We start from the raw sequence: 57671 nt of genomic DNA, 5'->3' as shown, positions 1-57671 counted from the left end.
TGCTGGGTGACCACGCCGTTGCTCGGAACCCCGCTGTTCTGGGCGTTGGGCAGTTTGATCAACCCACCGGTCCAACCCAGGCTGCGCAGATACGGTTCGGCCTCGGTCCAGAACATGCCGCGCAGATCGGGCATCGTGAACTGGTTGCCGCGCGACACCTGAATCTGAATCACGGTGTCCACCGGCACGTTCTGGCCCACCGCGGGGCTGGTGCCCACCACCTGACCGGCCGCCTTGATGTTGTCGACCTGCACGTCGATGCTGTTGGCGAAGCCGGTCTCGGTCAGGATGCGCCGGCAGTCGTCGACGGTCAGGCCGACGCAGTCGGGCACCATCTTGCTGTCGGGTCCCGACCCCACGATGATCGTGATCTCGTTGGTCACCGCGGCGGTCTGGTTGGCCGGCGGATTGGTGCCCAACACCTTGTCCTTCAGCTCGGGTGTCGACGGCGACGCCGACTGCCGGAACTTGTCGAAACCGGCTTCCCGCAACCGTTGTGCGGCCTCGGTGTAGGTCAGGTTCTTGACGTCGGGGACCTCACGCTGCTCGGGGCCGACCGAGATGTTGAGGGTGATCTCCTCCCCCGCGTCCACCGACGAGTCCGCGCGCGGGTCGGTGTTGATGACCGTGCCGGGAGGCACCGTGGAGTCGGTCTGGCGCTGTTCGCGGGTCTTGAAGCCGCGGTTCTGCAGTTCGGCGATCGCGTCGGCCGAGGCCTGACCGCTGACGTCGGGCACCTGCACCTCGCGGGTGCCGTTGCCGAACATGTTGATCGCCACGGTCACCACGACGGTCAGCACCGCCAGCGCGGCCACCGCGATCAGCCAGCGGCCCACCGAGCCGCGACGCTCACGGTCGGCGTACCCGGGTGCCGGCGGGCGCGACACCGGTTCGATCGGCTCGGTGCGCTGATGCGCCGGCGGGGTCGACATCAGCGAGTTGCGCTCGGCGTCGGTGAAGACCTTCGGCGCGTCCGGTTGTTCGCCGCTGTGCACGCGGACCAGGTCGGTGCGCATCTCGGCCGCGGTCTGGTACCGGTTGTCGGGGTTCTTGGCCAGCGATTTGAGCACCACCGCGTCGAGTTCCGGGCTGATCGCCGGGTTGCGCTGCGACGGCGGCACCGGGTCCTCGCGGACGTGCTGATAGGCCACCGCGACCGGCGAGTCACCGACGAAAGGTGGCTCGCCGGTGAGGATTTCGTAGAGCACGCAGCCCAGCGAGTACACGTCGGAGCGGGCGTCGACCTTCTCGCCGCGGGCCTGTTCGGGCGACAGGTACTGGGCCGTGCCGATGACCGCGGCGGTCTGGGTCACGCTGTTGGCGTCGGCCAGCGCGCGGGCGATGCCGAAGTCCATCACCTTCACCGCGCCGGTCTTGCTGATCATGATGTTCGCGGGTTTGACGTCGCGGTGGATGATGCCGTGCTGATGGCTGAAGTTCAGCGCCTGGCACGCGTCGGCGATCACCTCGATGGCCCGCTTGGCCTCCATCGGGCCGTCGCTGTGCACGATGTCGCGCAGCGTGACGCCCTCGACGTACTCCATGACGATGTAGGGCAGCGGCCCGGTCGGCGTCTCGGCCTCCCCGGTGTCGTACACCGCGACGATCGCCGGGTGGTTGAGCGCGGCGGCGTTCTGGGCCTCCCGGCGGAACCGCAGATAGAAGCTGGGGTCACGCGCGAGGTCGGCGCGCAGCACCTTGATCGCGACGTCGCGGTGCAAACGGAGGTCGCGTGCGAGGTGAACCTCGGACATGCCTCCGAAGCCGAGGATGTCGCCCAGTTCGTACCGGTCGGACAGGTGTTGCGGGGATGTCATGAGGATGTCTGTTCTGAAGCCGATAGTCGCAGGTCACCGGGCCAGGCCGGCAGGGCAAGCGCCACCGGCACCATTGCCGGCGACGCAATCGTCTGCGACGGGGTTACCCCCGATTGTCTCGCATCATCCCCGGGCCCGGCCGCGCCGGGCGCCGCGAACGGGGTGGTCTCGGTGATCGTGTTGGTGATCGTCGGGGGTTGCGGGGCCTGGTCCTGGCGGTCCTGGGCGTTGAGCACGATGAGGATCGCGATGATGATCGCCAGCGCGCCGAGCACCCCGGCCGCCCACAGCAGCGCCCGCTGGCCGGAGGAGAAGGTGCGCCGCGGCGGCGGCGGACGGTGGCTGCCGGTCACCGGGCGCGGACGGGCCGCGGTCGCCGGGGCCCGGCCGGTGATGTCGGCGGCTGCGCGGGCCTGGGTGGCCGACGGGACCGCGGTGGGGGCGGCCCTTCCGAGCGAGGGCGCGGCGTTCGGCCGCGGCGGGCGACGGCCCGAGCGCACCGCGGCGACCGCGTCGGCGAACGCGCCGCCCGAGCGGTACCGCATGCCAGGGTTCTTGACGAGCGTGATCTCGATCAGCTCGCGCACATTGGGCGGCAGGTCGGCGGGCAGCGGCGGGGGAGTCTCCTTGATGTGCTTCATCGCCACCGTCAGCGCACCATCACCCGTGAACGGCCGCTTACCCGAAACAGATTCGTAGCCAACGACTCCCAGCGAATACACGTCGCTGGCCGCGGTCGCGTCGTGGCCCAGAGCCTGCTCGGGTGCGATGTATTGCGCGGTGCCCATCACCATCCCGGTCTGGGTCACCGGCGCGGCGTCGACGGCCTTGGCGATGCCGAAGTCGGTGAGCTTCACCTGCCCGGTGGGGGTGATGAGGATGTTGCCGGGCTTGACGTCGCGGTGCACGAGGTTGGCGGAGTGGGCGACCTGCAGGGCACGGCCGGTCTGCTCGAGCATGTCGAGCGCGTGCCGCAGCGACAGCCGGCCGGTGCGTTTGAGCACCGAGTTCAGCGGTTCGCCGTTGACCAGTTCCATCACCAGATACGCGGTGCGGCCCTCGCCGTCCATGTCGGTCTCGCCGTAGTCGTACACGCTGGCGATACCGGGGTGGTTGAGCATCGCGACGGTGCGGGCCTCGGCGCGGAACCGTTCGACGAACTCCGGGTCGGTGGAGTACTCGGCCTTGAGCACCTTGATCGCCACCCGTCGCCCGAGCCGCGAGTCCACGCCTTCCCAGACCTGGCCCATACCGCCGGTGGCGATCAGCCGCTGCAGCCGGTAGCGGCCCGACAGCGTCACTCCCACGCGGGCCGTCATTGCTCGCCTCGCTTCGCTCGGCTTCGGGCCGTCACGGTGTCTCCCGTAGCGCCGCGGCGATGGTGGCCCGCCCGATCGGCGCGGCCAGCGCGCCTCCGGTGGCCGACAGCCGGTTGCCGCCGTTCTCGATCAGCACCGCGACCGCCACCTTGGGCGCCTGGGCCGGAGCGAAGGCGATGTACCAGGCGTGCGGAGGAGTGTTGCGCGGGTCGGTGCCGTGCTCCGCTGTCCCGGTCTTGGATGCGATCTGCACGCCGGCAATGGCTCCCTTCTGCTGCGTCACCTGCTCGGCGGCGACCATCAGATCCGTCAGTGTATCCGCGACCTGCTCGGACACCGCCCGCCGCTCTTCCTGCGGAGTCGTGGAGGCGATGTTGGCTAGGTCAGGTCCCCTCAGGCTATCGACCAGATAGGGGCGCATCGCCACCCCTTTGTTGGCGATCGCCGCGGCGATCATCGCGTTCTGCAGCGGGGTCACCGCAACGTCCTTCTGCCCGATGCTCGACATGCCCAGCGCGGCCGCGTCGGCGATCGGCCCGATCTGCGACTCGACGACCTGCAGCGGAATCGCCGGGGCCGGCGCGTCGAGACCGAACGAGCGGGCGGTGGAGCGCAGCGCGTCGGCGCCGGTGTCGATGCCCAGTTCGACGAACGCGGTGTTGCAGGAACGCGCGAACGCCTCCCGCAGCGACGCGGTCGGGCCGCCGCCGCACGACGAGCCGCCGAAGTTCTCCAACGTCGCGGTGCTGTCGGGCAGCGGGATGCGCGCCTGCGCGGTGAGCTGGGTGTCGGGGTTGGCGCCGCGTTGCAGCGCCGCCGCGGTGGTGACCACCTTGAACGTCGACCCCGGCGGGTAGGTCTCCGAGATCGCCCGGTTCAGCAGCGGTGACTCGGGGTCGTCGCGCAGCCGCTGCCACGCCTCGGACTGTGCGGCCATGTCGTGGGTGGCCAGCAGGTTCGGGTCGTACGACGGCGACGACACCATCGCCAGGATCTTGCCGGTCGACGGTTCGATCGCCACCACCGAACCCTTGCAGGGCCCGTCGCAGCCGTCCTCCATCGCCTCCCACGCGGCCTGCTGCACCTGCGGTTTGATCGTGGTGTCGACGTTGCCGCCGCGCGGGTCGCGTCCGGTGAAGAAGTCGGCGAGCCGGCGGCCGAACAGCCGCTGGTCGGACCCGTTGAGCACGGAGTCCTCGGCGCGTTCGAGCCCGGTACTCGAGTACTGCAATGAGTAGAAGCCGGTGACCGGCGCGTAGGCCTGCGGTTCGGGATACACCCGCAGGAACCGGAAGCGGCCGTTGGTCGACACCGAGTAGGCGAGCAGTTCCCCGCCTGCCGAGATCTGGCCGCGCTGGCGCGAGTACTCGTCGAGCAGCACCCGCTGGTTGCGCGGATCCGAACGCAGACCGTCGGCGGTGAACACCTGGGTCAGCGTGGCGTTGGCCAGCAGCAGCACGATCAGGGCCATGACCGTGACGGCGACGCGGCGCAGGGAGGTGTTCATACCTTCTCGATCACCTCGGTGCCCGCAGAGGCGATCGGCGTCGACGACTGCGGGGTGGCGACCAGCGGCCGCCGTGCCGCGTGCGAGACCCGGACCAGGATCGCCAGCAGGAGATAGTTCGCCAGCAGCGACGAGCCGCCGTAGGACATCCACGGGGTGGTCAGCCCGGTCAGCGGGATCAGCTTGGTGACACCGCCGACGACGATGAACAACTGCAGAGCCAGCGTCGAGGCCAGCCCCGCGGCCAGCAGCTTGCCGAAGCTGTCGCGCACCGCGATCGCGGTGCGCAGGCCCCGCACGATGACGATGGTGTAGAGCATCAGCACCGCCGCCAGCCCGACCAGCCCGAGTTCCTCACCGACGGCGGCGATGATGAAGTCGGTCGAGGCCGCGGGCACCGTGCCGGGCTGTCCGTTGCCCAGCCCGGTGCCGAAGATGCCGCCGGTGGCGAAGCTGAACAGCGACTGCACCATCTGGTAGCCGGCGCCGTCGGGGTCGGCGAACGGGTCCATCCACGTCTGCACCCGCACCTTGACGTGGTCGAAAAGGTAGTACGCCGCAACGCTTCCCACCGCGAACAATGCCAACCCGATGACCACCCAGCTGAGCCGGTCGGTGGCGATGTACACCAGCACCAGAAACGACGCGTACAGCAGCAGCGACGTCCCGAGGTCCTTCTCGAAGATCATCACGCCGACCGAGGCGATCCAGGCGGCCAGCAGCGGCGCGAGGTCGCGCGGCCGCGGCAGATCCATGCCCAGGACGTGCTTCCCGGCACCGGTGAACACGTTGCGTTTGGACACCAGCACCGCCGCGAAGAAGATCAGCAGCAGAATCTTGGAGAACTCGGCCGGCTGAATCGAGAAGCCCGGCAACTGAATCCAGATTTTGGCACCGTTCTGCTCGGATATCGAGCGCGGCAGCACCGCGGGTATCGCGAGCAGGACGAGACCGGCGGAGCCGCAGACGTAGCCGTAGCGCGACAGCAGCCGGTGGTCGCGCAGGAAGATCACGATCAGTGAGAACCCGACGACCCCGAGCAGCGTCCACAGCATCTGCTGGTTGGCGGTGCCGCCGAGCCCGTCCTGGGTCAGCTCACCGGAGGCGAGGTCGAGGCGGTGAATCATCACCAGCCCCAAGCCGTTCAGCAGTGCGACCACCGGCAGCAGCAGCGGATCGGCGTACGGTGCGAACCGCCGGATCGCAAGGTGGGCGCCGAGGAACAGCGCGAGGTAGGCGATCGTGTACTGCACGAGATCCCAGTGCAGGCCCTGCTCCTGGTTGGCCTCCACGAGAAGCAACGCCAGCGTGGTGATGACGGTGGCGAAGCCGAGCAGAAACAGTTCGGCGTTGCGCCGGTTGGGAAGTGGCGGCGTGACAGCGACGGCGGACTGCGGCTGGGTGGTCATGCCAGTGCCCTCGCTCGCCCGGTCATGACGTTTCCCGGCAGTTGATTCCCGGCTCGGGGACCGGGGGCAGCGCGGTGACGGTCGGTGGAGGGGGAGGCTTGGGCGTCGACTCGGGAGCCGGCGGCGGCGGGGCGCCCGGCGGCGGGGGAGCGGGGGAGGCCGGCGGCGGCGCGGGCTCGGACGGTTCCGGCGGCGGCGGCGACACGGTGCGCGGGGTTTCCGGTGCCGGGGTCTCGCGCCCGCCGGGGGTCGGCGGATTGTTCGGCAGCCCAGGCGAATTCGTCGGAGCGGGGCTGTGCGGCGCGGTGGTGCGCGGCGGTGTGCTCGGCACCGGCGCGCAGACCGGCAGCAGCGAATCGCGGGCCAACTGGTTGATCTGGGTGATGGCCTCGTCCTCGGTGCCGGTCGGCAGCCCGGCGATCACCTGGCGCTGCTCGGACGGTTTGAGGTCACTGACCCGCAGCGGTTCGCAGTCGCGCGGTTCCTGCCCGGGGCTGATCAGCGTCAGGCCGTTACGACCGGTCAGGCAGCCCTGGCGGTACGGCTCCTGCAGCGGATACCCGAGGATCGATCCGGGGATGCCGCGCATGATCGACACGACGTCCTCGTGGGCGGTGACGTAGAAGTTGTTGCGGATGATCTCCCGGCCGACGGCCAGACCGGCCAGCACGACGAGCACCAGCAGCACGGCGGCGATGTACATTCGCCGCCGCGACTTCGGCGGTCGCGGCGGCTCCTCCGGTTCCGGCAGAACGCGTTTGGCTTCGTTGCGTTTCGGGTTGAACGCCGACGCCCGGCCGGCCGCGGTGTTGGGTGGCGGCTGGTCGTCGTCGCCGGAGACCGCGCCGGCCAGGATCGGCTGGGTCTGGCCGTAGTCGTAGTCGACGACGTCGGCCACCACGACCGTGACGTTGTCGGGACCGCCGCCGCGCAGCGCCAATTCGATGAGCCGGTCGGCACTTTCGGACACATCCGAGATCTGCAGCGCCTCGAGGATGGTGTCGTGGCTGACCGGGTCGGACAGCCCGTCCGAGCACAGCAGGTAGCGGTCCCCGGCGCGGGCTTCGCGCATGATCAGCGTCGGCTCGACCTCGTGGCCGGTGAGCGCCCGCATGATCAGGGAGCGCTGCGGGTGGCTGTGCGCCTCTTCGGCGGTAATGCGGCCCTCGTCGACGAGGGTCTGGACGAACGTGTCGTCCTTGGTGATCTGGGTCAGCTCACCGTCGCGCAGCAGATAGCCGCGCGAGTCGCCGATGTGCACCAGGCCAAGTCGGTTGCCGGCGAACAGGATCGCCGTCAGCGTGGTGCCCATGCCTTCGAGTTCGGGGTCGGCCTCGACGTGCGCGGCGATCGCCGAGTTGCCCTCGCGCACCGCTTCGTCGAGCTTGGACAGCAGGTCGCCGCCGGGCTCGTCGTCGTCGAGATGCGCCAGCGCGGCGATCACCAACTGGGAGGCCACCTCGCCCGCGGCGTGCCCGCCCATGCCGTCGGCGAGCGCAAGCAGGCGGGCACCGGCGTAGACGGAGTCCTCGTTGTTGGCGCGGACCAGGCCGCGGTCGCTGCGCGCGGCGTACCTGAGCACAAGCGTCACGGGCGCAGCTCGATTACCGTCTTGCCGATCCGAACCGGTGTGCCCATCGGAACCCGTACCGCCGTCGTCACCTTCGCCCTGTCGAGGTATGTGCCGTTGGTCGATCCTAGGTCTTCGACGTACCACTCCGATCCGCGTGGGGACAGCCGGGCGTGCCGTGTCGAGGCGTAGTCGTCGGTCAGCACCAGCGTCGAATCGTCGGCGCGCCCGATCAGCACCGGTTGACTACCCAACGTGATGCGGGTCCCGGCCAGAGCGCCTTCGGTGACGATCAACTGCCGGGCGACGTTGCGCCGGCCGCGGTTGGGCAGCAGCGAGGCGCGCAGCGGCAGGCCGCGGCGGACCATGACCGCGCCCGTCGGCGCGTAGAGGTCGGTGCGCAGGATCCGCAGCACGGCCCAGATGAACAGCCACAGCAGCAGCAGGAAACCGACGCGCGTCAGTTGCAGTACCAACCCCTGCATCTGACGTCCTCTCCGTCTCCATCCCGTACTTGTCGCGTCGGCACCACGCAGCCAGCCTCGGCACCGTCACGATACTTGTACGGTCACCGAGATGAGCGGGAAGCGACCAGCTTCACCGCTCTCCGCGCCGCGCTCAGTGCACGCGAACGATGATCTCGGAGTGGCCCAGCCGGATCACGTCACCGTCGGCGAGCTGCCATTCCTGCACCGGCGCGTTGTTGACCGTGGTGCCGTTGGTGGAGTTCAGATCGGACAACAGCGCGACCTGACCGTCCCAGCGGATCTCGAGGTGGCGTCGGGAAACACCGGTGTCGGGCAGCCGGAACTGGGCGTCCTGGCCGCGGCCGATCACGTTGGTGCCCTCACGCAGCTGGTAGGTGCGGCCGCTGCCGTCGTCGAGCTGCAGCGTCACCGTGGCACCGGCGGTCGCGTAGTCACCGCCCTGGCCGTAACCGCCGTAGCCGGCGGGCTGGCCGTAGTCCTGCTGGCCGTAATCCTGCCCGTAGTCCTGCTGGCCGTAGTCGTAGCCGGCGCCGGCGGGTTCGGAGTAGCCGGGCTCGGCGTAACCGGCGCCCGCAGCGTCGCCGTAGCGGCCGTATTCCGGCGGCGCGTAGCCCTGTTCCTGGCGGCCGTAGGGCTGCCCGCCGTAGCCGCCCTGATCCGGGTAACCACCCTGGTCGGGGTAGCCGCCCTGATCGGGATAGCCGGGACGCGGCTCGGGACGGCCGTAGCCGCCGTCGTCGGGACGCCCGGGCGCGGGCGGGCGGCCGTAGTCGTAGTCACCCGCGGGGGCGGGGGCCGAGGGGCCGTAACCGGGCTGGCCGTATCCGGCGGGGGCGCCGCCCGGAGGCTGGCGGTAACCCTGGTCGGGGTAGCCACCCTGCGGGGGCGGGCCGTACCCGCCGGCGGGCGGGCGCTGTTCATACGACGGCGGCGGGTAGCCACCCTGGTCGGGGTAGCCACCCTGATCCGGGTAGCCACCCTGCTCGGGGTAACCGCCGTGGCGCGGCGGGTAGCCGGGCTGCTCACCCTGCGGGTAGCCGCCCTGGTCCTGCGGCGGGTACGGGGCCCGCTCGTCGGGACGGCCGTATCTGTCGTCGTAGTACTCGTCGGCCGGACGCCCCGGTCCCTGGCCGCCGCCGCGATAGCTCGGGTTGTCGCTCATCGGTGGTACTCCTGATTCTGCGCTGGACGCACGGTCTCTCGGTGATGGGGCCGGTTCGCCAGTGGTGGAGTCGGGATTGACCACGCCACGCGCGCGAAACTGTCCGGTGTGCAGGTTGGACGACTGCTCGAATCTGACGACAACATCACCATAGGTTTGCCATCCCTGCTCACGGATGTACCCCTCCAAATGCTTGGCAAAAGTCGCTGATGTGAGGTCTGGGTCGGCGCTCACCTTCTGATAGTCAGGCACACTGAGGGTAATGACGTACTCGTTCGGCGCCAAAACTTGACCGCCGAGCACTTCACGGGCCCCGGTGTCGGCTTCGCGGCGCAGTAACGACTCCACTTCCTGCGGGACGATCGACCCGCCGAAGACCCGGGCGAATGCGTCGCCGACCGTGGACTCGAGCTTGCGCTCGATCCGGTCGACTAGACCCATCTCACCGTCCGCCTCACTCGTCTCGTCCATCGGTGCTGCTCACCCGCAGCGGGTGCCAGCGTGTCGCCTGGCCACGATGCTTCCCTGCATGGTATCGGCCAAGGCCGCCGGTGCGGGACCAACAGAATTGTGAGAATCGGGACGACAGCCGCCAGTCGCCCGATAAGGGCAGGTCAGGGCCTTGGCGCCGGGGGCGGTGAGACCTCGGCTGTGGTGATCGGAAGGCAGCCGGTACGGTTGAGGAGCGGGGCGCCCAGCGTGATAGGCTCCCCCGGTTGTTGGGGCGAGTGGCGGAATGGCAGACGCGCTGGCTTCAGGTGCCAGTGTCCTTCGGGACGTGGGGGTTCAAGTCCCCCTTCGCCCACAACGAGGAGTTCTACGAACTCCAGGCACAGAGGTCACGAACCAGAAACGGTTCGTGACCTCTGTTTTTGCCGGGTTGTCGTACTCGAGAGTGCCGGACGGGTCGTCTCGGGACCTGTCCGCGCAAATCCCGAAATGGCGAGGTCGCTTTCCGCGTTCCGCCCACCGGATCTGGGATGTTCCCACTGCGCTGGCGACGCGACAGTACCTGGCTATGCCCCGCTGTCGCGCGGGTTGACCGGATGGCCCAGCCCTTTCCAGAACGCAGAGGTCCGGTCGTGCTGCTGCACCAGCTCCGGTAGCACGGGGTCACCAGTCCGCCCGCGGACGACTATGTCATCGAGCGATGCGACGACATCGAGCACAGACCGCGGGTCGAACTGCCCCGCGAGCCGCTTAGCCTTAACGCGAACGTTGTTCGGGGTGGGGCCGGCGTCAATGACAGAGTGGTGCCACAATCGGCTGTGGTGCGCGCAGCGATTGCGGAGGTAGACCAGCGCTCGTACCCGATAAGGGAAACCAGCCTTGGCGACCCCGATGCTGCTCGCGACAGCATCCGCGAGAGAACCCTGCCCGCCGCGCTCGATGCACTTGGACAATGTGCCGAACGAGAACGCCTCGGCGGCCGACCAGACGGGCAGACGGGTCAAGTCGGATGTGCCTGCGCCAGCGGTTGTGTAGCGCAAGACGTGGCGTTCCCTGCTACGTCCTATGTCCTTAAAGCACGACTCGACGGTTGGCTCCGAGTTGGCGGCGTCGGTGTAAAAGTCCTCGTCGAGGTACCGGCCGCACGGCCCGTATTCGTTGGCGATGACGTGCGCGGTGTGGGTACGGAGGAGGACCTCGACGCGGGCGAGGCGCTGGGAGAGTAGTGACCGCAGGGCCTCGTCGGCGTCGTAGATCGCACGAATGTCGTCAAAAGCGGTGTTGGGCTGGAAGCTGTTCTCGCCTTGGTGCGGCGCCTTCTGGAAGTAGCGCATGTAGCCAGAGAACCGGTAATAGTTGTTCGCCGCGAGGAAGGCCGCACACGCACTGTGATCAGTGACGACCAGATCCCGCTGGACCAGCAGGTTGACTTGCTCGTCCCACGACAGGCTCGGCTTCAACAGGCACCTCAGACCAAAAAAGGCCCCTCCCATTTGAGCATCGTGGAGAGGCTTGGGAGGGGGTCGATTGCCTCCACCGTAGCCGAATCCGCCGACAGCGTGCAATGGGTCGGCTGCGTGTCTGCAGACACAGGCCGCCGGCAAACCGCTCACCCACAACGACGAACGGGAACTATGGCACGCATCCGCGACCCCGTAATCGATTGCGGTGTGGGAATAAACCCGAACCGGGCTTCCCAAGACGATCTTCGATCACGCAGACAAACACCACACTGGTGGATACGTTGAGACGAACGAACTGGCGCGGACGTTGGTGTTTGGCCCGATTGGCGTGCTCACCGAGTAAGCAGTTGGGTGCCGGGGAAGGTGTGATTGGGGGCGGGGTGCCACGGTACAGATTCAAGTGGACCAACCTACCCCCAGGCCTGCTCAAAGTTCTCTGCCGCGACCTCTTTGGGCAACAAATCAGAGACAACCCCGCGGATGCGCTCGCCCGCAAATACGGGGCACGGCCTCGGGAGGACTTCGTTCGTGTTGCGTGGCCGATATTGCGTGAATCCTGGCTGCGCGTCTCAAAAGAATCTCGCGACTGGGTGGTGGAAGCGCTGAGGCAGATCCGGCGCGAACCTGAGCCGTTAACACACCGCGAGGCCCAGATGGACTACCTTCGCAGCCTGAGAAACTCAGCGAACTTGCGCCGCATCGTCCACCAGGAACTTATCGCAGCTGGGGAGATTGAACGTCCACCACAACGCAAACTCCGACAAACCGATGCGCCGCCGACCCGATCAGTATCGAAGCAGGTCAGCGCAAGGAAAAGCAGCACACCGCACCGCAAGAAGAAGCCACAGACTGTTCGAAAGGGATCGCCAGTGACCACCACTGTAGGGGCCACACCGACGGCGGCCGACCTCCTGACACCCGGCAAGGTGGTCCGGCTGCGCGCGCGGCTCTGGCGGGTCGACTATTGCGACGGAACAACCTTCGGGGTGACACCACTCGACGGCCGCTACACCCAGCCGTCCAGGTTTCACACCGGACTGGAAACCGCGGAGGCCGGCGAACTCCCGTTCCCCCAACCCGGTGCATTGGCCGACGACCGCCAGCAGCGGCTTCTCTTGGACGCTTACAAGTTTTCCCTACTGCATGGCACCGCCCCCATCCTCGGCCTACAGCGGTCCCGAGCCATTCCCACCGACTACCAGCTCGTCCCGCTGCTGATGGCCCTCAACAGCGACCCGGTCCGCCTCCTCATCGCCGATGACGTTGGCACCGGTAAAACCGTGGAGGCAGGGCTGATCCTGTCCGAACTGCTCGCCCGTGGCCGCGCCCGCCGAATACTGATCGCCGTGCCCGCCAACCTGCGCGATCAGTGGCGCGACGCGCTAGACCGGATGTTCCACATCGACGCCACGATCGTGGCCGGGCATCTGCTGCCGGCCCTGGAACGCAGACTGCTTCCGGGCCAGAGCGTGTGGGCCGCCCACGACATCGTGATCGCAAGCATCGACTACCTCAAGACCCGCACCGAGGAGGTCCTGTCCTACGGATGGGACTGCCTCATCGTCGACGAAGCGCACATCGCGGCCAAGCCACACACGCAAGCCGGTCGATCGACCCCGGACATGGAACGATTCCTCTTCACCTCCACTGCCGCGGCCCGGTGCCGGCACCTGCTACTCGTCACCGCCACGCCCCACAATGGGTTCACCGATTCCTTCCATTCGCTGTTCCAGATGCTCGATCCCACCCTGGTCACCGACTTTGCCGGGCTGGACCGCCGCCGCGCACGTGAACACCACGTCGTGCAACGACGCCGCGCCGACATCGAAGACTGGTATCGACTGCGCGGCGCCAAATCGCCATTCCCGGACCGCCGCGCCGATGAGCAACTCGTCAGCCTGACTCGCAAGCGGGAGATGCAAGCCTTGCTGGCTGCACTCAACGAGTACGCCGGCGACCTGTACGCCGGCGGCACCCGCACTGTGGACCGCTGGCTAGCCGCGCATCTGCAAAAACGGCTGCTGTCCAGCCCGGCGGCGCTGCGCTCGAGCATCGACAAGAGGATCGCGGCCGTGACCCGCGGTACGAGCTTGGAAACCAACGCCACCGCGCTTGAACGTGCCGCCGAAACCACAACCGACGCGATGTTCGATGAAGACGACGAACAAGACGCTGCGCACGTGACCGCGACCAGCGGACTGGACGCAGCGACCGAACTGCGCCGCCTGCGCGAGATCCGCGACCTCGCCAAGCAAGTCACCGCAGCCAAAGACCCGAAACTGCAGGCTCTGCTCACACTGCTGCCCGAACGGATGGCACAGCATCCCGGTGCACCCCGAGTGCTGGTGTTCACCAAATATAAGGACACCCTCGACTATCTGGTCGCTCACCTGGAAAAGGCGGTGGGCAAGGCGAAAGCCGGCCTGCCGGCGGACACCGAGGTTCTCGCGATCCACGGCGGGATGAACCTCGCCCAACGAAACGAGGTTTTCACGAGGTTCGAAAAAGCCAGCCCGGCCGTTCTGATCGCCACCGACTGCATCAGTGAAGGCGTGAACCTCCAACGGGCCTGCGCCGAACTCGTACATTACGAGCTGCCGTGGAACCCCAACCGGATCGAGCAACGCAACGGACGTATCGATAGGTTCCTGCAGCGTGAACCGTTCGTCGGAATCCGCACACTGGTGCTCGACGATCCCTTGGATGCCAGCCTCCTCTATCTGATCGTCCGCAAGGCCGAACAGATGCGCGCCGACTACGGATTCGTGCCGCCGTTTCTGGCCAACACCGACATCCTGTTGCACCTGTCAGACCCACAGGCAGCCTTCCGCGGCCGGGTGACCGCCCGGTCCAGCGCCGCGCAGCTGTCCTTGGCTGACCTGTTCGCCCAGGACGCCGAAGAGGATATGAGCAGCCTCGACAGTGAGCTTGCCGAACTGACCGCTCAAAGCGTCGACGAAACCGACACCCTGGAACGGGTGCGCGACGAATCCTTCTACGGACAGACCGGAATCGAACTACAAGCCATCGAGGAAGCCCTGTCCACGTCGCGTGATCTGGCCGGTACCCCAGAACAGGTGCGGGAGTTCACGTTACGCAGCCTGCGTGATCGCCACACCACCGTCAGCGAGGACGCCGCGATATTCACCGCCAGCAGCGCTCCTGCGAACCTCACGGACCTGATCCCATCCGGTTACCGGTTCACGTTCGACCAAACCATCGGCATCGACGACCCCGACATCGACGTGATCGACCTCGCCCACCCCCTGCTGCGACGCCTCATCGACATGACGCTTGAGGAAGCCCGCATGCCTGAGTGCCGCGGCCGCGTCGCCGCCCGGATCATCGACACCACCACCGGCCGCGCAGTACTCCTGCACGCCCTGATCCGCTACGTCGCCCACGCCGAACCACCGGTCCTGCTCGAAGAACTAGTTCCGATCGGCTACCAACTGAGCACCGGCGACACCCTAGACCCCGCGCCGTTGCTGGCCGCCGCAGCCGGCGCAGGCAGCAAGCACCGCGACGACGTCCTCGAAGACACCGCGCACGTCCTCGACGACCCCCAGCTGCGCGACCGATTACACGCAGTCGCGGCGCAACGCGCAACGACCCTCGCCAAACGGCACAGCAGCCTGGTCGCAACATGGGCCAACGGACTAACCCAGGTCGAACCCACCTCAACCGACCTCGTAGCAATGACCCTGCTCTACCCGCAGGTGAAACCATGACCGATGTCAGCCTCATCCACACCAGCGGCGGCCTCATTGGCGACGTCATCACCGACAGCCTGCGCGCCCCTGACGTAGATGGCGACGCGAAATTTCTCACTGCCGCAGCCACATTCACCGACCTCAACGGTTCCGTCCCAACCAAGACGCAACTTCTCAGCGACCAGGAAGCCGCCTTCCGCACCGGGGTAGCACTGTGGTCGACCTACGGCGACGAACTCAAAAGCGGCATGGACATATCCCGGATCCGAGATCGTCTGGTCATCAAACTGCTTGACCTACTAGGCTTCTCACCCGCATATCAACGGGCGAAGCTTTCCGCCGGCGGGCAAAGTTGGGACATCAGTCATCTCGGATGGCAGGGCGAGGATGGCCCTCCGATCCACACGGTAGCCGCAGGGGATTTCGACCAACGCGGTGAACGCAAGCGAAGCCCACATGAAGAGCTGCAGGGCTATCTGAATGCCTCCGACGCGCGTTGGGGAATCTTGACCAACGGCCGGGTGCTTCGCCTACTGCGCGACTACCACCACACTCGCACCCGTGGCTATGTCGAATTCGATCTCGTCGCAATCTTCGAAGCCGCCAGCTGGCCGGACTTCTTGGCGCTGTGGCGGCTTTGCCACGTCTCACGCTTCCGGCCCAGCGCCGACACTGCCACCGCGGATTCGCCCGGCACTAGCGCTGCTGCGTCTGGGGATGACGACGCTGACGACGGTGACAGCGCCACTGATGACGACACGATGTCGACGACACCGCTGGAATCGCTTTACAGTAGAGCGGTTTCCGCCGGTGTGGCCGCCGGGCGCCGCCTGCAACCTCAGGTCCGATCGGCCATCGGCAGCCTGGCCAATGGAGTTATCGACGCCAACCCGGAACTGCGCGGCCAGTTGGAAACCAACCCCGACCTTGGCCGGGAGCTCTACCGCGAACTGCTCACCGTCCTGTACCGAATCCTGTTCCTGCTGTTCGCCGAGCAACGCGGAATGCTCAAAGGCGCTGACGCGCTCTACCGCGAGAGCTACAGCCTGACCCGGTTGCGCAGCATTGCCGTCGATGGCCTCGCCGAACCCCGGCGAATGGACCTGTGGGAAGGCCTCAAGACCACCTTTCGATTGTTCAGCAACGAAGCCGATGCCGCTGTACTCGGCGTCTACCCGTACAACGGATTCCTGTTCGATGGCGCTCGTACACCGATGATGACCAACGCGCGGATGGCCAACTGGAACCTCACGGCCGCCATTGAAGCGCTGACCACCGTGCAGACCGGCAAGATCAGCCTGCACATCGACTACCGCAACCTCGGCGTCGAGGAGCTCGGCGCTGTCTATGAGTCGCTACTGGATTACACCCTGACCATTGCCGCCACGGCTCAATCCGTTGACGGCCGTGTAGTGCGTGCCGGGGAGGCCTATCTGGCGCCATTGAGCATCGAACGCGCAGACCTTGCCTCCTACTACACGCCCGTCGACCTGACCGATTTGCTGTTGACCCGCACGCTGGACCCGGTGATCGAACAGACCCTCGCGGCCGCTGGTGACGAGTCCGCAGCCCGGGCTGCGGCGATCCTCGATCTGAAGATTCTAGATCCGGCCTGCGGCTCAGCGGCGATATTGATTGGTGCACTTGACCGCCTGGCGTATGCGCTGGCCCGCGCGCGTAGCGACCCGCATGAGCCGAAGGATACCGACCTCGCCCTTGCGCGGCGAGATGTGCTGCAGCGGTGCATCTTCGGTGCCGAAAAAGACCCGTTTGCAACCGAACTCGCCAAAGTCGCCCTCTGGATCCACTGCGTGGTGCCAGACCAACCGCTGACGTTCTTGGACCACCATATCGTCTGCGGAGACAGCCTGGTGGGATGGCCACTGCTCAAGGTGCCCAAACAGATCCCCGACGCCGCGTACAAAGTGCCGTCGGTCAAGGGTGCAGACCGATCGGTGCTCAACAAAGCTGCCCAACGCAACGAGGCATTCAACTCCGCGGGCGGCGATCTGTTCCAGCAGGGCGCCATTGATTTCACTCTCACTCTCCCCCCCGAGTTGCACGAGGAAGAACACAGTCCGGAACAAGTGCGCCGCAAAGCCGCCGCATACCGCGACTGGATCGCCAGTACCGACTACGCCCGATGGAAACAGACTGCCGACCTGTGGACCTCAGCGTTCTTCTGGACCGCCGACACCGGTCGCGGAGTCGCGCCACCTACCAGCGTCGAATACGCCGCGGCGCTAGACGGCAACCCCGACCCGCAGCTAGCGGCAACCGCGGCTGATCTGCTCACCGACATCAATCCCCTGCACTGGCCACTCGCTTTCCCAGAAGCCCACGCCGCCGGTGGGTTCGATCTTGTCCTCGGCAATCCTCCCTGGGAGCAGTTCGAAAGCGGAGAGCAAGCGTTCTTCAAACAGCACAAGCCGGCGATCGCGGCGATGACCAGTGAAACCCGTAAACAGGCGATCGCTGCACTTGAATCGGACGCCCCCGACACCTTCGCGCGATGGAGCCAGTACCGATCCCTACAGGGCCGGATGGCGCACTACGCCAAGTCCTGTGGTCGCTTCACCAGAACCTCCGGCAAGGTGAACACATACGTGCTCTTCACCGAGCTTGCTGCCAACTCCAGCAGTCACGTCGGGCTCATCGTGAAATCGGGCATCGCGATTGACGCCTCCCAATCCCCGGTGTGGAAGAGACTTCTTGATGACAGTCGCGTCCGCGAAGTTCTGGACATGGTCAATCAAGACCGAACTGGGAAGCGTGTTTTCCCGGCAGTCGCCCCCGTCGAACGCTTCTGCATCCTGCATCTCGGCCATTCCTCGGCGGTACCAGTCCAAGCATCCATGTTGAACTTCGGCGTCCAAGAGGCCGCTGTCGGGGAGTTGCGCGGTTGGAGCCGCGACGACCTGCGTGCAGCGTCGCCGCGCACGAACAACCTGCTGTCATCCGCGGATAAGCGGGAAATCGACCTTGCGCTCATGTTGCAGGACCGTTTTAGCACGCTCGACTTCGCTGACCCAGATGGTGCTAACCCTTGGGGCTTGAAGTATGTGACCCTCTTCAACTCTTCGAACGCAAAGGAGTCGGGTGAGCTAGTCCGCGGACCGAAGCTGGAGGACCAAGGTTTCCACCTCGACGGAGATAAGCGATACCGGCACGCCGACGGTCGGGTCGCCGTGCCCGTCTATGAGGGCCAGATGGCCAATCGTTGGGATCACCGCGCCCGGACCTACGAGGGATTTACCGGCAAGGACCGATACGGCCGCAAACCTCACATCCCCTGGGTCACAGACGAACAGCACTGCGACCCACAGTTCGAGGTCGAGCCGCGCTACTGGATGCACGAAGCGGTTGCCACCGACCGATGCGCCGCGCTTATTGGTGACGACCATGTGGCGATGGGCCTGCGCGATATTGGTGCTGTCTGGACGAACAGACGGACCCTGCGGGTCGCAATCATGGAGCCGCTGCCTGCAACGCACACACTGCCAGTATTGGTCGTCCCCATGGGCAGGGTGACCGCTGCTGCAGCGCTACTGAATTCCATGACTCTTGACTTTCTTGTCCGGGTACACATGCCAGGAGGACACGTGACCACCCCCGTTCTGACGCAGTGCGCAGCACCGGCGCCCTGTGAAATCCCAAAGCAGGCAGCTGATCTTGCTGCGCGGCTAAGTCTGACCTCGACGCGGCTGGCCGAAACTGTCGGGCTGCCGTTGTATCCGTGGGAGCCGGAGCAACGGGACACCTTGGACGCTCAATGTGATGCGCTAATCGCGAAGGCCTACGGACTATCGACGGCGGATTACGAGATCGTGTTGGATCACTTCAAGCTACTGGGGAAGATCGAAACCCGGACGCTCGGGGAGTACCGCAGCAAGCGCTTGCGACTGGAAGCGTTCGAAGAAATCGGAGGGAAACCCTAAATGCATCCGCTGTCAATGATTTCGGGACTCCGGGAAACCTATACCCGTTACGTAGATTCGTTCCAGTTCTACAAGAACCCGGCCATCCGCGACTGGGTGCAGCAGAAACGGCGCGAAGGGCGACTGCTGTACCGGGAGCCGTTTCTGACATTAGCTAAGCCCTTCGCATCGGGTGCCTCACTGGAGGCGCTCGTCGAGGGGGGCGTAGTTGATGCCGGTGTGCTGTCCGTCTTTTCGCGTATCCCCGGCGACGCCAGCAGTGGTCCGATCTTACCCTTCGTCCACCAAGAGCAAGCCATACGCCAAGTCATGGATGGCCACAACACCGCCGTGACAACCGGCACTGGGTCGGGCAAATCGTTCACCTTCTATATACCGATAGTGTCGACGGCATTGACACTTGTGAAATCCAGGGACCCCGCGGCATTTCGGTCTCCCATCGCAGTCATTATTTACCCGATGAACGCCCTGGCCAACAGCCAGTACGAGGACATCGCCGCCAGATTGTCGGGTAGTGGTCTGACTGTGTGCAACTACACCGGAACGCTGAAGTCCTCCCATGAGGGTGCTATGAAAGACTTCAAGGAGCTGACCGGCCGAGACCAACCGTTCGACAGTGAAGTGATCGACCGGGACACCCTGCACAGCAACGGCTGTGACATCTTGTTGACCAACTTCAAGATGCTCGAATATGCGTTGGTGCGCCGCAGTGACGCCGCCTTGTTCGAAACCCTGGCCAAAGGCGGGCGACTGCAGTTTCTCGTGCTCGACGAGATGCACACTTACTCCGGGCACCAAGGTGCCGATATGGCGCTGCTGGTGCGCCGATTCAAAGGACGCACCGCCACCGCCGGCAGCCTGCGCTGCATCGGCACCTCGGCCACCGTCGACTCGGGCGATCCCGCCGAAGCCCGCCAACTGATCGCGGCGTTCGCCGCCAAACTCTTCGGGGAAGAGTTCGACCCAGACTGCGTGGTCGGAGAAACCTACGGACCGCAAGAGACCGCCGATCCCACGGGCTCAGACCTCCACCTTTCGGCCGAGCCCGTCGACCCTGCGATCGTGGCGACCGCGACCGCCACGGAATCCGATGCTGCGGTGGCCGAAATTCTGGGCGAGGCGATGCTCGACCAGCCCGCCACCCCCGACGTCGTTCGGCACGCACTGCCGGTCGCCTGGCTGGAGCACGCCCTATGGGCCGGGGCTGTGTCGATGACTGAGCTCGAGACCCGCTACCTCAACGATGTCCGGCCCGGCGCTACCCGCCAGCAGGCCGCCGCCGAGATTCAGGCCGCCGTCATGCTGGGCGCCGCGGTAAAAACACCCGGCCCGAAGGGCACTGATGTCGGGCTGCTCACGCCCAAGGCCCACGCCTTCTTCTCCCAGGGACTGCCCGTCACCCGCTGCCTGGTCTCCGAAGACCCACCGCACCTATCCGAGCAAGGCGAATCCACCTGCAGCACTTGCGCTCAGGGTGGCCTGGAAGATGTGCCAGCGTTTCCAGTCGTGTTCTGCCAGTCCTGCGGCCAGGACTTCTACGTCGCTGAAGATTTGACCACCCGGTTGGGCTCCCGGGACTTCCTGGCTGCCGCCGAGGACGGTGTCGCCGTCTATGTCATGACCGACGAATGGGACCGTGACGTCGCTCCCGTGCTCGACAGCGATGTCTATAAGAGCGGCGCACCGAAGAAAGGTCGTGCCGGAGCGGTCCCCGTGACGATGACGGTCTGCGGGCAATGCGGGGACATGGCCTCGACCTGCGGGCATCAGCGCCGACGCGAAGTCGTGAGCGTCTCGGCCCCCCTGTTGCTGTGCCCGTCTTGCGGCGTCCGATACGACGGAAACCACTCTGAGTACAACAAGTTCTTCCAGGTGGGGACCGTGGGCCGCGCGACGGCCACCGACGTGCTCGTCGAAGGGATGCTCAACGGACAGGACAACGGCCCGGCCATGGCCAAACCCCAGGTCATGGCATTCACTGACAATCAACAGGATTCGTCATTCCAGGCCGCGCATCTGCGGTCGATGTCACGGCGTTTCCACGTTCGTCGCGCCTTCATCACCGCCCTGCATGCGCGGGGGGCCCTGAGCCGTGAGGCGGCGCTCGACACCGCCGACCTCGCCGACGCGGCCTTCGAACAAATGGAGGCCACCAAGACACTGCCCAAATTCGCTCGCGCGGGCCAGGATAAGGGTGGCTTCGATCCGGGCGACAGCTCCAGCAAGACCAAAGGCCGGTATCTGCGTTACTTGAAAACTGGGGTTCTCCTGGAAACTAGCGGCGGTCCACGTCAGACCCAACCCAACCTGGAGGACACCGGCCTGATCGTCGTCGACTACCGGGCATTCACGCCCGGCAAGGTCGCCGCCGCGGTCGCAGAAGACGATGGGCTGGGCGTGATGATCCGGGCCTACGCTGCAACCGATCCTGGGTTCACCGAAGATCTGCTGCGGGTGATCCTTGATCTCATGCGCCGCCAGCGCGCGATCGTCAGCGCTAACGACGACGGCCCGGCGGCGGCATTCACCGACCACGACCGATTTGCCAGCGATGTCATCGAGCAGCTGGCCGATCCAGCGTTCTTCCACGCCGGCCCAGAACTTCCCTTGCGCCGAACCCTCTACGACGAAGGAAGGGAATCCAAGGGCCGCACTAGCTACAGGCGGCTGGCCGGCAAGATACTTTCCGATGGCACCGACTCACCTCAAACCACCGCGCTGACCCGTTGGGTGAAGAAGGAAGTCGGCCTGGACCCCGATGCCCACGGAACCCAAGCCGCCAAGCAGATCATTCGGGAAGCTGCGCACTGCCTGGTGAAGTACGGCTACCTGATTGACGAGAAAGGCGGGTGGGTCGTCAACGAAGAAAATGTGCTGTACTGGTTTGCCGCAGAGCCCCAAGGATTCCGGTGCATGCGCTGTGCAGCGCGCTGGCTGCTCACCAAGGAACGGTCCTGTCCACGCTGCGTCAAAGCCGCCGTCAAACCTGACCGCGAGGATCGCGACGACTACTTCCGCGCCTCCTACACCGCACCCTTAGACGAACACGTCAAAGTCGAAGCCGCCGAACACACCGGCAGCCTCGACGGTGACGAGCGAAAGCTCATCGAGAGCCGCTTCCGTGCACAGGGCGATCCCCTCAACGTGTTGGTCTGCACTCCCACTATGGAACTGGGCGTAGACATCGGCACTCTCTCGGCCGTGTACATGCGAAACGTTCCACCGTCACCGGCCAACTACGCCCAACGGCAGGGCCGCGCCGGTCGCGCCGCGCAACCCTCCACCGTCGTGACTTTCTGCTCAGCGCAGGGGCGGGCCGCATCCCACGACCAGTACTTCTTCAAACGTCCCGAACGGATCATCGCCGGCAAAATCACCACACCACGGTTCCTGCTGGACAACAAGGCACTGCTGGCAGCACATACCCACGCAATCGTCCTCGGTGAGTACGTGAACATTCACGGCGACCTGCCCTCCGAACTGGGCACCTGGACTCGCCTCGACGACGGGCTGGGTGGGCTGGCCGCTGACTTCCAGACGGAGCTGAGTTCCTTCATCGATACCCACCGCAGCGTTTTGACCACCGCCGTGACAAGCACTTTCGCCGATGTCATCGACTCAGCGGTGACCGTCAAAGCTGCGGACGCCGCGGAGATCATCGACCACTTCGTCCAGGACTTAGATTCGGCCATGGCTGCGCTCGTCGACTACGCCGCAGAACTCAAAGCCGAGCTCGACGAACTCAATGCCAAAGGAGATAAGGGAAAACTGGATCGCAGCGGTGATCGCCGCCGGTCCTCCGTCGAAGCGATCCGTGGCCATATCTACAACGGCCGCGGCGATTACCATCCGCTGTCCTGGCTGGCGCAACGAGGCTTCTTGCCCAGCTACGCTTTCCCCCGAGCTGCGGCACTGCTGCGGTTCAGCGACCGTGAACGCGCACGCGTCAGATCCCGGTCTATCGCACTCCGCGAATTTGCTCCCGGAAACTCGATTTACCACCTGGGCAAGCGCTACCAGGTCACTCGGGCATCGTCGGGACGCAACGCCGAAGACATCACGTCCAAACTCGCGCTGTGCGAATGCGGGTACTACTTGGGGGGTGACGCCGTCGATACGACGAGCAAGTGCCCGTCCTGCGATCGGCCGCTCGACACCCAGACGGTTTTCCGCAGCGCCATGCCCGTCATGGATCAATACGCCATTCAACGCGACACGGTCGGCGCTGACCTAGAAGAACGCCTGCGCCAAGGCTATAGGGTCGAGGCCGCCTACCGACTGCCGAACATCTCCACTCGAAATGGCTCTCTCACGACGGCTTCGGGGACGACAATCGGTCTGACCACCGCGCACCTCGGGTATGTCGTGCAGGCCAATACAGGCCTGGTCCGCTCCGACAGCAACTTCAGCCTGTGCGCACGATGCCGGCAGTGGAACCCCGATGCCGATCACTACAGCCAAGGTAGCGACTGTCTTCCGCAGAGCGAAAACCTGATCGAGAACATCGTGCTGTTCAACGATGGCCGGCACGACATGATGGTCCTCGATGTCGCGGCGCCCGACGGCAGCGACGTCGATATGTACGCCTACACCTTGATGTATGCGCTACAGGCCGCCATGGGCACGCATTTCGGCATTAACGAAGACGAGCTCGCCGGGCAGGTCTATCCCGGTCGCGGAGGCCCGCAGCAGCGTCGCATCCTGATCTACGAAATGGATGAAGGCGGCATTGGTGTGCTTGACCGTATGACCGACGAAGCAGCGTGGGAGGCGGTTGCCGCAAGGGCTCTGGATATCCTTCACGTCGACCCGCAGGGCAACGACCAGTCGGACGCATGCCAAGCCTCGTGCTACGAGTGTCTGCGCAGTTTCTACAACCAATGGCACCACGACACCCTTGACCGGACGTTGGTCGTCGACTTCTTCGTTGACCTTCTCGCCGGGTTGGCCATCGCCATCGACCATGCGCCCGAGTCATGGGACGCGGTCGTCACATCGTTCGACTCGGCCATGGAGGAAGCCATGGTGGCAGCCTTGCGAGCTGCCGGGCTGCCCGCGCCCACTAGCGCTCACCAGGGGCTTCCACCAGATAGGCCCGTTGCGTCTGCCGATCTCTACTATGTGGGCGAGGGCATGCACATCGCGGTTTTCCTCGACGGTGGGGTCCACGACAAGGCAGTTCAGCAAAAGATCGACGCCGTGCGCCGGGAGAAGCTCAAGGACTGTGGTTACTCAGTGGTCGTGATTCGCCATGACGATCTGGACGCAGGGGTCTCGGCCCTCAAATCACGGCTCGATGCCTGAGTAACGTAGGCCAGCGTCGCATGGACGTGACTGCGCTTCCGAGCTTCGGGGTCCTCGACCGCGCAGACGGGCGCGCGTGGTCGGCCGTGCTAGGGCCAATACTGCGAGACACCCATGGCGTCGAAAAGTCATCAAAGTTCCGACTCCACCTGATCGACAGCCTCATGTCGCAACTGGTCGACGAGCTGAAGCGGCACCGACTTCCGGAATTCGTCATCTACACCGCTCCGGACCGACGCGACGTCACACGTCTAGCGTTTCTCTCCGCCCTTGTGGCGCATCGCGCTGAACGGTTGGTCCAGGCCGCGGAACTTGCCGCCGCGGCACTGGCTGCCCTAGTACAGGGAAGCCTCCAACCAAGCGCAGTTTCAGCCCGCGCGCTGTTCGAGCTGGGGGTGGTGTGTTGGGACAGCCACACGAGGATGCTCGATTCGTGGCGTGAGGTGCACGGGAGTCGAAGTCGAATTCGGGCCGAGTCGAGCTCCGGCGAGGCAGCGGTGTATCGCCTGCTTTGGGAGACACGGATGGGGTCGAGGTTCTATGGGCCCGAACACGGGTGGCCGCTCGCCAAGAGCATCTTGACACGCCTCGACCGCTTGGTTAAGCAAGTACCGGATGCACGAGAGACCTACGACATGTTGTGTGACACAACGCATCCTAATCTAGAGGCGCAAGCGCTCCTCTGGCGGACTGACTACATCACTGTAGGTGAGGACAGGGCGATTCGATTCGCCCCCGGCAGATCCAATTCCCGGGTCAAGCTGGATATTGTCGAGTCGATCCGTCTCAGTCTCATGCTCATTCTGCCCTTTACGCGGGATCTCTGGTGGATCGCAGCCGACATCACCAACGCATGCGACATAACCGCTAGTACCAAGACTGACCCACTTGGCTTGCCAACACGAACGGGTCGAAATGATCCCTGCTCGTGTGGTTCCGGCGAGACCACTCGGCACTGTACGCACCCGGAGCCGGTTCCATTGCGCGATTGAAGAGGCCTGCCGGGGCCCCGTCCGCGGTCGTCGACATGTACATGCCGCGATCGCGCTCTTCGTCCTCTGGCGGCCGAGCACGCTTCGAGTCAGAGACCGCCTTCTCTTCCAGCGGTGCCGAGGTGTCCGCGGTGGCGATGGATGCCATCCACCGCTGTGACAAAGTTGCACAAGTGCCAGCGGTTGCAGCATCGATAGTTCGTGACGAATGTCAATCACGACGACCTTTGTGCCGATCAAGTGGCGTCGTCGAGATCGTTGACCTGCGAGCATCGCTCCACGAGTGCGCTCAGTCGTGGGTGGTTTAGCAGAGCGTCTCTCACCTTGGCCTCGGGCACATTCAACTCCTCCAGTGCAACCAGATAGGTCACGAGGTGAACTGACTCGGCGACCGAATGGAGTTGAAAGCTGTCACTGTGCGGCCGCCACGCATGGGTTCCGCCGTGTGCAACGTGGTTACGTGCCCACACGGCCCAGCTTGCCCAATGAGCGACGTCGAGGCCGAGTGTCGCCTGCACCTCGGGGGCGAGCCTGTCGTGCAGTGCCTGGAGTCGGGTGTTCAACGTGACGTTGCTTCGGGCGCCGAGGCACCAGCGGTGGAAGCCCTCGGCTGCGGCCAGCGCCTGGCTCACGTATTCCTCGACGATGCGTGATGAATGTCCGCAGAGGCCCACAACGACGCTCCATGCATAGCTTGACTGGAGACTGTCGGTGAAGCGTTGCCGCGTCTGAAGGTATGCCTCGAGTGTGACATCGGCGAGGGTGAACACGATGGCCGTCGGCTTGTGCGGATCATCGGGGCGAGCGATCCGGCCGGTGTGCATCAGCAGGGAGGTGCTCTCATCGCTGACGGTGTGAAGGGTGATGTTCGAGCTACCGCAGGACTCGAATGTAGCCAGTTGAACGAGGTCGTCGACGGCTGGCTTCCGATCCGCGAAGTCGGCCACCGACCCAGGTGCTTTGTCCGGCAGTTCAATACAGGCGTGGGCGACGACCTGTAGGCGAACCTGTGGGCCGCTGCGGAGGTTGGTCGTCATCATGTCGAGCTTCAGTTCCGGCATGGCCTCTGTCGCTGGACTTATCCATGGTCGCGTTGCGGTGGTTCCGATCGCATACGAAGCGTCTGAGGTGTCAGCTCGCGCGTACTCAGCTCGGTAGCCGCCGACGACTGGGAGAATGTACGGAGTCAACAATGTGCCGTCGGGCTGCTTTTCGCCCGGATGTTCCACGCCTTCGATCGTCGCCCACTGCGGTGCGCAGAACCTGCCGTCGTCGGTGAGGTAGTAAAGCTCGTCGATGGCGATGGTGGCTTTGACGAATGCCGGCTCCTGCGGGCTGATGATGTGCGCACCGACGCACATCCAGGAGGAATGCCAGAACTCTTCACGCACTGCGCCGTCAAAGCCTGCGGTGTGACTGCCCCGCTGAGCGTCCCAGACAGAAATGTGTTTTCCAGCAACTGTTTCACCGTAGACGGTCCCCGGCCGCACGTCGCCCACGAAGTTAGTAGCGACCCGTCCGCCGGTCGGATTCCGGCGGACCTCGGGTCCCGGAGAGAAACCGCCGATCAGCTCCAGGGTTGCACCGTCGTCCGGTTCCCAGGTCAGCACTCCCGGCACACGGTTGCTGGGATCTTCCGGTAGGTAGAACCAACCCGTGATCCGTTGCGGCTCAGACTGTCTCATGACCGGCCTCCGCCTCCTGTCGAATGATCATCGGAATGGGTTCCCCCATTGCTGGTGCAGGTAGGCCGTATCGGTCTGCCCACAGCGACACCGTCGGGTCCAGATGGTCGGGGTAATTCTTGCGGCGCACTCGCGCTCGGGCGGGGTGCGTCGCCTGGGCCTCGTATAGCGCCACCGCGCACTCGGTCATGATTACCGCCGCGGCAAGACTCTCAGCGAGTTGAGTGAGGACGTTCTCTTCGGTGCCAAGATAGGCGGTCATCCATTTGTATCCGTGTACGAAGCTCGAACCGACGGTGTAGAAGCGCTCGGCCCCGATCGACATCCCGTGCGGCAATCCGTCGGCATCAGTGATGTGCGGGGGAGGATTCTGATCGATCCACTCCCCGGCCCAACGGACAAAGAACTCATAGTCTGAGGGCGGCCGCTGTCGGGCTGCCTTCGGTAGCGACGTCAGGAAGTTCAACCGCTCACGAAATTGCTGCTCCGTCTCGGCGAAACTCTGGCGCGCGGCGTCGCGGCGCTCGTCAGTGCGCACCTCGAGAAAGCGCGTCTCGACGGCGATGTACTTCTTCTGGTAGCCGATCTCGCGCTCGGTGTAGCCCAGTGAGCGAGCGCGCCGGACGGCGCGGTTGGGGTCGGCGAGAAGCCAGATAGTCTTGGCGGCGCTCTCGATGGCGCTGCGGCACAGGATCCCGGTCGACAGTGTGCTCGTGCGCTTCTGCTCCAACGATGCCCCGAACGCCTGGGATGCCCCAACAAGACACTCGGCCGCGTTCATCACAGGAAACCGCGCCGTCGAGCTGACGAAGTTCGCGCCAAGCTGGGGTAAGCAGTGTCTGTCATCGAGGTCGAGGCTGCTTCCCCTGTCCGGAACAAAACGGGACGAATCCCGGGGCTTGCTGCTGCCATCGGCACGGACCTGATGCAGCAGCGCCCACTCGCCCATCCGCCACGCCCGAGCCGCTCGGTCGGCGTTACTCCACATCAAGACCGCCATCCGCAGAAGGCGCTCCCTCGGGTCGGTCGTCACAGCCAGCCAGGGTATTCCCCGGCTGTGACACGCCTCGCCCACTGCGGCAAGCGGGTATGCCACGAGGTCGGTTCGGGTAGCGCACATCGCGGACCCGGGCCTCCAGCCCTGCAAGCCGCAGTGGTTGCTGACATGCAATCATTTCGCCCATGACAGCAGGACTCGCCATCCCTTCGGTGCACGCGATACGAGTGGCTTTGGAGGGCGTAGACGGAGCGATTCGCGACAATCCCCTGCCGGAGGATGCGCACGACGGAACCGATCCTGCCGTCGAAATCTGGGTGTCGGAGCCCGACCTCGGTAGAGAGTTCGCTGCCTTGGACAGCCCCGATCCGACGATCGATGATGGCGTCAGCGCATCAGATGGGCCGGTCGTCATTCTCGAAATTCCGCCCGAGGTGACCGACGCCGATATCGAACACATTCTTGGACAAGACACGCTCACCGAGATGAGTCGCCTGCACGAGATCCGGGGCATCGACGCATACGGTTGGTACGTCACCTTCCACCAGCGTACGGCGCAGCATGGCGTTCACATTCCCCTCGAAGGTGCGCTGCTCATGGCCGCCCGGGCATTTCATCATCTGCCCATAGCAGACGAGCGGAAGGTCAATCTCGCCTTCCACGCCATCCTGCGCCACGAACTGTTCCATTTCGCCGCGGACTGCATGTCGGCCAACTGGGAACTCGCGACGGACACGGCGATGTACTGGAAGGCAAAGGAAAAGCACCGCAACGCACAGGGGTACGTCGAGCACGAAGAAGCTATGGCAAACGCCTACATGCTCCGCGGTTTCCAGTACCCACGCCGCTTGCTTGCCAACTCTGGCGGCGCTTCACCTGCGTTGAAGAGCTTCACCATTCAGCAACCCGCGGGATACAAAGAGGCCTACAAGTACGCCGGATCGCGAGCGGCCTACATGAGAGGCTGTCGTGACCTGTCCACACAGGTTCAGCACGCTTCCGGTCTGCCTCCGGTGCCAGCGGCGATGGATACGCTTCTGCTCTTCGCAGATCCGTTCCGCATTGACTGGACTCGATGCCCGATCATGATCAGCGATCGGTTTGATCTTCGGCGCTTGCTCGGGATCAACATCGATTTCTTTACCTGTATCCCAGCGATCACCGAAACGCCGAAGTTCGAGAAATCCCTCAACAAGCTCGGCCCAACGGTGCAGGAGAAGTGGCTGGAGCAGAAAAGCAAACTGGCACAGAGCACGTCCCTAAACAGCCTGGGTTTCCAGAAATGGACGAAAGGTGGGGCTGACTGTTACTCGGTCAACGTGGGAAGTCACCGAGCGCACCTGCGCCTCGATCGCGGTCAATCGACATGGTCGGCCCTCGATATCGGTACCCACCTCGCCATGGGCCATGGCAGCTAGGTCCGTAATGAAAAGTGTTGCAGCGGTGTTGGTCCCGAAAGGTCTTTGGACGCGCGGGGGCGTCCAGACGTGGGCGCCACCAGGGAGCGGCGAGGCGGGAGGTCCGGATGGTCCTCCCCTTCATCGGCGCTGTGTGCGGTCGTCAAGGTCTCCTCGCGATGAGGTAGCGCCCAAGTGCGCAGCCGTTGGCACGGCCAGATACTTTTGGCGCCGCACCACTCAGCGCGCAATCGCGCCCTCCGGCGAGCAAGACGCATGGCCGACCCGGCGTCGGTGGCGGGCCGTACGCTCGGCGTCAGCCACGCCCCGTGTCGGGGACGCGCAGTAACTCTGGGGGAAGCAGCCAAATGACAATCCGCAAGGACTCGGAGGGGTCCCTCAAGCAGCGGAAGAACATACTCGATGACGAGATCCGCAGTTGTTCGCGCTGCGCGGGTATGAACAAGGAAGGCGTGACCCAAGCTGCGCCTGGCTGGGGCAACCTGTATTCCCCGGTCGTGATAGTGGGTCAAAGCCTCTGCGAGCAGTGCATGAAGCCGCAGGAGCCCTTCTTCGAGGGAAGTGGAAGCTTGCTGAACGAAAGTCTGAGGCGTGCCGGCCGCGCCAAGGGCGAGACATTCATCAGCAACGTCGTGCATTGTCACCCGCCCAAGAACCGTGGGTCCCATGAGCACGAGATAGTGAACTGCTCGTCATATCTGCATCGCGAGCTCGAGCTGGTGCGTCCGCGATTGGTCATCGCGCTCGGTGTCGACGCCAAACGTGTTCTGTCATTCTTCTACCCCTCGGCGCGGGTCTCTCCGTGGCCATTCCGTGCGCCGCGGGGTCGGCAGTCCGCGCTCGCCTTACTCGCTCTTCGCCAAGCATCCCGCCTGGATCAAGCGCCAGCACGACAGCGCACTCGCACAGGAGTACGTCCACAGTTTGGCGGACGCGATCCGGTGGGCATTTCACGTTGCTGCCCCAGGTCTTGGGCCCACGTGCGCTGGAATGGCCGACGTCAACGCAACGGACTGACCAACGGTCGTGACACCATCTTCGCGTCACTCAACACAATTAGCTAAGTGCCGCTTCGATGGTCGCTATATGGATCGCGGACGTCGTGCCCGACTCGGTCTTGGTCCACGTTCCAGCAGGAATCCTCGGGCCCATCGAATAATTCGGCTATGTCGGGCCATGTCCGCCACTCGCGTGATGCCGGAGGCGTTTCGGACGCCATCGTCCCCACCTCCTTCTGACTTAGCCCGTGACTGCCTCACCGATACCCAGGGTACCGGCGGCGGTCGCGCGAGGCGGTCGTTGCCATGTGCTACCGCCCTCAGGTACCGCGCGGGGATCGACCATCGCGACAGGCCAAGCGGAGTATCCCGCTGTGAGAGTGGGAGATACGAGTCGGATACTCAGACCGTGCCGTGAGCACAGATCGCGAACAGCAGGGGCTGCGGCCGCTGCCTTTCACGTGTCACCCCTGCGGGTGAGACTGACGCATGTGAGTGACACCGAACCGCAATGGCGGCACATCTGCGAAGTATGCGGGGTCGAGGAAATCCTGACCCCGGGCGATGCATTCAACCTCGGATGGGACTATCCACCGCGGATGGGCCAGTTCGGCGTCGTCGGCCCCCGCTGTTGCCCGAATTGCCCCAACGTCGGAACGGTCTGGTGGGCTCTCGCGGTCGACGGTTATACCGAGGACATGCTGACCGAAGCGCAGCGGGTGACGGTCAGGAGGATCACCGGTGAGCCGCAATCCATTGCGGTGCCTGGTGATTAACTCGGAATGAGTCCTTGACGAGTTGTCGGCTCCGGTAAAATTCTGAGCAGCCTGCTTCGGAATTACCTGCTCACTTTTCGGCCGGAGCTGACACGAGTGCCGTCGGGCAATGGAACTCGTTCGCCGGTGGTACCGTCGGCGCTCCCTACTGACTCGCAAAGGTGTTGTGTGGCACAACGAAAACCGAAGAAGATTGTCGTGTCGGACGAGGCCCTTCGGAACGCTGGCCGCCGAGCCACGAAAGCCTCGGCCAAGCTGGCAGGCAGGGTAGTTCCGGCTGACCATCGTCGTAGTGCAGCAGTCAAGGCATATCTCGCAAGGCAGCAACCGCGCCAAAGCTGAGCTCGGAGGTCTGTCGGTCCTGGCCGGTACGGTGCCCGATGCGGTCACTGGGGAAAGGGGGCGCCGATGCGGGATGACTGGAGCGCCGCACGACGATTGGTGTCGGCTTTTCATTGCAGTGCTGTGGACAACTTCGTCGTCGTCGACGACGAGATAGACACTGCTGGACGGTGGAAAGCGGTGGCGCTGGCATTAGTGGGCGAGGTGGCTGCGATCGCCAACCATGTACGCGGATCAGCAGCCCAAGATTTCCTGGACCAGCGATTGGCAGCTGTGCTCGATCGGGATCGGCAGACAGGGGAACCCTGAAGTGAATCCCCGGTGCTATCGGATCGAGTGGTTCGGCGTTGCCTGTGGCCGTTGATCTTCGTGAACTGACGCTGTTCGTCCGCGACGTCGATGCGGCCGCACGCTTCTACGAAGCGATCGGATTGGCGTTGTACTGCATCGAGGAGCCGGAACATCCACGCCATTACGACGGCGAACTGGGACTGCAGCTGTGGCCGGCGACTGCGCGGCGCCCGGTGAGCCAGTTGCAATTAGGCTTCGTGGTCGAGGATATTTCGGCCACCGTTACGCGGCTGGACGCCGTCGGAGCGCCGTGGACCTGCGACCTGCCGGACTTCGTGCGCACCTCGGACCCCGAGGGCAACAAGATCACCTTGACGCAGCGCCGATGAGGAAAAGACCCGTCAGTGTCGGCCCGCCGTGGTTACCTACCACCGGAGCGTTGTCTGTGGGGAGAACCAGAATGGCAGAGTTCGAATACACGCAGTGGCGTCATCGGTGGCCCGAAGTTGTGGTGCAGCGCTGTACCGACGAGGCCGTCGAACTTTTAACGCGTTACTACGCCGTCACCGCTGCCGGACGACCGGCCTATTCAGGGTCGCAGTTCGAGGCAATGGCCGCGCTGAACAGCGATCCCAATTCGATTGGACCCGCGGACTTCACCGCCGCCTCGATGCTCAGCGTGAACATCCCTGCCCAAGCGGCGATCCGCCTCCTGAGCCGCGACGCCAACGAGATCACCGCTCTGCTGCACCAAATCCCGGTGGACGTCGACATCATCACCATCGACCCCAACGACCTTGTGCCCGGTGGGCCTGCCAGCCTGCTGTGGCAATTGCTCCGCCGAGGCAACGACGGAATGGGCAGAACCCGGACCAGCAAGCTCATCGCAGCCAAACGTCCACGGCTTATACCCATCTGGGACAGCTTCGTCGAGCAGGCCACCGGACTGGACACCTCTGACTACTGGCGACAGTTCCAAGCGGTCCTCGCCGCCGACGATCGCGCGATATGGACCTGGTTGACTCAGATCCGCAGCGCTGTCCCGAATGTGCCTGCTGCGGTGTCGAATCTGCGGATCCTTGACGTGCTGCTGTGGATGACGGTCGATCAGCAGCGTTGATGATTGTGCGACGCTAACGGGGACTGAGGGGCTACGCGTCTAGGCCAGGGCGGTTATCCGCGGAAAACCGTTGGCACGCGACCCTACTGGCCACAGTGTGATGTACAACACATTATGTCGGCGGTGCTCGGATTTGATATCTCCGGGTCCCGCTTCTGCTGCGGCGGGCAGTGTTGCATTTCGTAACCGGCATCTTTCGACTCCGCTGCACGTCAGCCTGCTGCCGACATTACCTTTGGTGGAAACCTTTCCTGCAGAGGGAAATTGGCGGGTGCCGCTTTGAGTTCAGGATGCGCCGGATGCCCAGACACGCGCAGATGCTGGCTACCGCGATTATCGCAAGTACCGGTTTAGCTTCAGGCCGTGCCGGTGCTCTACCGGCAATCGAGCGGAGGCGGGCAATGGACAGACCACCCACCAGGGTGCGGGAGCGGGTCCGGGTCGAGTTGCGGCTGCCACCCCATGTGGCCCAGATGATCTACGACCGTGCGCAGCACTGGGATGTCTCACTGTCCGAGGCCGGGTCACGTCTTATCCAGATCGGCCACGACGGCTGCGACAAGGACGCTATAGACCTGTGCCACTAGATCGCGCCGCCGCCCGCGGTGCGCCCAGGATCCATCCAGAAGTCTCGAAGTGAGGAGGAGAAGCTTCCAGAAACTGTTGACGTAAGGCACTTTTCGTCGGAAACCCGTAAGAAACGGGAAAAGCCGGGCGGCAACCCGGCTCTCCGTCCGCCGCAAATTCGCGGCGATCTCGTTCCCTTGGAACCTTCACCAGATCCACTCAGGAGGAACTTTGTTCATTTCATCGTGTTCGCATGCGCATGTCAACGGCTTCGCCGGTGTGTCGCGGAGCGTGTGCTGATGGGCCGTCACGGCGCCATGGCGTCGGCCGCCGACGACCCGGAGCCGGAGAAGCCGGTATCCAAGGCCAAACACGACCAAGCCGACAGCCAACGCCACGTACTCGCGCCGTTTCACCACGACATCGACGAGCAGCGCTATCGAGCGCTGGCGGGCCTCACCATCAGAGGCGTCGATCCGCGCTACCTCGCGCCCGCGCTGGAATCAGCCAAACGCCTGTGGTGCCGTCTGGGCGACTTCGCGCCGTCGACCGACCGAATTTCGGCCGCGCATCTCGCCCGCTATCTGGCGTTCGAGGCCGAACTTGTCGGAACCTTCGACTACCGAACAGCGTTGCGCCGAGCCAACGTCGACCGACATCTCATGTACATCGCCACCCGGAAAACCAACCGGTCCATGCGCACCATCAGGTGGATCCTGTATGACGCCGGCCGATTGGTGCACCCCCGGGAATATCCCGAAGCGCGCACCCTGCCTGCGCCACGCGCCAAGAGAATCGACGCGGCCTCGCCGCAAGACATTCGTGACTGGTACACCCTGGCACCGACCCTGCCGCAGTGGCTCCGACGACGCCTCACGCTCCTACTGGACCTCTGCTACGGCGCCGGCGCGCGGCCGCCCGACTTCAAGGCCTTGCGCGGCACCTCCATCACAAGCGAGACCATCGACGGCCGACACATCGCCATCGTGCGCTTGCAGAACACAACTGGCGGGACACGACTCGTTCCGGTAACCGATCCCGACATCTCCCGCCGTCTGTTATCCCTTGCGCAGAGCAAGGGATCGGACTACCTGCTACCGGCCGCGAAGGGAGAAGTGGAGCGCAACGCAACCAACCGCATCGGCGAGCAACTCCGTGCCCGCGGTCACGGGAACATCAACGCCGCCGCGCTGCGCAATCGCTGGATCCTCGACTTCGCCGTCCGCGTCCCAGCAGCACTTCTGCTGCAACTCGCCGACGTGGTCGACGTTCAAGTCCTCGCCGACCAACGCACCCAACTCCCCACCTACGGCATTCAGCGCGCGATCGCCCTCATGACGGAAGGCTGAACCATGATCACCGACTTCGAAAAGTCATACCGCCTGTCAGACAGCCTCTTCCGTGAGGCCAAGGTCATCATCGAACGATCACAAGCGGCGGAGATGATCAACGATTTCCATGACCAGCACCGCGGCGCCGGTGGACAGGACTGCGCCGGAATCGCCTACACCATCTCCGCCGTCCTCGTCGCCGCGCTGGGACTGTTGATGCTGGGGCGAACCCCGACCTACAAGGCCATCCAGCAGTCCATCGGCGACCTCACCCCGCGACAACTCGCCGAAGTCGGTATGGCAGGACAAGACACCTCCCGTATCTTCGCCGACCGCGCCGAGCAACGCCGCGAACGGGCTCGCTTCGTCGCCTGGCTCAACCGCCGCCTCGCACCACTGGATCCCAGCCCCGACCAACCTGCACGACGAATCACCAACGCCGAACACCGCCGCATCATCGCCCACCGCAGCACCGAACAACGCGCAGCGAGCGTAGAAGCCACCGAACGCGTGCGAACGGTCATGAATCGCATCGTCTTCGGGTCCATCGTCGATCCGCGGCCACCCGAGGCCGTCGGCGACATCGTGGCAGACGAGACGATCTTCGACCTCGCCGGCCCCTCAGCTGGACTGGGGATAAAACCCGATAAACAGCGCGGAGCCGCATACTTCGGCAGCTACTACTCCCGAGACAAGCACTCCACCACCGTGTATCAAGATGCCAGCGGCGGCGGAAAACGGGGCTTCGGTGTCGGGCTGACCGCCGTGATACGCGTTGGACCACCGGACCAGCTGAACGCAGTCGCGCCCGTCATCATCGGGATGGACGTCCATCCACCCACCTCCGGCAGCGTCGATGGACTCGACGTCGCTATCACTCACGCCAAACGCAATGGTCTCGACACGCGGCGTGCGGGACGGGCACGCCTACCCCGCCTCACCGTCGACATGGGCTACAACCCCAAAGAGGGCTTCGCACGCCTCATGCTCGACCACCAGTACGCCGCCGTGGTGCGGTACCCACAACACTGGACACTCACCGATACCGCGGCCAATCCACCCGGCGCCACCACAGATGTCCCGCCCGGACCCATCCAGTTCGCCGGCTCGTTCTACTGTCCGGCCGCGGCCGACCTACTTGCCCAACACCACATGCCCAAAACCCGCGACCTGCTGGCCAACAACGGGTGGGAGGCGCACGACCGCCGCCTGGCAAGTGTCCTGCCCTTCCTGATGGGCCTGAACTGCCGGCCGCGACTGAGCCGACCACGTGGACGCCCACCCCTGGGAGTCGAACCACGACTCGACGTGAAGGCGGAGCTGGTCTGCCCTGCCGTGCAGCTGCGCGTCCAATGCCCACTCAAACCGGCCTCGATGACACGCGCCGCCTTCGGCGCCCCGACAGCAGCGCCGACCTGGCAAGCAAGCGATCGCCAATGCTGCGCCCAATCGATCGTCACCGTCACCTTGACACCCCGTCAGCTCAAGAAGGCCCAATGGGGACCCGTCGGCGCCAGTTGGGAACACACCCTGTACTTCGAGGCAGCGCGTGCTCGAACCGAGCAGACATTCAGCATCCTCAAGTCGGCCCACGTCACCAAGCTCGTCGACCTCAAGTGGGGTCCCCGACGCGAACCCATGGTCAAGCTCCTCATGGCGCTCGCCGTAGCCAGCACTAACCACCGCATCCAAAAGACCTACAGGTCACGCCAGGCTCGCGAAGAATCCATCGACATCCGCCGACGCCAACTCCGCGACCACCTCGGACACGAACCCGCCAAGACACCGCCCCTGACCTGACGAGACCCAACCGCAGCGGGCCGCGCGAACACCACGTCGGCCCGCTGCGGCATGTCCGATGCGCCAGATAAATCCCGGTCAAAAATTACCTGTCAGGGGAAGAACGCCGACAGCCCCGTCTCCCGCGGCAGATCCGCCACCCTGCATCGGCGCGGAACTCGCACAAGGAGCCGGTGGCTGGCCTCATCAGCCCGCACCGCAGGGCCATCCAGTTTGCGCTGCGTGCGCCGGATAAATCGCTGGAGATTCCGCAGAAAACCGCTGGAACCGATTTCGCAAAGGGCGCTCTGAACAGCTGAAACGTACCGCACACAACTGAGCGGTTCTACGGACTGCGACGACAAAGGTCACGATCCAGATATGGGTCGTGGCCTTTTCGGTCTGCGCGGGGCGTGATCGTGGGGCGTCGAGGCACCAGGGTGGCGCTTTGTCCGCCTGTATCTACAGGTGTCGCGGGCCGTTGAACGACGGGCCCGCGGCGTTTTTCTGGGTGGCTAGTCTTCTGCCATCTACTCGCTGCTTCATCGTGGAGCGTGCCTGCGTTGGAGTTGTCTGGAAGAGCTCTGCAACCTGGCTGCACTTGGCCGTAGCCGGAGTCAGGTGGAAGGATTCGGCGACTCAACGAAATCGGACACCGGCTGGCGGCGGTGATGAAGGTGACGTATCTGCCGCGCCCCCAGCGCTTAGCCTGTCGATGATGCTCACCGAACTCGTGGACCTGCCCGGCGGATCGTTCCGCATGGGATCGACCGCGTTTTACCCGGAGGAAGCCCCGGTCCACACCGTGACAGTGCAACCGTTCGCCATCGAGCGGCACCCGGTGACCAACGCGCAGTTCGCCGAATTCGTCGCCGCCACAGGCTATGTCACGGTCGCCGAACGCCCGCTCGATCCCGCCGACTTCCCCAACGTCCCTCCGGCGGACCTCGCACCGGGTGCGCTGGTGTTCCGGGCGACAGACGGACCGGTGAACCTGCGCGACTGGCGGCAGTGGTGGACCTGGATCCCCGGGGCCTGCTGGCGGCACCCGTTCGGCCCGGACTCCTCGATCGACGACCGCCTCGACCACCCCGTCGTGCAGGTCGCCTACCCCGACGCCGCGGCCTACGCCGCTTGGGCCGGCCGCCGCCTGCCCACCGAGGCGCAGTGGGAGTACGCCGCGCGGGCCGGCTCCACCGCCGCCTACGCCTGGGGTGAGGAGGCGCAGCCCGACGGCCGGCTGATGGCCAACACCTGGCAGGGCCGCTTCCCCTACCGCAACGACGGCGCCCTCGGCTGGGCCGGCACCTCACCGGTCGGCGCGTTCCCGCCCAACGGCTTTGGCCTCGTCGACATGATTGGCAACGTCTGGGAGTGGACCACCACGCCCTACAGCCGCCACCACCAACTCGATCAGCCCGCCGAGGGCGGCTGCTGTCCGCCGGCACCGGCCGGCGACCCGACGGTCAACCAGACCCTCAAGGGCGGGTCGCACCTGTGCGCACCGGAGTACTGCCACCGCTACCGCCCGGCCGCCCGCTCGCCGCAGTCCCAGGACAGCGCCACCACACACATCGGCTTCCGCTGCATCGCCTGACCCCAATCGGGAGCGCGAATCCGCTGGGCTGCAGTAACTTCCAGCGCTCCTCGGACCTGTCGGCGAGCAGGCGCCACACTGGGGTGATGCGCGCACCCGTGATCGAAAGCCGACGTGGGCTCATCGTCGACCGCGTGGTCACCGGCGTGCTGTGTCTGGGCCAGGTCGGGCTGTTCTTCGTCGCGTTCCTGAGCTTCATCGCGTTGCCGATGAGCACCGACAACTGCGCCTACGTGGACTGCGGCGACGAGGACTGGATCCGCTACGCCATGGCGACCGTGGCGCTCACCGGGCCGCTCGGCCTGGTGTTCCTCGGCGTCGCGGCTTACCTGCTGTCCACCCGCAAGGTCGCCTTCTGGGCGCCCCTGACGGGGGGCATCGCCCAGGTCGTCGCGATCGCGATCGCGTGGATCATGGCCGGCTGGGCCGGCCCGATCTGAGCGTCGGCACGCCTCGCGGCCGCGGCAGGGGCGCCCGGGTAGCTTCTGGGGTATGCGGCACGGACTCCTTGCGCTCTTGTCTGCGGTCGCGCTGCTGACGGCGGCGTGCAGTTCCACCGTCGAGGGCTCGGCGATCAAGGGCACCGGCGGGCCGGCGGCCCCCGCGCTGAACTTCGACCAGCTCGACCCCGGCCGGTTCCCGACCGATCCCCGTGAGCCGCTCGGCGTCGCGGGCGACCCGCGCCGCGGCGTCATCCTCGAGGCCCAGCGGATGGCCGACCACGTCATCGGCCCCTGGGAGGTCGACCCGGCGCTCAAGGGCTGGTTCGGTTTCGGCGCGATGGTCCTGCCGCACGCCGACATGCTCGCGCTGATCGGGCCGGCCAACTTCGCCGCCTCGGCCGGGCGGCACAACTTCGTCAACGGCTTCGCGTCGGCCCGGATCGAGAAGGGCAACAGGATGTTGCTCAACGCGGTGCTGCGCTTCGCCGACGACGCGGCAGCCACCGCGGCGGCCAACGACCTCGGCGAGACCGCGCTGCAGCAGAAGGGCAGCGACGGGCCCGCGCAGAAGCTCGACGTGCCCAACCACCCCGACACCCGCGCGTCCAGCTACACCGGCGTCGACCGCGCCAGCGGCCCGTTCGGAGCGGTGCGCTCGTTCACCGCCCACGGGCCCTACGTGTTCATGCAGCTGGCCCAGGCCACCGCGGGCGTCGAGGCCGCGACCGAACTGGTGGTCAAAAGCATCGACCTGCAGACCCCCGAGATCGACAGCTTCCGGGCCACCGATCCAAGCGAGTTCACCGACATCTCGATCGACCCGACCGGGCTGCTGGCCCGGACGTTGCCGCTGGACGGACCGGACGCGTCGTTCACCAAGAACGCCACCTACGGACCGCGCGGCGCGCTGCACTTCCAGTCGGACCCGTCGCGCACGTCGACGCTGTTCACCGACATCGGCATGGAGACGGTCTCGATGGCCGGCACCAACATCTACGACACCCGCGACGCCGACGGTGCGAAGCGGATCGTCGACGACTTCTTCGCCGAGGTGTCCCCGACCGCCAAACCGGCGAACCCGGTGGCGAACATGCCCGACAGCCGCTGCCTGGGCATGACCGACGGCAGCTTCTACTGCCTGGCCACCGCCGACAACTACGCGCTCGAGGTCAGCGGGCCGAATCTGCTTGTCACACAACAGATGACCGCCGCGCAGTACATCATGCTGATGAGCTGACCGGCCGCTTCAATCCGCATACGCCGAAAGTGGATTACCCGCACGCAAAACTCGCGAAGTGCGTGCGGGTAATCCACGTTCGCCGACGAATCGCGATGCCCTGTCGGGCGGCGGCGTGCTGAACGGCATCCCGGTGACGGTGGCACCGGCAGCGACCTGACAGTATTTCGACCGTGGGCAAGAACGAACGCGCGAAGATCGTCATGTCCGACGACGAGATCGCCGACTTCATCGAACGCAGTCGGACCGCGACCCTGGCGACCCTGCTCCCCGACGGCAGGCCGCACCTGGTGGCGATGTGGTACGCCGTGATCGACGGCGAGATCTGGTTCGAGACCAAGGCCAAATCGCAGAAGGCGGTCAACCTGCGGCGCGACCCGCGGGTCACCGTGATGATCGAGGACGGGCTGACCTACAACACGCTGCGCGGGGTGTCGATCGACGGCAACGCCGAAATCGTCGACGACCCCGAAACCGCTCTGCGCGTGGGCATCAGCGTGTGGGAGCGCTACACCGGCCCCTACACCGACGAGATGCGCCCGTTCGTCGACCAGATGATGAACAACCGCATCAGCATCCGCGTGGTGCCCACCCGCACCCGCAGCTGGGATCACCGCAAACTCGGGATGCCCGAGATGCCTGTCGGCGGCAGCACCGCCCAGTACCTAGGTTGATCGCATGGACCCCAACGCCAAACCCAAGCAGCTGAACGCGCCGTTCGTCGCGACGATGATGAAGTACGCCGGCAGGGCGCACGTATGGGTGTATCGCCGCACCGGCGGCCGGATCGGCTCGTCGTGGCGGGTGGGCGCCGGGTTCAAAAAGCCCGTGCCGACGCTGCTGCTCGAGCACACCGGGCGCAAATCGGGTCGACGGCTGGTCTCGCCGCTGGTCTACATCCACGACGGCGACGACATCATCGTCGTCGCGTCACAGGGCGGCCGCGACACCGATCCGCAGTGGTACCGCAACCTGGTGGCCAATCCGGAGGCGTTCGTCGAGATCGGCTCGAAGCGGCGCCCGGTGCGCGCGGTGACCGCAACAGCCGAGCAGAAGGCGCGGTTGTGGCCCAAGCTGGTCGAGGCGTACGCCGACTTCGACACCTATCAGGCGTGGGCTGACCGGGAGATTCCGGTCGTCATACTGCAGCGGCGCTGATCGCGGGTCGCGACACGCCGCGACTGCGACTCATCTCACACCCCCAAACGCGTTCGACTCCCCCCGGCACTCGGGTAGCCAACGGGACAGGTGCACCCCAGCGCCGACCGAATCCGTCAACGCTTAAGGGGCGATTTCCACATGACTACCGAAAACACGCTGCTCGCGCAGTTGCGAACGATGCTTGACCTCACGCATACCGAGATCCAGGTCGCCGAGACCCGGATTGCGCAGGCCCGGACCGAGGCCGTGCGTCGTGAGCTGACCGAGAACGCCGAGAACGGCCGTATCCGCGCCGAGGCGATCGAGAAGGCGATCCGCGACCTGGGCGGTTTCCCGGACACCATCGGCCCGTTCCTGGGCCGTGCGGCCGCCGCGGTCAAGGCGCTGACCGAGCAGGCACAGCCGTTCGATGAGGCCCTGCTGGGCGACCTGGCGCTCGAGGACCAGCTGCTCGACCGCGCCCGCTACATCAAGGCGCTGGCCGTGGCCGCCAAGAAGCCGGACATCCAGGAGCTCGCCGACCGCCTGATCACGGCGCACTCGGCTACCGTCAACTGGCTGACCACCGTGCTGGCCGAGGACGCGCTCGGCGGGCCGGCCGCGCTGCAGCGCACCCCGCTGCAGGCCGCCGCGGGCACCGCGGTCAAGCTGTTCAACATGCCCGGCCAGTGGTCGGCGCAGTCGGTGGAGCGCATCGCCGAGCTGCTGCGCTCGACCGGCCCGGCCGTCGAGGACCTGCGTGAGCGGGCCCAGCGGGCCAGCGAGATCACGCTCAAGGCGCTCGCCGCCTCGCGTGACGGTGCGCTGCGCAGCGCCGAGAAGGTCGTCCGCCGTGAGGGCGCCGGCGACGCGGCCGACGCGCTGCACAAGGTGCGCGCCGAGGGCGGTGTCGTCGACGCCGACGAGCTGCCGATCGACGGCTACGACGAGCTCAACCAGACCGACGCCGTCGCGGCGGTCAAGGAGCTCGACGATCCGTCCGACATCCGCACGATCATCGCCTACGAGGAGATGCACAAGAACCGCCAGCGGTTGATCTCGGCGGCGCAGACGCGCCTGGCCGACATCGCGCAGGAGGTCGTCGGCATCAGCTGACTTTCCGGATGGCACAGGGAACACCCCGCGGGAGACCGCGGGGTGTTTCTCTGTCTATGCGCTGGGCGCGTGCTGTGCGCCGAAATCGGCGGTAGGGCTGCGGAATTCGCGAAATCACGACCCTGGCGTAGAACTCGGCGAGGGCGTAGAACTCGGCGAGGACACGGTCTACATGCTGGGCGCGCTGAACCCCGGATTGGCCAGCGCGTTGGCGATGCCGCTGCCGATCGGGCCGTGCTCGTCGACGAGCGTCGCGGTGCCGGTGGCGACGCCGTCGTGGCTGTAGTGGGTCAGCGCGGTCAACCCGAGGTACGGGCCCTCGGGCAGCCGCGACAACGTCACCGTGTAGTCGGCGTTGATGAACTGCAGGCCGCTCGGACCGAAGTGGGTCAGCGAGCTGACCATGTCGCCGGCCATCGCGGCCCGGGCGAACGGGGTCAGCTCGACGCCGGTGACCAGCGGCCGCACGTCGCGCACCCAGATCTGCTTGGGTCCCGAGTGCTGCCAGCCGGCCAGCCCGGCGCCGGGCCCGGGGGTGTGGTCGTCGCGGCCGTAGGTCCACACCAGCGTCGACAGTCCGCGCGGAATCGGGTCCGGTGTCGGGGGCACCGGCGGCATGGTGACCGGGGTGGTCCAGATCGGGTCGGTGGGTTGTTCGCCGCGACGCAGGAACAGCGCGGTGGCGCGCGCGACGAGGGTCTGCTCCTGGGTCATCAGCGCGTCGACCAGCTTCAACCGTCGCCCGGACCGCACGACCGACGTCTCGACCCGCACCGCTGCCAGCGCGGCGGGCCGGAACAGGTCGACGGTCAACCGGGTGGGTTGGAAATCCGGTTCACCGGCGTCGCGTTCGAGGACGTGGCCGAGGAGGCCGCCGACGTAGTTGCCGCTGATCGTCTGACCCCACGGACCCCGGGCGATCGGGTGGGGGACGAACGCGTCCCCGTCGGGGGTGAAGAACGCCGTCGAGGGTGCGGTCACCGCGACGACGATAGCGGCCCAGTTGCCCTAACGATCCGCCAGCCAGCGCTGGACGTCGTCGTCGGCGGGGTCGACCGCGTCGGCGAACTCGTCGTGCTTGCCGACGTACGACGCCACCATCTCGCAGACGGGCACGATGCGCTTCCCGGCGTCGCGGGTCTGCTGCAGCGCCTCGCCGATCAGGATGGTCGCGAGTCCGCGGCCCTCGAAATCCTTGTTCACCTCGGTGTGGGTGAAGATCCGCTGGCCGTCACGGTCGACGAATTCGGCCTCGCCGACCTTCTGCCCGTCCACCGCAATGGTGTAGCGGTCGGTGTCGGCGCTGACTTCGGTCGGGGCTCCGGTCTTGTCGGTGGTCATGGTGTGTCTATACCCCGGGGTTGGGTCGCGGACGCAAAGTCGCGTTGGGCAGCGGGGGAGCGGGCAGCCGGTCGACGGCGCCGCGGTAGCCGGTCACCGCGCCGAACCGGGAATCGCCGGCCTCCCACTGGCGGCGGTACTCGACGATCTCGTCGTGGGTACGGCCGACGAAGTTCCACCACATCAGCAGCTGTTCGGGAAACGGCGGGCCGCCGAGCAGTAGGACGCGCGCCGGTTCGGCCGCCGGGTTGTCGATGGTGAGTTGGTGGCTGCCGGCGGCCTGAAACCACAGGTCGGCGACGTCGAGCGTGGTGCCGCCGACCCGGACGGCGCCGCGGTCGAGCAGCACGCCGTGTTCGAAACCGGGGTCCACGTCGAACGTCACCGACGCCCCGGGCTCCAGGTCGATCTGCGCGCCCAGCAGCGGCGTGTACGTCTCGACGGGTGAGTGCTCGCCCGCGAGCTGACCCAGGAACACCAGCAGCGTCGCCCCGTCCACCACCCGCGGTGTCGGCTTGTGGTGCGCGAAGCCGCGCGACGAGTGGCGGGCCTCCTCCGGCAGCGCCACCCACAACTGCACGCCGTGCAGCTCGGTGGTCGCCGGTGTCGACACCTCGGAGTGGCAGATCCCGGCGCCGGCGCTCATCAGGTTCAGTTCCCCCGGGTGAACCATCGCGTGCACGCCGGCGCTGTCGCGGTGCTCGATCTCGCCGCTGAACAACCAACTCACCGTCTGCAAGCCGGTGTGCGGATGTGGCGGCACGTCCATCCCGACGCCGCCGCGGACGTCGTGCGGGCCGTAGTGGTCGGCGAAGCACCACGCCCCGATCAGCGAGCGCTCCCGCTGCGGCAGCGTCCGTCGCACCAGCATCGCGCGCGGCCCGCCGAGCGGAACCTCCCGCGCCCGCAGCACGCCGGTGAACGGCGACGGCGCGCAGGTGACTTCCGTGGGCGCCGTGTCGGTGTTGCTCACCCGGCCAGCGTAGGCCGGGCTCGGCGGCTCAGCGGGTCATCGCCGATCTGATCACCTCGAGATCGTGGTCGTCGATGCGGAAGACGCCGAACCGGAACCGGTAACCCCACCGCTGCTTGTCCTCGATGAAGTCGAGTTGCTCGAGCAGCGGGCGGATCGGGGTTTCGACGCACTCGAGGAAGTCGACGTTGCGCCGCCACCGTGGGTCGTCCGGGCCGGCCGAATCGAGGTAGGGCTCGTCGTCGGCGATCCGGCCGATCGCGGTGAACGCCTGCAGCGGTTCACCTTTCGGGTAGACGGTGCGCGGGGAGTAGAACGCGATCCAGTCTCCGCGTTCCATCCTGCGCAGCATATGGGGCTTGCCGTGGTTGGCCTGAGTGAAGCGGCCGCGGACCGCCAGTTCGACGTGATCGCGGCTCACGGTGTTGATCCAGTTCGTCATGTCCGCACGCTAAAGACGCGGGCCGACAAATCGCCGGCCCCCGAGCCGCGCCTGTGGATAACTCGGTGGCGGATAGCATCGGACGCCGTGGGTGATGAGCCGCTGCGCGACGATCTCGCCGAGGTGTTGCGCCGCCGCGCGCTGACCGAGGACGCCGGCCGGCCCGACGCCGTCGCCAAGCGCCACGCCGCCAACGCCAGGACCGCCCGCGAGAACCTCGCCGACCTCGTCGACGACGGCTCGTTCGTCGAGTACGGGCGCTTCGCGATCGCCGCGCAGCGGCAGCGCCGCGATCTCGCCGACCTGATCGCGCGGACACCGGCCGACGGCCTGATCGGGGGCACCGGCCGCATCAACGGCGACCTGTTCGGCGAAGCCGCCAGCACATGCGCGGTGCTGTCGTACGACTACACCGTGTTGGCCGGCACGCAGGGCGCGCTGGGACACCGCAAGAAGGACCGGCTGTTCGAGCTGATCGAGCGGATGCGTTTGCCCACAGTGTTTTTCGCTGAGGGCGGCGGCGGGCGGCCCGGCGACACCGACTATCCGGCGGTCTCGTCGCTTCAGACACGGGCGTTCAAGCTGTGGGCCGCGCTGTCCGGAGTGGTGCCGCGGATCGCCGTGGTCCACGGCCGGTGCTTCGCGGGCAACGCGGTGATCGCCGGGTGTGCCGACCTGATCGTCGCCACCGAGAACACCTCGATCGGGATGGGCGGACCGGCGATGATCGCCGGCGGCGGCCTCGGCGACGTGCCGCCCGACGAGGTGGGCCCGATCGGCGTGCAGGAACCCAACGGTGTCGTCGACGTCGTGGTGGCCGACGAGGCCGAAGCCGTCGCCGTCACCAAACGTCTGCTCGGCTACTTCCAGGGGGCGACGGCTCCCGGCCCGGTATCCGACCAGAAGCCTTTGCGCACAATGGTTCCCGAGCGGGCCCGTCGCGCATATCAGGTGCAGCCGATCATCGAGACGCTCGCCGACGCCGGTTCGGTGACGATGCTGCGGCCGCGGTTCGCGCCGGAGATGGTGACCGCGCTGGCCCGCATCGACGGCCGTGCGGTCGGGGTCATCGCCAACAACACGATGGTGATGGCCGGGGCGATCACCGCCCGCGCGGCCGACAAGGCGGCCCGGTTCCTGCAGTTGTGCGATGCGTTCGGCCTTCCCGTGGTCTCGCTGGTGGACTGCCCGGGCTACATGGTCGGCCCCGCCGCCGAGTCGGAGGCGCTGGTGCGCCGGGCGTCGCGGATGCTGGTCGCCGGCGCTTCGCTGGACGTTCCGCTGGTCGCGGTGATACTGCGCCGCGGCTACGGGCTGGGCGCGCAGGCGATGGTCGGCGGCAGCATGCACGAACCCGTGCTCACGGTGGCGTGGGCGGGTGCGCATCTGGGGCCGATGGGGCTCGAAGGTGCGGTGCGGTTGGGTCTGCGCAAGGAACTCGAGGCGATCGCCGACGCCGATGAACGCGAGCAGCGGGTGCGGGAAGCCACCGCGGCCGCGCAGGAGAATGCCAAGGCGCTCAACGCCGCCGCGCTGTTCGAGATCGACGACGTGATCGACCCGGCCGAGACCAGGGACGTCATCGTCAACACGCTGGCCGCCGCGTGCGCGCGGGCACCGCAGCGGGTCGGTCGACGATTCGTCGACACCTGGTGAGAGTTTGGGGGACGGTGCCGCCTGCGCCTCTCGGCGAGTGGTCGCTCGAAGCGACGATTGTGGTTGGGGCCCGGGGCATGCCCGACACCGTCGCAGTTCTCAACCGCCGGGGTGGGCGGGATATTCCAGCAAGCCGGGCCGCCCGCCGCCGATCCCCCGATCCGACGGCGAGCGGACCCGACGGTCAGGCGGACTCTGCGTACAGCCGACGGTCGCGCACCGGATAGCCGTTTCGCTCGGCCAGCGACTTGAGTTGGCGCAGCGCAAACGTGCGACCGCGGCCGGCCTCGGGCACGTAGATGCCCGCCCACAGGCCTTCGGCGCGCGGCAGCTCGCAGGCCTCGCGGGCGCACAGCCACCGCCGCGGGCACGCCCGGCAGATCGCCTTGGCCTCTTCGTCGGCCGACGTCGTCCACCGTTCGGGGTCCCGGGTGCAGGCGCCGACGGGGATCTCGTCCCACTCGTTCATCACGTTCTCCTCCCGACCGCTGCGGCTTCGTTCACCGCGATGCCGAAAACGTAGCGCATGAACCGTAGCGATGCAACAGTTCTGTATGAGGAATGCGCTCGCGTGTGCCAAATCTCGCTGCTCGGCGCGCGCCAAACCGTAGCGATTGTCTGTTCGGAAACCCACTGTGACCCACCGTGAGTGAGAACTCATGGCCGTGATACACGCAGATCAGCGACCGGAAATCTATTTGGGCCCACCCCGGGTGGTCAGCTAGTCGTAGCGGACCGCAGCGGTTCCGACGCGCAACGACCCAAGCCATAGCACCCGCTACAGAGAGCGCTACGATTACGGGGCCTGCTCACCGCTCTGACGCCCGAGGACCGCCGCGCCATGACCCAGCCCGAGTCGACCGCCGAGTCGACGGAGCCCGTCGATCCGGGGATGGCGCGGGCGGGTGCTGCGGCCGCTGCCCGCCGACGCGAACTCAACATCAGCCAGCGCCGGCTGGCTGCCGACGGGATCATCAACGCCGGCGCGTTGATCGCGTTCGAGAAGGGCCGGAGCTGGCCGCGCGAGCGCACCAGAGCGAAGCTCGAGGAAGTCCTGCAGTGGCCGCCCGGGGCGATCGCGCGGCTGCGGCGCGGCGAACCCGTGGCCCCGAGCGGCGGCACCGCGCAACAGGCGCCGCCCTCCACGCCCGGCGACGACGTGCCACTGATCGCCCAGGCGGTGATCACAGCGGCGGGCACCTTCGACACGGCGATCGAGGCGCTGCCGTCGCCCGAGCATCCCGACTTCCCGGCGAAGGTCACCGCGATCCTGGCCGATCTGCGGCAGCTCGAGGCGGTCGCGGCGCAGGCGGCCCGCATCAGCCGGGTGACCCCGGCGCTGATCAAGGCGCTGAGCGCGGTCCGCACCCGCTACGACGACCTGATGCTGCGGGCCGCGCGTTCGGCGCGGCCCACCCTGGGCCAGCGGCTGTACGCCGCCCGCCGCGGCGCCAACCTGACGATCGACGAAACCGCCCAGGCCGCAGGGGTTTCCGAAGACGATGTGGTGGCCGCCGAATCCGAGCAACCGGTCGCGGCCGAGGTCACCGAGGCGCTCGAGGCGTTCCTGGCTCTGCTCGCGTGACGCTCAGAAGCGTTCGCGGCTGCGGTCGTCGTGGGTGGGGAAGTGCTCGGCGAGTGCAGCGGCGATCTCGAGGAACCGCCGACGCGTCGCCTGCGACATCTCCGTCGTCCCGTTGATGACGCCGCCCGGGCGCAGGTGCCCGTCGAACGGGACCTCGATCACCCGCTGGCCCTGGCTTGAAAACTGTTGCGCCAGAATCGAACGCGTCCGCTTGTCGGCGTGCCCGTCGGAGTCGTTGAGGACGATGACGGTGCGCTGCAGCAGCGAGGTCAACCCGCGGGCGGCCAGCCAGTCCAGCGTCTGCCCGGCGGCGGCGGCGCCGTCCACCCACGGTGAGGACACCACGATCAGCGCGTCCAGATCCCGCAGCACCTCCTGGGTGACCGGGCTGTCCATCGTCGAACTGCAGTCGATGATCGAGATCGTGAAATGCCGGTCCAGCCGCGACGTCGCCTCCCGGTAGATCGCGGGATCCAGCACCCGCCGCCGCGCGGGGGTGCCTTCGCCGGCCAGCACGAACAGTCCGGCGGCGTTGTTGCCGACGCGGCTGCGGACGTCGGCGAACGTCTCGAGGTGCTGGTCGGAGGCCAGCTCCCAGTACGAGCCTTGCGCCCGCGGGTCGACGCGGCTGCCGAGCTTGCCGAACGCGGTGTCGGCGTCGATCGCCACCACCCGGTCGTCCTGGCGCAGCTCGGCGAACACCGAGCCGATGCTGGCCGACACGGTGGTCTTGCCGACCCCGCCCTTGCCCATCACGCCGACCTTGTAGTGCCCGCGCAGCCCCGAGCGGATCTGCGCCTCGAGTTCGGCCTGGCGGACCTCGTCAGGGCCGGGGCCGGGGTTGATCAGCCCGAACGTCGCGCGGTAGAGCGCCAACCGCCAACCCCGCGTCGGCGGGACACGACGGGCCGGTACCAGCTCGTCGGCGCGGATCCGCTCGGCGAAGGAACCCGGCGGGGGCTGCGGCGGGCGGGCCACCGGGCCCATCCCCGGACCGGGCCACGCTTGAGGGCGGCCCTGCTGCGGCGGCTGGGCGGGATGCTGAGGCGGCGGCGCCGGCCGACCCGGCGGCGGGCCCCACGGTCCCTGCTCCTGTCGCCCGCCCGCGGGGCCGTACCGGGGCAGGGGAGGACGGGCGCCGACCGCGCGGTCGGCCTCGGTGAACGGTTGGGTGTCGCGGAACCCGGGGGGCGGATCCTGGGACGTCTGCTCGGGCTCGGGGACGACCGGAGGCCGGGGCGCGGCGGTCGGGCGCGGGGGAGTCGCCGGCTCCGGATCGGAGGACGCCGGTTCGAAGTCGCTGTCCTCGGAGCCGGTCCAGCCGAGGTCTTCGGGGCCGGTCCAGCCGAGCTTTCTCCGCAACGCGTCATCGCGGTCGGTCACAGCGCTCTCCTGTCGAATGTCGTGGGTGGCCCCTCCACAAGTATCAACTAATCCCCCCGACGACGTTCGCCAGCAACCCAGCAAACACCCGCGACGTCCGCCGGGTGCTACGGCTGACCCCGCCGTACCGACCGGCGCGGACGCCTGCCGGACACCGGTGCGCGGCAGGGCAATAAGGTCGCCACCCAAACGGCCGGCACGGTGTCGGTGCACCTCAACTGGTTCGCTGAGCGAATGCTCAATACCCCGTGACATGGGAGATGCGTGAACCTGTCCGATAACTGCAGACGGATGGGGACCCGGCGGAGCGGGTGACCGCGAGCCCGCAAATTGATGTCTTGAGCAAGGGTGGACCGCTGGTACCCTGATTTTCGGCGAAGGGGTCAACGGACATGGGTCAAGCCCAGCCGCGCGCCCGGGTCGGCAAAGACCTGGTAGGCGGTGTCATATGAGAGCGGTCGGCGAACTCGACAGGGTGGTCGCCGACGCGACCGCGCGTGGGCCCGACAGCGGTCTGTGCCCGCCCGCCCGGACCGCACGACGACAGGTGAGGAGCCGACCCGCATGAGGCAGGACGCCACCCACATCGACGACGTCGTCGGCGTCGAGGTCACCATCGACGGGATGCTGGTGATCGCCGATCGGCTCGGCCTGGTGGAGTTCCCGACCGCGCTCGGGATCCGGCTCAACATTCCGCAACCCCACCTGCGCAACCTGGTGTGGGAGCAGGTCGCGCGCGACCTCACCGCGCAGGGCGTGCTCGACGTGTTCGGCGAACCCCACCCCGAAGTCGCGGCAATGGTCGACACGCTGAGCCGGGCCGACCGCACGCTCGAAGCCCGGTGGTGGCGGCGCGATGTCGGTGGCAAGATGGTGCGCTTCGTGGTGTGTCGCAAGGGGGATCGCCATGTCATTGCCGCACGCGACGGCGACATGTTGGTACTGCAGCGGGTGGCTCCGCAGGTCGGGCTGGCGGGCATGGTGACGACGGTGCTCGGCTCTGCCGCCGCCGCCGATGTGGAACCGCTGACCGGGGTGGCAAGCAAACTGGCCGAATGCCGGGACGCAAACCAGATCGCGGCCTACGGGATCGCGCCGGCGTCGGCGCGCACCTACGCCGACATCATCGCCGGACCGGAGAGCTGGGTGGAGATCACCGCGATCGAGCGGCACCCCGGTGGCACGTTCACCCAGGCCGACGTGGCCGCCGGTGTGCTGGACTCCCGGCACGGGCGCATCGTCTCGATCCCCCGCCGGGTCAGCGGCGAGCTGTACGGCAGCTTCCTGCCCGGAAGCCCGGAGAACCTGCAACGCGCACTCGACGGGCTGATCGAGTTCCTGCCGTCGGGCAAGTGGTTCGACCACAGCACGGCAGAGGCCCGCGACCCCGGCCGGAATTGAGGTGACGGCGCTGCATGGTGGGTGAGATGTCCTCCCACGAACCCGACGACGGGCGCGACGACCTGGCCGCGCTCGACTTCTTCGTCGCCGACCCGGTCGACGACGGCGACGGCGGGTCCGTCCTCGACGTGCTCGACCCGTACCCGGCCGAGACCGAGCACGAATCAGCCGACGGGGCACCGGTTTTCACGGTCACGAACCCGCCGGGCACGGTCACGGTGAGCACGTTCATGGACGGCAGGGTCCACCGCATCGAGCTGTCGGGCAGGGCCGCGGCGATGCCGGAGAGCGACCTGGCCGCCGAGATCGTGGTGATCGCCGGCCTGGCCGCCCAGGACGCCCGCTCCGCCCAGTACGCGGTGATGCTGGAGGGGATGCGCGAACAGGGTCACGACGACGCGACGACGCGCGACTTCCTCACCCGCGATCTTGATCTGCCCACCCCCGAACAAGCCCAGCAGGAACGGGCTCGCGTGTTCGCGACAAGATATGCGGGTGACCATGACTGAGCACCTCGCCAGCCTGTTCGGCAGCGCGGTCGGCATGCTGCCGAGTGCACCCGCCCGCTCGTTCGAACTCTTCACCGAGATCACCAACCTCGACGAATCCGCCTGTGACGCCTGGGTGGGCCGCATCCGCTGCGGCGACACCGACCGCGTGACCCTGTTCCGCGCCTGGTACTCGCGGGCCAACTTCGGGCAGCTCGCCGGCGCCGCCGAGATCTCGATGAACAGCTTGAACGCGCGCATCCCGATCGGCGGGCAGTTCGGTGACATCACCTACCCGATCAACTCGCCGCTGGCCATCACCATGGGGTTCGCGGTCAACGAGGCGGCGATCGGCAACTACGCCGACGCGATGGAGGCGCTCGAAGACGTCCCGGCCGCCGGCGCCGAACACCTGGTGTCCTGGGTGAAGGCGGTCGTCTACGGGGCCGCCGAACGCTGGACCGACGTAATCGACGAGGTGCGCGGCGCGGGTGGCTGGCCGGACAAGTTCCTGGCCGCCGCGGCGGGAGTGGCGCACGGCGTGGCTGCGGCCAACCTCGGGTTGTTCACCGAGGCCGAGCGGCGGCTGACCGAGTCCAACTCGTCGCCGGCCGGTGAGGCGTGTGCGCCCGCGATCGCGTGGTTCCTGGCGATGACGCGCCGCAGCCAGGGCAACGAAGAGGCCGCGGTGGCCCTGCTGGAGTGGCTGCAGGCCACCCACCCGGAACCGAAAGTCACTCAGGCGCTTCGGGATCCGTCGTACCGGATGGTCACCACGACCGCGGAGAAGATCGCCGCCCGCAAGGACCCGTGGGACCCGGCCAGCGTCGAGGCCGACACGTCGGGGCGGGACCGGCTGCTGGCCGAGGCGCAGGCCGAACTGGACCGCCAGATCGGCTTGACCCGGGTCAAGGAGCAGATCGAGGCGTACCGCGCGGCCACGCAGATGGCCAGGATCCGGGCCGCCCGCGGAATGAAGGTGGCCCAGACCTCCAAGCACATGATCTTCGCCGGGCCGCCCGGCACCGGTAAGACGACCATCGCCCGCGTGGTGGCCAACATCCTGGCCGGGCTCGGCGTGATCAGCGAACCGAAGCTGGTCGAGTCCTCGCGCAAGGACTTCGTCGCCGAATACGAGGGCCAGTCGGCGGTCAAGACCAGCCGCACCATCGACCGGGCGCTGGGCGGGGTGCTGTTCATCGACGAGGCGTACACGCTGGTGCAGGAGCGCGACGGCCGCGCCGACCCGTTCGGCACCGAGGCACTGGACACGCTGCTGGCGCGGATGGAGAACGACCGCGACCGGTTGGTGGTGATCATCGCCGGCTACAGCGCCGACATCGACCGGCTGCTCGAAACCAACGACGGTCTGCGGTCCCGATTCGCCACCCGCATCGAGTTCGACTCCTACTCGCCGGACGAGATCGTCGAGATCGCCAAAGTCATTGCCAAGGCCAATGATTCGGCGCTCGACGAGGACGCCGCCAAGCGGGTGCTGGAGGCGGCGACCCTGCTGGGCCAGCGCGCGCTCGGCGGCAAACCCGCCCTCGACATCGCCGGTAACGGCCGCTACGCCCGCCAGCTCGTCGAGGCCGGCGAACAGAACCGCGACATGCGGCTGGCCCGCTCGCTGGACTTCGACAGCCTCGACGTCGACCAGCTCAGCCAGATCAACGGCGAGGACATGGCCGCGGCGATCGCCGCGGTGCACGCACGTCTGAGTATCGGCGAGTAGCGGCATGGCGAATTTCCGGCTCACCACCAAGGTGCAGGTCAGCGGTTGGCGCTTCCTGCTCCGTCGCGTCGAGCACGCGATCGTGCGCCGGGACACCCGCATGTTCGACGACCCGCTGCAGTTCTACAGCCGCGCGGTGTCGGCGGGTGTGGTGATCGCGGTGCTGATCTGCCTGGGCGCCGCGCTGCTGGCGTACTTCAAACCGCTCGGAAAGCGGGGCAGCGACACCCTTCTCGTCGACCGCACCACCAATCAGCTCTACGTCGCGATGCCCGGCACCGGGCAGCTGCGCCCGGTCTACAACCTGACCTCGGCGCGGCTGGTGCTGGGCAACGCCGGCACCCCGGTGGCGGTGAAATCCGACGAACTCAACCGCATGCCCAAGGGCCAGCCGATCGGGATCCCCGGCGCGCCGTACGCCACCCCGGTCGGCGGCGCCACCTCGCAGTGGACGCTGTGCGACACCGTCACCAAACCGGAGAGCGTGGTGCCCAGCCTGGAGACCGCGGTGGTGGTGCGGCCGCTGCAGATGGACGCATCGGTCGGGCCGATGCGCCCCGACGAGGGGCTGCTGGTGTCCTATGAGGGCGACACCTCGCTGGTCACCGATTCCGGGCGCCACGACATCGACCTGGCCAACCGGGCCATCACCTCGGCGGTCGGGATCCCGGTGACCGCCAAGGCCACACCGATCTCCGAGGGTCTGTTCAACGCGCTGCCCAACGCTGGGCCGTGGCGGCTGCCCGACATCCCGGCGGCCGGCGCCCCCAACACCGTCGGCCTGCCCCCGAACCTGGTGATCGGGTCGGTGTTCAAGGCGCTCACCGAAGACGGCGAACAACACTTCGTGGTGCTGCCCGACGGGATCGCGCGGGTCAACAACACCACCGCGGCGGCCATCCGCGCCACCAACTCCTACGGGCTGATCACCCCGCCGTCGGTGGAAGCCAGCGTCGTCGCCAGAATCCCCGAGCAGGTGTTCGTCTCGCCGCTGCCCGACGAGCCGCTGGAGATCCTGCTGCGTGAGGACTCGCCGACGCTGTGCTGGGCGTGGCAGCGCGAACCGGGTGACCAGAACCCGAAGACGACGGTGATCGCCGGCAGGCACCTGCCGATACCGGCGTCGGCGATGAACGTCGGCATCAGGCAGATCGGCGGCGACGCAACGGTGTACATCGACGGCGGCCAGTACATCCGGCTGCAGTCACCGGATCCGCGTTACGGCGAAAGCCTGTACTACATCGACCCGCAGGGCGTGCGCTACGGGCTGCCCAACGAGGACACCGGAAACACGCTGGGGTTGAGCGGGCCCAGCACCGCGCCGTGGCAGGTGGTCAGCCTGCTCGTCGACGGGCCTGTGCTGTCGAAGGAGGCCGCGCTGATCGAGCATGACACGTTGCCGCCGAATCCCAACCCGCGCAAGGTCGGTGACGACGGCGCCGCGCAGCCGGCCACAGCCCAGACCGGAGGCGGCGGATGACGACCAAGAAGTTCACCCCGATCATCAAGCGCGGCCCGCGGCTGACTCCCGGTGAGATCAACGTCGCGCCCCCCGACGATCTCGGGGTGGACATCCCGCCGTCGGGCATCCAGAAGGCGCTGCCGTGGGTGATGGGCGGCGGCATGATCGGGATGATCGTGATCATGGTCTTCACCGGTATCCGGCAGCTGTCGCCGTACATGCTGATGATGCCGCTGATGATGGTGATGGCCACGGTCGGGTTCATGGCAGGCGGCGGCCCCGGTGGCAAGCGGGTGCCCGAAATCAACGCGGACCGAAAGGAATACCTGCGGTACCTGGCCGGGCTGCGCACCCGGGTGACGTCCTCGGCGGCCGCGCAGGTGACGTTCTTCAACTACCACGCGCCGCACCCGGAGGACCTGCTGTCGATCATCGGCACCAACCGCCAGTGGTCGCGGCAGACCAACGCCGACTTCTACGCCGCCACCCGGATCGGCCTGGGCGCCGAACCGGCGGTGGACCGGCTGCTCAAGCCCGCGGTCGGCGGCGAACTCGCCGGGCCGCAGGGCGCGCCGCAGCCGCACCTCGAACCGGTCAGCCACATGTGGGTGACGAAGTTCCTGCGCACCCACGGCCTGATCCACGACTGCCCGAAACTGGTGCAGCTGCGGACGTTCCCGACGATCGCGATCGGCGGCGACCCCGAGGGCGCGGCGCGTCTGCTCACCGCGATGGTCTGCCACCTGGCGGTGTTCCACCCGCCGGACCTGCTGCAGCTGCGGGTGCTGACCGACAACCCGGAAGACCCGGAATGGGCCTGGCTCAAGTGGTTACCGCATGTGCAGCACCAGACCGACACCGACGCCGCCGGGCCGACACGCATGGTGTTCACCCGGCCTGACGGCCTCAGCGACCTGACCGCACGCGGACCGCACACCCCCGACGGCGCGCCCAGCGGGCCCTACGTCGTGGTCGTCGATCTCACCGGCGGCCGGGCCGGGTTCCCGGTCGACGGCCGGGCCGGCGTCACGGTGCTCACCCTCGGCAACCACCGCGGGTCGGTGTACCGGATCCGGGTCGCCGCCGACGGCACCGCCGACGACCGGCTGCCGAATCAGACGTTCCGCCTTGTCACCTCGACCGTCGACCAGATGACCCCGGAGCAGGCCACCCGCGTCGCGCGCAAGCTGGCCGGCTGGTCGATCACCGGCACGATCATCGACAAGAGCGTGCGGGTGCAGAAGAAGGTGGCCACCGAGTGGCACCAGCTGGTCGGCGCGCAGACCATCGAAGACGTCACCCCGGCGCGGTGGCGGATGTTCAGCGACACCGACCGCGACCGGCTGCGGATTCCGTTCGGTCACGAGCTCAAGACCGGCGACATCATGTACCTCGACATCAAGGAGGGCGCCGAGTTCGGTGCGGGCCCGCACGGGATGCTGATCGGCACAACGGGTTCCGGTAAGTCCGAGTTCCTGCGCACCCTGATCCTGTCGCTGGCCGCCACCCACCACCCGGACCAGGTGAACCTGCTGCTCACCGACTTCAAGGGTGGCTCGACGTTCCTGGGCATGGAGAAGCTGCCGCACACCGCGGCCGTCGTCACCAACATGGAAGAGGAAGCCGAACTGGTCAGCCGCATGGGCGAAGTGCTCAGCGGCGAACTGGACCGCAGGCAGTCGATCCTGCGCCAGGCCGGCATCCAGGTCGGGGCGGCCGGTGCGCTGTCCGGCGTCGCCGAGTACGAGAAGCACCGCGAGCGCGGCGCCGACCTTCCGCCGCTGCCAACGCTTTTCGTGGTCGTCGACGAGTTCGCCGAGCTGCTGCAGAACCACCCGGACTTCATCGGGCTGTTCGACCGGATCTGCCGCGTCGGCCGCTCGCTGCGCGTGCACCTGCTGCTGGCCACGCAGTCGTTGAACACCGGCGGGGTGCGCATCGACAAGCTCGAGCCGAACCTGACCTACCGGATCGCGCTGCGCACCACGAGTTCGGCGGAGTCCAAGGCGGTGATCGGCACCCCGGAGGCGCAGTACATCACCAACAAGGAAAGCGGTGTCGGCTTCCTGCGGGTCGGCATGGAGGACCCGGTCAAGTTCCACAGCGTCTACACCGGCGTGAACTACGTGCCGACCGAGCAGGTGCAGGACAACGGCGAAGTCAAACCGAAGACCAACGGCCAGGCGCGGCTGCGGATCCACGAGTTCACCGCGGCGCCGATCTTCGACACGACGGGGGTGAACTAGCGTGAGCGTCGAGTCCGAGCAGCGGGTGCTGCGCGAGGTCGTCCTCGACCAGTTGTCCACCGGGGAGAGCCGCGCCTACCGGATGTGGTTGCCGCCCTTGGCCGATCCGACACCGGTCGACGAGTTGATCGCCCGCGACAGCGAGCGGCGGCCGCTGCGGTTCGGCCTGGGCATCATGGACGAGCCGCGCAGGCACCGCCAGGAGGTCTGGGGCATCGACGTGTCCTCGGCCAGCGGCAACATCGCGGTCGGCGGGGCACCGCAGACCGGTAAGTCCACGTTCCTGCAGACGATGATCCTGTCGGCGGCCGCGTCGCACACCCCGCGGCAGGTGCAGTTCTACTGCGTGGACCTCGGTGGCGGCGGCCTGATGTACCTCGAGGACCTGCCGCACGTCGGCGGGGTCGCGACCCGTTCGGAGCCGGACCGGGTCAACCGCGTGGTCGCCGAGATGAAAGCCGTTCTGAGGCAACGCGAAGCGATGTTCAAGCAGTACCGGGTCGGGTCGATGTCGGCCTACCGCCAGATGCGCGACGACGCCTCCCACCCGCTGGCCGCCGACCCGTTCGGCGACGTGTTCCTGGTGATCGACGGCTGGCCGGCGTTCGTCGCGGAGTTCCCCGACCTCGAAGCCGTCGTGCAGGACCTGGCCGGCCAGGGCCTGCAGTTCGGGGTGCACACGGTGATCTCGACGCCGCGCTGGACCGAGCTCAAGTCGCGGGTGCGCGACTACCTGGGCACCAAGGTGGAGTTCCGCCTCGGTGACGTCAACGAGACCCAGATCGACCGGATCACCCGCGAGATCCCGACCAACCGGCCCGGGCGCGCGGTGTCGATGGAGAAGCACCACCTGATGATCGGGGTGCCGCGCCTCGACGGTGTGCACAGCGCCGAGAACCTGGTCGCCGCGATGTCGGAGGCGGTGACGCTGATCAGGGCCCAGCACACCGACCAGGCACCCAAGGTGCGGGTCCTTCCCGAGCGGATCTA

43 protein-coding genes and 1 tRNA gene (2 of these 44 only partly in view) are annotated in these 57671 nt (G+C 66.6%); 28 read left to right on the top strand and 16 right to left on the bottom strand.

All coding sequences use genetic code 11. The features are described from left to right. The 7 genes from pknB to BHQ18_RS19145 all read right to left on the bottom strand — a co-directional run. Window positions 1-1817: the 5' portion of a Stk1 family PASTA domain-containing Ser/Thr kinase gene (gene pknB, locus BHQ18_RS19175; protein WP_069415230.1), read on the bottom strand. It extends 61 nt beyond the left edge of the window; 1817 of the gene's 1878 nt are visible here — the first part of the coding sequence; its start codon is at window positions 1815-1817; its stop codon lies off the left edge, out of view. Continuing rightward, window positions 1814-3136: a protein kinase domain-containing protein gene (locus BHQ18_RS19170; RefSeq protein ID WP_069415229.1), complete on the bottom strand. Its 1323-nt coding sequence runs from the start codon at window positions 3134-3136 to the stop codon at window positions 1814-1816. Before BHQ18_RS19170 ends, pknB begins: the two co-directional genes overlap by 4 nt. A gap of 31 nt (window positions 3137-3167) precedes the next feature. Further along, window positions 3168-4643, bottom strand: coding sequence for a D,D-transpeptidase PbpA (pbpA, locus tag BHQ18_RS19165; protein WP_069415228.1), 1476 nt, complete (start codon window positions 4641-4643; stop codon window positions 3168-3170). Continuing rightward, window positions 4640-6052, bottom strand: coding sequence for a peptidoglycan glycosyltransferase RodA (locus BHQ18_RS19160; RefSeq protein WP_069415227.1), 1413 nt, complete (start codon window positions 6050-6052; stop codon window positions 4640-4642). The genes pbpA and BHQ18_RS19160 overlap by 4 nt, the downstream gene beginning before the upstream one ends. A 22-nt stretch (window positions 6053-6074) precedes the next feature. Next, window positions 6075-7643, bottom strand: a complete 1569-nt coding sequence (locus BHQ18_RS19155) for a PP2C family protein-serine/threonine phosphatase (protein ID WP_069415226.1) — start codon at window positions 7641-7643, stop codon at window positions 6075-6077. Beyond that, window positions 7640-8107 (bottom strand): FHA domain-containing protein FhaB/FipA, encoded by a 468-nt coding sequence (locus BHQ18_RS19150; protein ID WP_069415225.1) that lies wholly within the window; start codon window positions 8105-8107, stop codon window positions 7640-7642. The genes BHQ18_RS19155 and BHQ18_RS19150 overlap by 4 nt, the downstream gene beginning before the upstream one ends. Before the next feature lie 133 nt (window positions 8108-8240). Next, window positions 8241-9713: an FhaA domain-containing protein gene (locus BHQ18_RS19145; protein WP_069415255.1), complete on the bottom strand. Its 1473-nt coding sequence runs from the start codon at window positions 9711-9713 to the stop codon at window positions 8241-8243. 281 nt (window positions 9714-9994) lie between these two features. Here BHQ18_RS19145 and BHQ18_RS19140 point away from each other — a divergent pair. Next, window positions 9995-10077 (top strand) — tRNA-Leu (locus BHQ18_RS19140). A 211-nt stretch (window positions 10078-10288) separates the two neighbouring features. Here BHQ18_RS19140 and BHQ18_RS19135 read toward each other — a convergent pair. Then, window positions 10289-11182 (bottom strand): Abi family protein, encoded by an 894-nt coding sequence (locus BHQ18_RS19135; RefSeq protein ID WP_069415254.1) that lies wholly within the window; start codon window positions 11180-11182, stop codon window positions 10289-10291. Window positions 11183-12054: 872 nt separating this feature from the next. On the opposite strand from BHQ18_RS19135, the gene BHQ18_RS19130 reads away from it, so the two are divergent. The 3 genes from BHQ18_RS19130 to BHQ18_RS19120 are packed head-to-tail and all read left to right on the top strand — an operon-like array spanning window position 12055 to window position 24140. After that, the gene (locus tag BHQ18_RS19130) at window positions 12055-14916 is read left to right on the top strand and encodes a helicase-related protein (protein WP_069415224.1); all 2862 of its coding nucleotides are present in this window, start codon (window positions 12055-12057) and stop codon (window positions 14914-14916) included. After that, on the top strand, window positions 14913-18836 hold the full coding sequence (locus tag BHQ18_RS19125; protein ID WP_069415223.1) for an Eco57I restriction-modification methylase domain-containing protein: 3924 nt from the start codon (window positions 14913-14915) through the stop codon (window positions 18834-18836). The genes BHQ18_RS19130 and BHQ18_RS19125 overlap by 4 nt, the downstream gene beginning before the upstream one ends. Then, window positions 18837-24140, top strand: a complete 5304-nt coding sequence (locus BHQ18_RS19120) for a DEAD/DEAH box helicase (protein ID WP_069415222.1) — start codon at window positions 18837-18839, stop codon at window positions 24138-24140. It abuts the gene before it with no gap. A 1228-nt stretch (window positions 24141-25368) separates the two neighbouring features. Here the strand turns inward: BHQ18_RS19120 and BHQ18_RS19110 are convergent. Both BHQ18_RS19110 and BHQ18_RS19105 read right to left on the bottom strand, forming a co-directional pair. Then, the gene (locus BHQ18_RS19110; protein ID WP_131815711.1) at window positions 25369-26817 is read right to left on the bottom strand and encodes an ApeA N-terminal domain 1-containing protein; all 1449 of its coding nucleotides are present in this window, start codon (window positions 26815-26817) and stop codon (window positions 25369-25371) included. Continuing rightward, complete coding sequence (locus BHQ18_RS19105; protein ID WP_131815710.1) at window positions 26804-27850, bottom strand: hypothetical protein; 1047 nt, start codon at window positions 27848-27850, stop codon at window positions 26804-26806. Before BHQ18_RS19105 ends, BHQ18_RS19110 begins: the two co-directional genes overlap by 14 nt. A 149-nt stretch (window positions 27851-27999) precedes the next feature. Between BHQ18_RS19105 and BHQ18_RS19100 the strand changes: the two genes are divergently transcribed. The 16 genes from BHQ18_RS19100 (at window position 28000) to BHQ18_RS19045 (ending at window position 41969) form a co-directional block, all read left to right on the top strand. Next, complete coding sequence (locus BHQ18_RS19100) at window positions 28000-29232, top strand: hypothetical protein (protein ID WP_234794236.1); 1233 nt, start codon at window positions 28000-28002, stop codon at window positions 29230-29232. A 347-nt stretch (window positions 29233-29579) separates the two neighbouring features. After that, on the top strand, window positions 29580-30296 hold the full coding sequence (locus BHQ18_RS29195) for a uracil-DNA glycosylase family protein (RefSeq protein WP_308204629.1): 717 nt from the start codon (window positions 29580-29582) through the stop codon (window positions 30294-30296). Window positions 30297-30721: 425 nt separating this feature from the next. Further along, window positions 30722-31006, top strand: a complete 285-nt coding sequence (locus BHQ18_RS19095) for a hypothetical protein (RefSeq protein ID WP_069415218.1) — start codon at window positions 30722-30724, stop codon at window positions 31004-31006. Between the two features lie 408 nt (window positions 31007-31414). After that, complete coding sequence (locus BHQ18_RS29190; RefSeq protein ID WP_084294143.1) at window positions 31415-31657, top strand: hypothetical protein; 243 nt, start codon at window positions 31415-31417, stop codon at window positions 31655-31657. Between the two features lie 44 nt (window positions 31658-31701). Further along, entirely contained in the window at window positions 31702-32028 is a 327-nt protein-coding gene (locus tag BHQ18_RS19090; protein ID WP_069415217.1) for a VOC family protein, read from the top strand. A 71-nt stretch (window positions 32029-32099) separates the two neighbouring features. After that, complete coding sequence (locus BHQ18_RS19085) at window positions 32100-32759, top strand: DUF6308 family protein (protein WP_069415216.1); 660 nt, start codon at window positions 32100-32102, stop codon at window positions 32757-32759. Window positions 32760-33160: 401 nt separating this feature from the next. Next, the gene (locus tag BHQ18_RS29890; RefSeq protein WP_131815709.1) at window positions 33161-33346 is read left to right on the top strand and encodes a hypothetical protein; all 186 of its coding nucleotides are present in this window, start codon (window positions 33161-33163) and stop codon (window positions 33344-33346) included. A 279-nt stretch (window positions 33347-33625) separates the two neighbouring features. Then, window positions 33626-34675 carry a hypothetical protein gene (locus tag BHQ18_RS19080; RefSeq protein ID WP_069415252.1) on the top strand — a complete coding sequence of 350 codons (1050 nt, stop codon included), beginning with the start codon at window positions 33626-33628 and terminating at the stop codon, window positions 34673-34675. A gap of 3 nt (window positions 34676-34678) precedes the next feature. Then, window positions 34679-36457 (top strand): hypothetical protein, encoded by a 1779-nt coding sequence (locus BHQ18_RS19075; RefSeq protein WP_069415215.1) that lies wholly within the window; start codon window positions 34679-34681, stop codon window positions 36455-36457. Window positions 36458-36630: 173 nt separating this feature from the next. After that, window positions 36631-36756: a hypothetical protein gene (locus BHQ18_RS30795; RefSeq protein WP_264010133.1), complete on the top strand. Its 126-nt coding sequence runs from the start codon at window positions 36631-36633 to the stop codon at window positions 36754-36756. A 398-nt stretch (window positions 36757-37154) separates the two neighbouring features. Beyond that, window positions 37155-38033, top strand: coding sequence for a formylglycine-generating enzyme family protein (locus tag BHQ18_RS19070; protein ID WP_069415214.1), 879 nt, complete (start codon window positions 37155-37157; stop codon window positions 38031-38033). Between the two features lie 86 nt (window positions 38034-38119). After that, window positions 38120-38473, top strand: coding sequence for a hypothetical protein (locus BHQ18_RS19065; protein WP_069415213.1), 354 nt, complete (start codon window positions 38120-38122; stop codon window positions 38471-38473). Between the two features lie 52 nt (window positions 38474-38525). Beyond that, window positions 38526-39713, top strand: coding sequence for a DUF7373 family lipoprotein (locus BHQ18_RS19060; protein ID WP_069415212.1), 1188 nt, complete (start codon window positions 38526-38528; stop codon window positions 39711-39713). A gap of 173 nt (window positions 39714-39886) precedes the next feature. Beyond that, a complete protein-coding gene (locus tag BHQ18_RS19055) occupies window positions 39887-40387 on the top strand; it encodes a pyridoxamine 5'-phosphate oxidase family protein (protein WP_069415211.1) in 501 nt (166 codons plus the stop codon). Window positions 40388-40391: 4 nt separating this feature from the next. Continuing rightward, window positions 40392-40871 (top strand): nitroreductase family deazaflavin-dependent oxidoreductase, encoded by a 480-nt coding sequence (locus tag BHQ18_RS19050; RefSeq protein WP_069415210.1) that lies wholly within the window; start codon window positions 40392-40394, stop codon window positions 40869-40871. Window positions 40872-41012: 141 nt separating this feature from the next. Next, window positions 41013-41969: a hypothetical protein gene (locus tag BHQ18_RS19045; RefSeq protein ID WP_069415209.1), complete on the top strand. Its 957-nt coding sequence runs from the start codon at window positions 41013-41015 to the stop codon at window positions 41967-41969. Between the two features lie 168 nt (window positions 41970-42137). Here the strand turns inward: BHQ18_RS19045 and BHQ18_RS19040 are convergent, their stop codons facing one another. From BHQ18_RS19040 to BHQ18_RS19025, 4 genes are read right to left on the bottom strand one after another with little or no spacing between them, the layout of a single operon-like run. After that, a complete protein-coding gene (locus BHQ18_RS19040; RefSeq protein ID WP_084294142.1) occupies window positions 42138-42950 on the bottom strand; it encodes a thioesterase family protein in 813 nt (270 codons plus the stop codon). A 27-nt stretch (window positions 42951-42977) separates the two neighbouring features. Next, entirely contained in the window at window positions 42978-43310 is a 333-nt protein-coding gene (locus tag BHQ18_RS19035; protein WP_069415207.1) for a GNAT family N-acetyltransferase, read from the bottom strand. 7 nt (window positions 43311-43317) lie between these two features. Next, entirely contained in the window at window positions 43318-44283 is a 966-nt protein-coding gene (locus BHQ18_RS19030; RefSeq protein WP_069415206.1) for a pirin family protein, read from the bottom strand. Window positions 44284-44311: 28 nt separating this feature from the next. Further along, window positions 44312-44725, bottom strand: coding sequence for an EVE domain-containing protein (locus tag BHQ18_RS19025; protein ID WP_069415205.1), 414 nt, complete (start codon window positions 44723-44725; stop codon window positions 44312-44314). A gap of 87 nt (window positions 44726-44812) precedes the next feature. On the opposite strand from BHQ18_RS19025, the gene BHQ18_RS19020 reads away from it, so the two are divergent. Further along, on the top strand, window positions 44813-46381 hold the full coding sequence (locus BHQ18_RS19020) for an acyl-CoA carboxylase subunit beta (protein WP_069415204.1): 1569 nt from the start codon (window positions 44813-44815) through the stop codon (window positions 46379-46381). A 184-nt stretch (window positions 46382-46565) separates the two neighbouring features. Here the strand turns inward: BHQ18_RS19020 and BHQ18_RS19015 are convergent, their stop codons facing one another. Continuing rightward, the gene (locus BHQ18_RS19015) at window positions 46566-46850 is read right to left on the bottom strand and encodes a WhiB family transcriptional regulator (RefSeq protein ID WP_069415203.1); all 285 of its coding nucleotides are present in this window, start codon (window positions 46848-46850) and stop codon (window positions 46566-46568) included. Window positions 46851-47222: 372 nt separating this feature from the next. Between BHQ18_RS19015 and BHQ18_RS19010 the strand changes: the two genes are divergently transcribed. Further along, a complete protein-coding gene (locus BHQ18_RS19010; protein ID WP_069415202.1) occupies window positions 47223-47966 on the top strand; it encodes a hypothetical protein in 744 nt (247 codons plus the stop codon). Window positions 47967-47969: 3 nt separating this feature from the next. On the opposite strand, the gene BHQ18_RS19005 is transcribed toward BHQ18_RS19010, so the two are convergent. Continuing rightward, entirely contained in the window at window positions 47970-49349 is a 1380-nt protein-coding gene (locus BHQ18_RS19005; RefSeq protein WP_069415201.1) for a MinD/ParA family ATP-binding protein, read from the bottom strand. Window positions 49350-49913: 564 nt separating this feature from the next. Between BHQ18_RS19005 and BHQ18_RS19000 the strand changes: the two genes are divergently transcribed. The 6 genes in view from BHQ18_RS19000 to eccCb are tightly spaced (at most 14 nt apart) and all read left to right on the top strand, a layout consistent with a single transcriptional unit that may run on beyond the window. After that, window positions 49914-50750, top strand: coding sequence for an ESX secretion-associated protein EspG (locus tag BHQ18_RS19000; protein ID WP_069415200.1), 837 nt, complete (start codon window positions 49914-49916; stop codon window positions 50748-50750). A 14-nt stretch (window positions 50751-50764) separates the two neighbouring features. Beyond that, the gene (locus BHQ18_RS18995; protein ID WP_069415199.1) at window positions 50765-51259 is read left to right on the top strand and encodes a secretion protein EspD; all 495 of its coding nucleotides are present in this window, start codon (window positions 50765-50767) and stop codon (window positions 51257-51259) included. Further along, complete coding sequence (eccA, locus tag BHQ18_RS18990; RefSeq protein WP_069415251.1) at window positions 51252-52973, top strand: type VII secretion AAA-ATPase EccA; 1722 nt, start codon at window positions 51252-51254, stop codon at window positions 52971-52973. Before BHQ18_RS18995 ends, eccA begins: the two co-directional genes overlap by 8 nt. Window positions 52974-52977: 4 nt before the next feature. After that, the gene (eccB, locus tag BHQ18_RS18985; RefSeq protein ID WP_069415198.1) at window positions 52978-54453 is read left to right on the top strand and encodes a type VII secretion protein EccB; all 1476 of its coding nucleotides are present in this window, start codon (window positions 52978-52980) and stop codon (window positions 54451-54453) included. Beyond that, window positions 54450-56681 (top strand): type VII secretion protein EccCa, encoded by a 2232-nt coding sequence (gene eccCa, locus BHQ18_RS18980; RefSeq protein ID WP_069415197.1) that lies wholly within the window; start codon window positions 54450-54452, stop codon window positions 56679-56681. The genes eccB and eccCa overlap by 4 nt, the downstream gene beginning before the upstream one ends. A gap of 1 nt (window position 56682) precedes the next feature. Then, a protein-coding gene (gene eccCb, locus BHQ18_RS18975) for a type VII secretion protein EccCb (RefSeq protein WP_069415196.1) crosses the window boundary here: on the top strand, window positions 56683-57671 show its 5' portion. 793 nt of this gene lie beyond the right edge of the window; only the first 989 of its 1782 coding nucleotides appear in the window; it begins with the start codon at window positions 56683-56685; its stop codon lies off the right edge, out of view.

Source organism: Mycolicibacterium flavescens (assembly GCF_001722335.1).
Taxonomy (GTDB): Bacteria; Actinomycetota; Actinomycetes; order Mycobacteriales; family Mycobacteriaceae; genus Mycobacterium; species Mycobacterium flavescens.
Note: the sequence above shows the minus strand (reverse complement) of the source record. Positions and strands in the feature narration are given on the sequence as shown.

What these genes read in the sequence shown, in the direction of transcription:
- BHQ18_RS19170 (WP_069415229.1), bottom strand. Translation starts at nt 3,136, where the DNA reads ATGACGGCCCGCGTGGGAGTGACGCTGTCGGGCCGCTACCGGCTGCAG.
- pbpA (WP_069415228.1), bottom strand. Translation starts at nt 4,643, where the DNA reads ATGAACACCTCCCTGCGCCGCGTCGCCGTCACGGTCATGGCCCTGATC.
- BHQ18_RS19160 (WP_069415227.1), bottom strand. Translation starts at nt 6,052, where the DNA reads ATGACCACCCAGCCGCAGTCCGCCGTCGCTGTCACGCCGCCACTTCCC.
- BHQ18_RS19150 (WP_069415225.1), bottom strand. Translation starts at nt 8,107, where the DNA reads ATGCAGGGGTTGGTACTGCAACTGACGCGCGTCGGTTTCCTGCTGCTG.
- BHQ18_RS19145 (WP_069415255.1), bottom strand. Translation starts at nt 9,713, where the DNA reads ATGGGTCTAGTCGACCGGATCGAGCGCAAGCTCGAGTCCACGGTCGGC.
- BHQ18_RS19125 (WP_069415223.1), top strand. Translation starts at nt 14,913, where the DNA reads ATGACCGATGTCAGCCTCATCCACACCAGCGGCGGCCTCATTGGCGAC.
- BHQ18_RS19120 (WP_069415222.1), top strand. Translation starts at nt 18,837, where the DNA reads ATGCATCCGCTGTCAATGATTTCGGGACTCCGGGAAACCTATACCCGT.
- BHQ18_RS19110 (WP_131815711.1), bottom strand. Translation starts at nt 26,817, where the DNA reads ATGAGACAGTCTGAGCCGCAACGGATCACGGGTTGGTTCTACCTACCG.
- BHQ18_RS19100 (WP_234794236.1), top strand. Translation starts at nt 28,000, where the DNA reads ATGACAGCAGGACTCGCCATCCCTTCGGTGCACGCGATACGAGTGGCT.
- BHQ18_RS29195 (WP_308204629.1), top strand. Translation starts at nt 29,580, where the DNA reads ATGACAATCCGCAAGGACTCGGAGGGGTCCCTCAAGCAGCGGAAGAAC.
- BHQ18_RS29190 (WP_084294143.1), top strand. Translation starts at nt 31,415, where the DNA reads ATGCGGGATGACTGGAGCGCCGCACGACGATTGGTGTCGGCTTTTCAT.
- BHQ18_RS19085 (WP_069415216.1), top strand. Translation starts at nt 32,100, where the DNA reads ATGGCAGAGTTCGAATACACGCAGTGGCGTCATCGGTGGCCCGAAGTT.
- BHQ18_RS29890 (WP_131815709.1), top strand. Translation starts at nt 33,161, where the DNA reads ATGGACAGACCACCCACCAGGGTGCGGGAGCGGGTCCGGGTCGAGTTG.
- BHQ18_RS19080 (WP_069415252.1), top strand. Translation starts at nt 33,626, where the DNA reads ATGGGCCGTCACGGCGCCATGGCGTCGGCCGCCGACGACCCGGAGCCG.
- BHQ18_RS19075 (WP_069415215.1), top strand. Translation starts at nt 34,679, where the DNA reads ATGATCACCGACTTCGAAAAGTCATACCGCCTGTCAGACAGCCTCTTC.
- BHQ18_RS19070 (WP_069415214.1), top strand. Translation starts at nt 37,155, where the DNA reads ATGCTCACCGAACTCGTGGACCTGCCCGGCGGATCGTTCCGCATGGGA.
- BHQ18_RS19065 (WP_069415213.1), top strand. Translation starts at nt 38,120, where the DNA reads ATGCGCGCACCCGTGATCGAAAGCCGACGTGGGCTCATCGTCGACCGC.
- BHQ18_RS19060 (WP_069415212.1), top strand. Translation starts at nt 38,526, where the DNA reads ATGCGGCACGGACTCCTTGCGCTCTTGTCTGCGGTCGCGCTGCTGACG.
- BHQ18_RS19050 (WP_069415210.1), top strand. Translation starts at nt 40,392, where the DNA reads ATGGACCCCAACGCCAAACCCAAGCAGCTGAACGCGCCGTTCGTCGCG.
- BHQ18_RS19045 (WP_069415209.1), top strand. Translation starts at nt 41,013, where the DNA reads ATGACTACCGAAAACACGCTGCTCGCGCAGTTGCGAACGATGCTTGAC.
- BHQ18_RS19035 (WP_069415207.1), bottom strand. Translation starts at nt 43,310, where the DNA reads ATGACCACCGACAAGACCGGAGCCCCGACCGAAGTCAGCGCCGACACC.
- BHQ18_RS19025 (WP_069415205.1), bottom strand. Translation starts at nt 44,725, where the DNA reads ATGACGAACTGGATCAACACCGTGAGCCGCGATCACGTCGAACTGGCG.
- BHQ18_RS19015 (WP_069415203.1), bottom strand. Translation starts at nt 46,850, where the DNA reads ATGAACGAGTGGGACGAGATCCCCGTCGGCGCCTGCACCCGGGACCCC.
- BHQ18_RS19010 (WP_069415202.1), top strand. Translation starts at nt 47,223, where the DNA reads ATGACCCAGCCCGAGTCGACCGCCGAGTCGACGGAGCCCGTCGATCCG.
- BHQ18_RS19000 (WP_069415200.1), top strand. Translation starts at nt 49,914, where the DNA reads ATGAGGCAGGACGCCACCCACATCGACGACGTCGTCGGCGTCGAGGTC.
- BHQ18_RS18995 (WP_069415199.1), top strand. Translation starts at nt 50,765, where the DNA reads ATGGTGGGTGAGATGTCCTCCCACGAACCCGACGACGGGCGCGACGAC.
- eccA (WP_069415251.1), top strand. Translation starts at nt 51,252, where the DNA reads ATGACTGAGCACCTCGCCAGCCTGTTCGGCAGCGCGGTCGGCATGCTG.
- eccB (WP_069415198.1), top strand. Translation starts at nt 52,978, where the DNA reads ATGGCGAATTTCCGGCTCACCACCAAGGTGCAGGTCAGCGGTTGGCGC.
- eccCa (WP_069415197.1), top strand. Translation starts at nt 54,450, where the DNA reads ATGACGACCAAGAAGTTCACCCCGATCATCAAGCGCGGCCCGCGGCTG.